At 66.8% G+C, this 55,792-nt stretch carries 54 protein-coding genes (2 of these 54 cut by a window edge); 21 read left to right on the top strand and 33 right to left on the bottom strand.

Annotation, left to right across the window (positions count from 1 at the left end):
• From AC1DJ5_RS03820 to AC1DJ5_RS03775, 10 genes are all read right to left on the bottom strand, one after another.
• Positions 1-339: the 5' portion of an endo-1,4-beta-xylanase gene (locus tag AC1DJ5_RS03820; protein ID WP_477019748.1), read on the bottom strand. The gene continues 774 nt to the left of window position 1, outside the view; the window shows 339 of its 1,113 coding nt (coding positions 1-339); its start codon is at positions 337-339; its stop codon lies off the left edge, out of view.
• Between the two features lie 230 nt (positions 340-569).
• On the bottom strand, positions 570-1,295 hold the full coding sequence (bcsS, locus tag AC1DJ5_RS03815; protein WP_441452973.1) for a cellulose biosynthesis protein BcsS: 726 nt from the start codon (positions 1,293-1,295) through the stop codon (positions 570-572).
• A 93-nt stretch (positions 1,296-1,388) separates the two neighbouring features.
• Positions 1,389-2,525, bottom strand: coding sequence for an NAD-dependent epimerase/dehydratase family protein (locus AC1DJ5_RS03810; protein ID WP_477019747.1), 1,137 nt, complete (start codon positions 2,523-2,525; stop codon positions 1,389-1,391).
• A 13-nt stretch (positions 2,526-2,538) separates the two neighbouring features.
• A complete protein-coding gene (locus AC1DJ5_RS03805) occupies positions 2,539-3,918 on the bottom strand; it encodes a glycosyltransferase family 2 protein (protein WP_477019746.1) in 1,380 nt (459 codons plus the stop codon).
• 132 nt (positions 3,919-4,050) lie between these two features.
• Complete coding sequence (locus AC1DJ5_RS03800; RefSeq protein WP_441453793.1) at positions 4,051-5,019, bottom strand: UDP-glucuronic acid decarboxylase family protein; 969 nt, start codon at positions 5,017-5,019, stop codon at positions 4,051-4,053.
• A 353-nt stretch (positions 5,020-5,372) separates the two neighbouring features.
• Complete coding sequence (locus AC1DJ5_RS03795; RefSeq protein WP_477019745.1) at positions 5,373-6,398, bottom strand: DUF2891 domain-containing protein; 1,026 nt, start codon at positions 6,396-6,398, stop codon at positions 5,373-5,375.
• The gene (locus tag AC1DJ5_RS03790) at positions 6,395-7,366 is read right to left on the bottom strand and encodes a DUF979 domain-containing protein (RefSeq protein ID WP_477019744.1); all 972 of its coding nucleotides are present in this window, start codon (positions 7,364-7,366) and stop codon (positions 6,395-6,397) included. The genes AC1DJ5_RS03795 and AC1DJ5_RS03790 overlap by 4 nt, the downstream gene beginning before the upstream one ends.
• Positions 7,363-8,097 carry a DUF969 domain-containing protein gene (locus AC1DJ5_RS03785; RefSeq protein WP_477019743.1) on the bottom strand — a complete coding sequence of 245 codons (735 nt, stop codon included), beginning with the start codon at positions 8,095-8,097 and terminating at the stop codon, positions 7,363-7,365. The genes AC1DJ5_RS03790 and AC1DJ5_RS03785 overlap by 4 nt, the downstream gene beginning before the upstream one ends.
• Before the next feature lie 42 nt (positions 8,098-8,139).
• On the bottom strand, positions 8,140-11,754 hold the full coding sequence (locus AC1DJ5_RS03780; RefSeq protein ID WP_477019742.1) for a hydantoinase B/oxoprolinase family protein: 3,615 nt from the start codon (positions 11,752-11,754) through the stop codon (positions 8,140-8,142).
• A gap of 32 nt (positions 11,755-11,786) precedes the next feature.
• On the bottom strand, positions 11,787-12,962 hold the full coding sequence (locus AC1DJ5_RS03775; protein WP_477019741.1) for a DNA cytosine methyltransferase: 1,176 nt from the start codon (positions 12,960-12,962) through the stop codon (positions 11,787-11,789).
• 101 nt (positions 12,963-13,063) lie between these two features.
• Between AC1DJ5_RS03775 and AC1DJ5_RS03770 the strand changes: the two genes are divergently transcribed.
• Together AC1DJ5_RS03770 and AC1DJ5_RS03765 are read left to right on the top strand one after the other, a co-directional pair.
• Positions 13,064-14,398 (top strand): Hsp70 family protein, encoded by a 1,335-nt coding sequence (locus AC1DJ5_RS03770; protein WP_477019740.1) that lies wholly within the window; start codon positions 13,064-13,066, stop codon positions 14,396-14,398.
• Between the two features lie 78 nt (positions 14,399-14,476).
• Entirely contained in the window at positions 14,477-15,736 is a 1,260-nt protein-coding gene (locus AC1DJ5_RS03765; RefSeq protein WP_477019739.1) for a hypothetical protein, read from the top strand.
• A gap of 9 nt (positions 15,737-15,745) precedes the next feature.
• Here AC1DJ5_RS03765 and AC1DJ5_RS03760 read toward each other — a convergent pair whose 3' ends face one another.
• Positions 15,746-16,393, bottom strand: a complete 648-nt coding sequence (locus AC1DJ5_RS03760) for a glutathione S-transferase family protein (protein ID WP_477019738.1) — start codon at positions 16,391-16,393, stop codon at positions 15,746-15,748.
• A 250-nt stretch (positions 16,394-16,643) separates the two neighbouring features.
• On the opposite strand from AC1DJ5_RS03760, the gene AC1DJ5_RS03755 reads away from it, so the two are divergent.
• Positions 16,644-18,371, top strand: coding sequence for a radical SAM/SPASM domain-containing protein (locus AC1DJ5_RS03755; protein WP_477019737.1), 1,728 nt, complete (start codon positions 16,644-16,646; stop codon positions 18,369-18,371).
• Between the two features lie 201 nt (positions 18,372-18,572).
• Here AC1DJ5_RS03755 and AC1DJ5_RS03750 read toward each other — a convergent pair whose 3' ends face one another.
• Complete coding sequence (locus tag AC1DJ5_RS03750) at positions 18,573-18,818, bottom strand: hypothetical protein (RefSeq protein ID WP_477019736.1); 246 nt, start codon at positions 18,816-18,818, stop codon at positions 18,573-18,575.
• A 206-nt stretch (positions 18,819-19,024) separates the two neighbouring features.
• On the opposite strand from AC1DJ5_RS03750, the gene AC1DJ5_RS03745 reads away from it, so the two are divergent.
• Positions 19,025-19,378 (top strand): ArsC family reductase, encoded by a 354-nt coding sequence (locus AC1DJ5_RS03745; protein ID WP_477019735.1) that lies wholly within the window; start codon positions 19,025-19,027, stop codon positions 19,376-19,378.
• Here the strand turns inward: AC1DJ5_RS03745 and AC1DJ5_RS03740 are convergent.
• Positions 19,375-19,614 carry a DUF2188 domain-containing protein gene (locus AC1DJ5_RS03740; protein ID WP_441452995.1) on the bottom strand — a complete coding sequence of 80 codons (240 nt, stop codon included), beginning with the start codon at positions 19,612-19,614 and terminating at the stop codon, positions 19,375-19,377. The genes AC1DJ5_RS03745 and AC1DJ5_RS03740 overlap by 4 nt on opposite strands.
• Before the next feature lie 199 nt (positions 19,615-19,813).
• On the opposite strand from AC1DJ5_RS03740, the gene AC1DJ5_RS03735 reads away from it, so the two are divergent.
• From AC1DJ5_RS03735 to AC1DJ5_RS03695, 9 genes are all read left to right on the top strand, one after another.
• Positions 19,814-20,188, top strand: a complete 375-nt coding sequence (locus AC1DJ5_RS03735; protein WP_477019734.1) for a DUF6249 domain-containing protein — start codon at positions 19,814-19,816, stop codon at positions 20,186-20,188.
• A gap of 24 nt (positions 20,189-20,212) precedes the next feature.
• A complete protein-coding gene (locus tag AC1DJ5_RS03730; RefSeq protein WP_441452999.1) occupies positions 20,213-20,770 on the top strand; it encodes an RNA polymerase sigma factor in 558 nt (185 codons plus the stop codon).
• Entirely contained in the window at positions 20,760-21,179 is a 420-nt protein-coding gene (locus AC1DJ5_RS03725) for a hypothetical protein (RefSeq protein WP_441453000.1), read from the top strand. The genes AC1DJ5_RS03730 and AC1DJ5_RS03725 overlap by 11 nt, the downstream gene beginning before the upstream one ends.
• A 145-nt stretch (positions 21,180-21,324) precedes the next feature.
• A complete protein-coding gene (locus AC1DJ5_RS03720) occupies positions 21,325-22,104 on the top strand; it encodes a tetratricopeptide repeat protein (protein WP_477019733.1) in 780 nt (259 codons plus the stop codon).
• A gap of 23 nt (positions 22,105-22,127) precedes the next feature.
• Positions 22,128-23,549 carry a PQQ-binding-like beta-propeller repeat protein gene (locus tag AC1DJ5_RS03715; RefSeq protein ID WP_441453004.1) on the top strand — a complete coding sequence of 474 codons (1,422 nt, stop codon included), beginning with the start codon at positions 22,128-22,130 and terminating at the stop codon, positions 23,547-23,549.
• 32 nt (positions 23,550-23,581) lie between these two features.
• The gene (gene der / locus AC1DJ5_RS03710) at positions 23,582-25,204 is read left to right on the top strand and encodes a ribosome biogenesis GTPase Der (RefSeq protein WP_477019732.1); all 1,623 of its coding nucleotides are present in this window, start codon (positions 23,582-23,584) and stop codon (positions 25,202-25,204) included.
• A 124-nt stretch (positions 25,205-25,328) separates the two neighbouring features.
• Complete coding sequence (locus tag AC1DJ5_RS03705; protein ID WP_477019731.1) at positions 25,329-26,069, top strand: RNA polymerase sigma factor; 741 nt, start codon at positions 25,329-25,331, stop codon at positions 26,067-26,069.
• Positions 26,070-26,123: 54 nt separating this feature from the next.
• Complete coding sequence (locus tag AC1DJ5_RS03700; RefSeq protein WP_441453009.1) at positions 26,124-26,645, top strand: DUF4142 domain-containing protein; 522 nt, start codon at positions 26,124-26,126, stop codon at positions 26,643-26,645.
• Positions 26,614-26,985, top strand: coding sequence for a cupredoxin domain-containing protein (locus tag AC1DJ5_RS03695; protein ID WP_441457332.1), 372 nt, complete (start codon positions 26,614-26,616; stop codon positions 26,983-26,985). Before AC1DJ5_RS03700 ends, AC1DJ5_RS03695 begins: the two co-directional genes overlap by 32 nt.
• On the opposite strand, the gene AC1DJ5_RS03690 is transcribed toward AC1DJ5_RS03695, so the two are convergent.
• From AC1DJ5_RS03690 to radA, 6 genes are all read right to left on the bottom strand, one after another.
• Positions 26,982-28,250, bottom strand: a complete 1,269-nt coding sequence (locus AC1DJ5_RS03690) for an O-antigen ligase family protein (protein ID WP_477019730.1) — start codon at positions 28,248-28,250, stop codon at positions 26,982-26,984. The two genes, AC1DJ5_RS03695 and AC1DJ5_RS03690, sit on opposite strands and share 4 nt — an antisense overlap.
• A 98-nt stretch (positions 28,251-28,348) precedes the next feature.
• Positions 28,349-29,110, bottom strand: coding sequence for an SDR family NAD(P)-dependent oxidoreductase (locus AC1DJ5_RS03685; RefSeq protein ID WP_477019729.1), 762 nt, complete (start codon positions 29,108-29,110; stop codon positions 28,349-28,351).
• Between the two features lie 98 nt (positions 29,111-29,208).
• Complete coding sequence (locus tag AC1DJ5_RS03680) at positions 29,209-29,550, bottom strand: VOC family protein (protein ID WP_441453016.1); 342 nt, start codon at positions 29,548-29,550, stop codon at positions 29,209-29,211.
• Between the two features lie 6 nt (positions 29,551-29,556).
• Positions 29,557-31,062: an amidophosphoribosyltransferase gene (purF, locus tag AC1DJ5_RS03675; RefSeq protein ID WP_477019728.1), complete on the bottom strand. Its 1,506-nt coding sequence runs from the start codon at positions 31,060-31,062 to the stop codon at positions 29,557-29,559.
• Positions 31,063-31,143: 81 nt separating this feature from the next.
• Positions 31,144-31,680 carry a CvpA family protein gene (locus tag AC1DJ5_RS03670; protein WP_441453019.1) on the bottom strand — a complete coding sequence of 179 codons (537 nt, stop codon included), beginning with the start codon at positions 31,678-31,680 and terminating at the stop codon, positions 31,144-31,146.
• Positions 31,681-31,714: 34 nt separating this feature from the next.
• The gene (gene radA, locus AC1DJ5_RS03665) at positions 31,715-33,091 is read right to left on the bottom strand and encodes a DNA repair protein RadA (protein ID WP_477019727.1); all 1,377 of its coding nucleotides are present in this window, start codon (positions 33,089-33,091) and stop codon (positions 31,715-31,717) included.
• Between the two features lie 160 nt (positions 33,092-33,251).
• Here radA and AC1DJ5_RS03660 point away from each other — a divergent pair, with 160 nt between their 5' ends.
• Positions 33,252-33,893, top strand: a complete 642-nt coding sequence (locus AC1DJ5_RS03660; RefSeq protein WP_477019726.1) for a Yip1 family protein — start codon at positions 33,252-33,254, stop codon at positions 33,891-33,893.
• Here the strand turns inward: AC1DJ5_RS03660 and alr are convergent.
• From alr to rpsF, 8 genes are all read right to left on the bottom strand, one after another.
• Positions 33,886-34,923, bottom strand: coding sequence for an alanine racemase (gene alr, locus AC1DJ5_RS03655; RefSeq protein WP_477019725.1), 1,038 nt, complete (start codon positions 34,921-34,923; stop codon positions 33,886-33,888). The genes AC1DJ5_RS03660 and alr overlap by 8 nt on opposite strands.
• Before the next feature lie 464 nt (positions 34,924-35,387).
• Complete coding sequence (locus AC1DJ5_RS03650; RefSeq protein WP_477019724.1) at positions 35,388-36,887, bottom strand: replicative DNA helicase; 1,500 nt, start codon at positions 36,885-36,887, stop codon at positions 35,388-35,390.
• Positions 36,888-37,011: 124 nt separating this feature from the next.
• A complete protein-coding gene (locus AC1DJ5_RS03645) occupies positions 37,012-37,389 on the bottom strand; it encodes a hypothetical protein (RefSeq protein WP_477019723.1) in 378 nt (125 codons plus the stop codon).
• 53 nt (positions 37,390-37,442) lie between these two features.
• The gene (locus tag AC1DJ5_RS03640) at positions 37,443-37,814 is read right to left on the bottom strand and encodes a hypothetical protein (protein WP_477019722.1); all 372 of its coding nucleotides are present in this window, start codon (positions 37,812-37,814) and stop codon (positions 37,443-37,445) included.
• 230 nt (positions 37,815-38,044) lie between these two features.
• Positions 38,045-40,447, bottom strand: coding sequence for a TonB-dependent receptor plug domain-containing protein (locus AC1DJ5_RS03635; protein WP_477019721.1), 2,403 nt, complete (start codon positions 40,445-40,447; stop codon positions 38,045-38,047).
• A 364-nt stretch (positions 40,448-40,811) separates the two neighbouring features.
• Entirely contained in the window at positions 40,812-41,396 is a 585-nt protein-coding gene (rplI, locus tag AC1DJ5_RS03630; RefSeq protein ID WP_114816678.1) for a 50S ribosomal protein L9, read from the bottom strand.
• A 1-nt stretch (position 41,397) separates the two neighbouring features.
• Entirely contained in the window at positions 41,398-41,676 is a 279-nt protein-coding gene (gene rpsR, locus AC1DJ5_RS03625; protein ID WP_114816677.1) for a 30S ribosomal protein S18, read from the bottom strand.
• 11 nt (positions 41,677-41,687) lie between these two features.
• Complete coding sequence (gene rpsF / locus AC1DJ5_RS03620) at positions 41,688-42,068, bottom strand: 30S ribosomal protein S6 (protein ID WP_178827467.1); 381 nt, start codon at positions 42,066-42,068, stop codon at positions 41,688-41,690.
• A 715-nt stretch (positions 42,069-42,783) separates the two neighbouring features.
• Here rpsF and fabD point away from each other — a divergent pair.
• From fabD to gmk, 7 genes are all read left to right on the top strand, one after another.
• Entirely contained in the window at positions 42,784-43,728 is a 945-nt protein-coding gene (fabD, locus tag AC1DJ5_RS03615) for an ACP S-malonyltransferase (protein WP_441453036.1), read from the top strand.
• A gap of 122 nt (positions 43,729-43,850) precedes the next feature.
• Positions 43,851-44,591: a 3-oxoacyl-[acyl-carrier-protein] reductase gene (gene fabG, locus AC1DJ5_RS03610; protein WP_441453038.1), complete on the top strand. Its 741-nt coding sequence runs from the start codon at positions 43,851-43,853 to the stop codon at positions 44,589-44,591.
• Positions 44,592-44,775: 184 nt separating this feature from the next.
• Positions 44,776-45,015 carry an acyl carrier protein gene (locus AC1DJ5_RS03605; RefSeq protein ID WP_105564338.1) on the top strand — a complete coding sequence of 80 codons (240 nt, stop codon included), beginning with the start codon at positions 44,776-44,778 and terminating at the stop codon, positions 45,013-45,015.
• A 118-nt stretch (positions 45,016-45,133) separates the two neighbouring features.
• Positions 45,134-46,414 carry a beta-ketoacyl-ACP synthase II gene (fabF, locus tag AC1DJ5_RS03600; protein ID WP_441453040.1) on the top strand — a complete coding sequence of 427 codons (1,281 nt, stop codon included), beginning with the start codon at positions 45,134-45,136 and terminating at the stop codon, positions 46,412-46,414.
• A gap of 1 nt (position 46,415) precedes the next feature.
• On the top strand, positions 46,416-47,612 hold the full coding sequence (gene mltG, locus AC1DJ5_RS03595) for an endolytic transglycosylase MltG (protein WP_477019720.1): 1,197 nt from the start codon (positions 46,416-46,418) through the stop codon (positions 47,610-47,612).
• A complete protein-coding gene (locus tag AC1DJ5_RS03590; protein WP_477019719.1) occupies positions 47,609-48,493 on the top strand; it encodes a YicC/YloC family endoribonuclease in 885 nt (294 codons plus the stop codon). The genes mltG and AC1DJ5_RS03590 overlap by 4 nt, the downstream gene beginning before the upstream one ends.
• Positions 48,483-49,124, top strand: a complete 642-nt coding sequence (gene gmk / locus AC1DJ5_RS03585) for a guanylate kinase (RefSeq protein WP_477019718.1) — start codon at positions 48,483-48,485, stop codon at positions 49,122-49,124. The genes AC1DJ5_RS03590 and gmk overlap by 11 nt, the downstream gene beginning before the upstream one ends.
• A gap of 308 nt (positions 49,125-49,432) precedes the next feature.
• Here the strand turns inward: gmk and AC1DJ5_RS03580 are convergent, their stop codons facing one another.
• From AC1DJ5_RS03580 to AC1DJ5_RS03555, 6 genes are all read right to left on the bottom strand, one after another.
• Complete coding sequence (locus AC1DJ5_RS03580; RefSeq protein ID WP_477019717.1) at positions 49,433-50,329, bottom strand: L,D-transpeptidase family protein; 897 nt, start codon at positions 50,327-50,329, stop codon at positions 49,433-49,435.
• Positions 50,330-50,522: 193 nt separating this feature from the next.
• Positions 50,523-51,680 (bottom strand): pyridoxal phosphate-dependent aminotransferase, encoded by a 1,158-nt coding sequence (locus AC1DJ5_RS03575; RefSeq protein WP_477019716.1) that lies wholly within the window; start codon positions 51,678-51,680, stop codon positions 50,523-50,525.
• 7 nt (positions 51,681-51,687) lie between these two features.
• Positions 51,688-52,497: a 16S rRNA (adenine(1518)-N(6)/adenine(1519)-N(6))-dimethyltransferase RsmA gene (gene rsmA / locus AC1DJ5_RS03570; RefSeq protein WP_477019715.1), complete on the bottom strand. Its 810-nt coding sequence runs from the start codon at positions 52,495-52,497 to the stop codon at positions 51,688-51,690.
• A gap of 9 nt (positions 52,498-52,506) precedes the next feature.
• The gene (gene pdxA / locus AC1DJ5_RS03565; protein WP_477019714.1) at positions 52,507-53,526 is read right to left on the bottom strand and encodes a 4-hydroxythreonine-4-phosphate dehydrogenase PdxA; all 1,020 of its coding nucleotides are present in this window, start codon (positions 53,524-53,526) and stop codon (positions 52,507-52,509) included.
• On the bottom strand, positions 53,523-54,887 hold the full coding sequence (locus AC1DJ5_RS03560; protein ID WP_441453055.1) for a peptidylprolyl isomerase: 1,365 nt from the start codon (positions 54,885-54,887) through the stop codon (positions 53,523-53,525). Before AC1DJ5_RS03560 ends, pdxA begins: the two co-directional genes overlap by 4 nt.
• 92 nt (positions 54,888-54,979) lie before the next feature.
• Positions 54,980-55,792: the 3' end of an LPS-assembly protein LptD gene (locus AC1DJ5_RS03555; RefSeq protein ID WP_477019713.1), read on the bottom strand. The gene runs 1,647 nt beyond the window's last position; 813 of the gene's 2,460 nt are visible here — the last part of the coding sequence; the start codon falls outside the window, past its right edge; the stop codon is at positions 54,980-54,982.

Raw genomic sequence — 55,792 nt, 5'->3', positions numbered from 1 at the left:
GCGGACGCGCAGGCCGTTTTGGTCCGAGAAGGCCAGCAAGTCATCGACAGGGGCGAAGTTGAACTGTCCCTTGCGCCATTCCAGCGAGTTCCATTTCAGATGGATCTCGGGGGTCAGCACTTCGCAATCCCGCAAGACGGCGGCGCGCAGCGCCTTGTCGTCGCGCAGATGATCGGCGCGAGCCGCCGCGCCGTAATAGCGTCCGCCGCTTCGAGCGGCGCGGGACAGGGAGGGGGGCGTGTTCGATGCGTCGGGCAGAGCGGCGCCTTCTCCCTCGGGCACGGCCCAGGCGCCGTGAGGCGCGACGGCCAGCGTCGGCGCCAGTGCGAGGCCAGCCAATACGGATCGTCGTGATGGAAGCGTCAGCATACTACGCCTAACCTTCTCAAGTCGCGGAGAAGAGTAAGCGTGATCATTAATCCACCCGGAGATAACGCCGGGTTAACGATTGCTGATGGGTTGTTTTAAGGCGGAAATGAAGTCGCCATTTGGCGAACTGTTTTAAAGCTAAGCTTGGAACTCTTCAGAAGAGCGAGGTCGATGCGATCAGTTCAGCCCTGTAGTTGCGATCAGAAGCTGCGATAGTATCCCAAGCGCCCATAGGCCTGAGCGCCGCGATTGTCGCCGTCGCTGAGGCCGACCGAGATCTGGAATTCCGACTGGTCGCCGATCTTGACGCCCAGAACGGGGCCGACGTGATAGGCGCTGTAGTTGGAATCCCCGTCGGCGCCGATCTCCATCCCCGCGCGCAGGCGGCCCGAGGAGCCGACCGTGTGGGTCAGGCTGGCCAGGGCGTCGTAGTCGTCGAGGCGGAAGCCGTAGGAGCCATACCATTCGACCCGCCAGGGGCCGGCCACGTGGCCGCCGTCCGTGCTGATCATCATTTCGCCCTGGCCGCCGTTGCGGCGGTTACCGGGATCGCCGGGGCTGAGGTCGGTGTCGACGTAGCGATAGCCCAGGCCGAGGCTGCCCCAGGTTGGGCCCGAGCCGAAGCGATAGATCAGTTCCGCCTGACCGCCGGTGAAGTCGGCGTCGATGGTTCTCGGCCCGCTGCGGTAATCGTAGCTGCCGGTATAGATCGCGCCGCGCAGGGCCAGGCCCTTGTGGTCGGCGGACCCCGGAAGACCCACCGTGGCTCCCGCATAGGCCGAATCCGCGACATCCAGTTTGCCGCCGGCGAAGACCGTCACGTCGCTCTGCGCCGCAGCGGTACCCGACCAGCCAGCCGCGCCGAGCGCGACCAGGGCGGCTGCGAGTGACGTTTTCGATGCGATGCGACGGGGGTGGTCGGTCATGAACGTTCCCTAACGAAAGTATCGAGCGCGTCGTGTTTTGGGCGACGCAGAGGAAGGCGCTTCAAATAGGCTGGATTATTTTGGTTAACACTTTCAGACGACCAATTTCCCCTGTGTCAGCTCGGCTAGGCTTTCCGCGCTGCGATCAACGGGGAGCTTGGTGCGGGACACCCAGGCGATCAGTTCTTCCATGCCCGTCTCCATGTCGCGCTCCGGCCTGAAGCCGAAGGTCTGTTCGATCTTGGAGATGTCGCCGAAGCAGTGCCGGATATCGCCGACGCGGTAGCGGTTCAGCACTTCCGGCGCGATGTTCTTTCCCAGTAATCGGGCCAGAACGGCGGCGATTTCATTGACCGAGATCGGGGCGCCGCTGCCGACGTTAAACACGTCCCAGGTCTCGCGGTCGCTGTCCAGAACGGTGGCGAAGGCCCGCGCCACGTCCTGGACGTGGACGAAGTCGCGCATCTGCCGTCCGTCCTCGAACACCAGGGGCGGCTGGTCGTTCAGCAGGCGCGCGATAAAGATGGCGGCGACCCCGGTGTAGGGATTGCTCAGCGCCTGACGCGAGCCGTAGGCGTTGAACAGGCGTAGCGCGACCGTCGGAATCTGCAGCGCCCGCCCGACCGCGAGGAACATCTCCTCATGGTCGCGCTTGTTCACGGCATAGATCGAATTGGGCTGCAGCAGCTTGTCTTCCGCCGTGGGGACGGGTTCTAGCGCCTCGCCGTCAATCATGATCTCCCACTGTCGCGCCTCCAACTGGGCGTGATGGCGGATGTCCGCCGTGACATGGGCGTGGGTCGAGGGGCGGATGTAGTCGCCCTCGCCATAGATCGACATCGACGAGGCGACGGCGATGCGTTCGACCGTATGCGGCTTCTGCGACAGCGTCTCGAGCATGACGGCCGCCGCCATGACGTTGTTGCGCGTGTAGTCGACGATGTTGGTCATGCTCTGGCCGACGCCCACCGACGCCGCCAGATGCGCCAGATGGGTGACGCCTTCCAGCGCCGCCTCGAACACGCCCTCGTTCAGCAGGTCGCCCTTGATCCGGCGCGCGCGCCGATCGAGGTAGGTCGGCCAACCGTCAGCGTCCATCTCGCCATCGGCGTGGACCTGGGGCGACAGGCTGTCGAGCACGCTGACGCGATAGCCGCGCGCCAGCATGGCGTCGACCAGATGCGAGCCGATGAAGCCGGCCCCGCCCGTGATCAGGATGTGCTTGTCCATGATCGTCGTCCGCTCAGTGGTGGTGGCGAAGGACGCCGTACTGGTCCAGCTTGGACCGCACGAGCGCATTGTTGGCGTCGATCTTCTCGGTGCGCTGCCAGGCCTGTCCGCCGTCCGTCAGGTACATGAAGAAGCCCATCGTCAGCGGAATGATCCAGATGAACCACCAGATCATCAAGAATACCGGATTGACCATCAGCATGTAGCCGATGCGGTCGATCGTACGCTCCAGCACCAGGCCGGTGCGCGTCCATGTCCGCATGTAGAGGCCGACGATCATGATCGTGAAGGCGATGATGTTGAACACCGACAGCACCACTAGCCACAGGGGCAGGAAATTGTCGCCGGTGAAGAAGCGCCACGCCGCCCAGACGCCCAGCGGGATGCCCAGGGTGTTCACCCACAGCGACATGCAGGGCAGGAAGTTCGTCCAGGCGCGCAGGCGTTCGCCGAAGGTGAAGTCCATTTCTTTCAGCGGCGTGCCCAGGCTCTGGAAGAAGCCGGCGACCCAGCGCTTCCTTTGCGTGATGCCTTCGCCGAAGGTTTCGGGCACCTCCTCGATCAGGGAGTTGTCGATGATGCCCAGGGTCTTGCCATTCTTCCAGAACCGCTCGCCGACCTCGGGGTCCTCGATGGCGATCCAGGGGTGGAATCCGCCGAGGGCGATCAGGTCGTCGACTTTGAAGAATAGCCCCTTGCCCAGAACCCAGTAGGGCTGTTTCGGGTCCGACAGGTGGCCGTACTTGGCGCCGTCCCACGTCATGTGGTCGAAGGCATGGAAGGCGGCGGCCAGGCTGGCGTTCAGGTTGCCGGCGACGTTGCGCGCCTGCAGCACGTCGAATTTCTGAAGGCCGATGGCCGCGGCCTTGAAGTGGTCGGCCGGAGGGCAGCTGTCCGCGTCGATATAGTCGATGACCAGATTGGTCTTGTCGCGGTGCGTCGCGGCGACCTGATACAGGGCATAGATCAGTTGTCGGGTCTTCTTGGGCGGCAGATCCTTGACCCCGGCCCGCTTGCCTCGGTGCCACCAATAGACCTTGGGGTTGGCGTCCCAGGCGTTCCACACCACGTCCCAGCGAGGGTCGACGGTCGGCGGCACCTCGAGAATCTCCACGAAGGGAAAGGCCCTGGTCAGGCGCTGAAGGCTGGCGATGGTTTCTGTGTCGTTCGCATTGGGAATGGCCACCACGCGATAGCGACTGCGCGGATAATCGAGCTTGGCCAGCGAGGTGAAGGTCGTCTCCATCGTGCGCTCCAACTCGCGGAGCACAGGATAGAGCAGGACGATGAAGGGAAGCTCCGCGTCCGCGGGCAGAGGGTCGTCCATGTCCACGCGCTGAACGCGCAGGGAGTGGAAATACATCTCCAGCAGGAAGCATCCCAGGTAAAGCAACTGGGATATGGCGAATAGCCATACGAGAATTATGGGAATGTTGTTTCCATAGATTTGCATCGAAAGGCCCGCCCAGAATTTCCGTGTTGGAGTGTCGTCTTTCCAGTGGCTTTTATCGTCGTCGTTCTGAACTCAGGATGCGAGTGCTCTTGTCGGTATGCGTCCGCTGTTACTCATTTCTTCTATGAAGTAGGCGATGGTTTTGGAAAGCCCGTCCTGCAGTTGCACCTGCGGGGACCAGTTCAGGCGAGCCAGCGCCCGCGAAATGTCCGGCTTGCGCCGACGGGGGTCGTCCACCGGAAGCGGACAATGGACGACCTTGGAACTGGAGCCGGCCATCGCGAGAATCTGTTCCGCCAGTTGGTTGACGGTGGTTTCGTTCGGGTTGCCGATGTTAATCGGGCCGTCGATGTCCGAATCCGCGTTCATCAGGCGTACGAAGCCTTCGACCAGGTCGTCGACGAAGCAGAAGGAGCGGCTCTGTTCGCCGCTGCCGTAGATCGTGATGTCCTCGCCCAGCAGCGCCTGGACGATGAAGTTGGACACCACGCGGCCGTCGTCGGGGTGCATGCGCGGGCCGTAGGTGTTGAAGATGCGTACGATCCTTGTCGTCAGCCCATGCTGGGCGCCGAAGTCCGTCACCAGGGTCTCGGCGAAGCGCTTGCCCTCGTCGTAGCAGGACCGGGGGCCGACCGTGTTGACGTTGCCCCAGTAATTCTCGGTTTGCGGGTGAATTTCAGGGTCGCCGTAGATCTCGGATGTCGATGCCTGGAAGAAACGCGCCTTGTCGGCGGCGGCCTTTTTCAAAAGATTGAGCGTTCCAAGCGAGCACGTCATCGCCGTTTTGACGCGATCGTTCTGATAATGAACCGGCGATGCTGGGCAGGCCAGATTGTAGATCTGGTCTATTTTTGGAAGCTCTTCTGGCAGAGGGTCGTTTATGTCGTGGTTTATTATTTTAAATCGACCCGAAGATTTCAAATGTTCTACGTTCTGAGGCCTTCCAGTATGGAAGTTATCGAGGCAAAAAACAGAGTGGCCATTTTCGATCAGACGGATGCACAAATGTGATCCAAGAAAGCCTGCGCCGCCGGCGACCATGATGTTCGCCGCAGATGGCTCGTTGAAGTTTTCATTGCGATTGTAGAAATGACTATTTTCAACCATCTCTTGCGACCCCAAGTGATCAACAATATAGTAATAGTTTATCTGTTTTTGACGACTTCATTCACCCGCCAAGCGAATTTTCAAAGAGTCAAAGCGGCACGTTAGGAATCTTTTAACCAACAGTGCGGACTTGGGTTCCGTTTGCATTTCGAGGCTCGACCGAGGTCGCTTTGCATGGAACTGGTCCGCGCGAGTGGATTTCGCCGGGCGTCGTCAGGCGTCAGGGCGCAGCCGGGGCGCGTCTGTAGAGAGGCTGCGGTCGAGCGGCGGTGGCGCCGACGGATGGTCTATTCCGACGCGTCGGTCCCCGCCAGCAGGGCCAGCAGCGCGAAGCTCGCCAGCCAGTGCTCGCCCATATAGTCGCCGGTCACATGGGGTAGGGCGGCCTTCAGATGCACCGCCGCCGCCTGTTTACCGACGGCGCGGCGGGGATCGCCCTCCGGCAGGGAGGCGACGATCTCGCGCCAGCACCAGCCGCGGCTCAGGTTCAACCCGTCCAGATGCGCGATCTTGCCGTCGGTGCGGTCGCTGACGCGGGCGGGTGTGAGCAAGGTCGCCGGCCGGCCTTCCGGCAAGCGCGGCAGGAAGGCGTCGAACCAGGTCTGGAAGTCGGGCGCGGGCAGGGCGCGCCGCATCAGCACCGCTTCCATCAGCGCCGGGGACAGGAACTCGTCCTGCGACGGCTCCCAGGCCTGGCAGTCGCGATCCTCGGCGTGCCAGCGCCGCGCGGCCTCGCGACACAGGGCGGCAAGGTCGGCGTCATGGGCGTCGGCGTAGTCCAGCGTCAGCCGCAGGGCGAAGGCGGTGTTGTAGTGCGTCCCGACCCGCACCGAATAATCCGCCAGCGGCAGGAAGGCCTTGAACCGTTCGGCGAAGACCTGCGCCAGCGGACGCAGGGTCTCCGCCCAGCGACGGCCTTCGTCGGTGTCATGGCGTTCCAATTCCGCCGCCAGCATCAGCAGCCAGGCCCACCCGTAGGGGCGCTCGAATCCGCGGGCCTCTGGCCGCGTCAGATAGGCGGCCTCGCCCGCGACGTTCTCGGCCGTGAACAGGTCCTCGGCCAGGGCGCGGATGGCGGGCGCCTCAGCCATATCGGGATGCAGGCGATAGAGGGTGAACAGCATCCACCAGCCGTGGACGCAGGAATGCCAGTCGAAGCTGCCGAAGAAGATGGGGTGCATGTCGCGCGGCGTGCGAGCGTCCTGCGGCCCGGTGAGCACATGCATCACGTGGTTCGGATATTCTCGCGTCACATGGCCCAGGGCCGTGGCGGCGAAGCGGGCGGCGAGGGCGGCGTCGATCTGTTGCGTCATGATCCGAACCGGAAGGCGAGGAAGTACATCAGGAACATATTGGCCACCAGCATGACAGCCGCCGTGGGGATCTGGGCGCGGATGACCCCGTTCAAAGGCGAGTTGCGGTCGGGCAGTTCCAGCAGGTTGGCGGGCACGACATTGAAGTTGGCGGCCATGGGCGTCATCAGCGTCCCGCAGAATCCGGCCAGCATGCCGATGGCGCAGACGATGGACGGATCGCCGCCGAACTGATGCACCACGACGGGCAGGCCGATGGCGGCGGTCATGACGGGGAAGGCGGCGAAGGCGTTGCCCATGATGACGGTGAACAGGGCCATGCCGGCGCAATAGGCGAAGACGGCCAGGAAGGCCGAGGTCATGGGGATGACGCGCGCGATCAGATCGCCCACCACCTGACCCACGTCGGCGGCCAGGAAGACCGCGCCCAGCGAGGCCAGCATCTGCGGCAACAGGGCGGCCCAGCCGATGGAGTCCATCAGGCGACGGCCCTCCTGCACCGGGGCCATGACCGGCGGGCGGAACCAGATCATGGCCGCGACCAGGGCGACGACGCAGCCCAGTCCCAGCGAGATCAGGGTGGTCTGCACCGGCGAGATCAGCCAGGCCCCGGCGGGCGTGTGCTTGGCCAGCAGCGTCCCTCCGACCGCGACCAGCGGCACCATCAGGGCGGGCACGAACAGGGCGTTCTTCCAGCGCGCGGCGCTGGCCTGACGCTGTTGGGGCGAGGTTGTGGCGGGCTTGCCGACGCCCAGCTTGCCCGAGGCGCCGATGACGACCAGGGCGATGACCAGCAGCCCGTTGCCGAACCCGCCCAGCCAGGAACCGAACAACAGGGACAGGGCGATCAGCCCCCAGAACAGGGCGCTGCGGAACCGCGTCGGGTTCAGCGGATCGCGCAGGCTTAGAATGGAGAAGGCCGCGAACATCAGGCCGGTGGCGACATAGGCGTATTCTAGCGTGATCATCGACCGGCCTCCACGTCGTCTGCGACATCCGAAACGGCCATGTCCTTCTTCACCTGCCGGTCGAACATCAGCAGCCGCGCGCCGTGGACCAGCAAGGCGACGAGGGCGGTGGGGATAGCCCAGAGGGAGACGTGCAGCGCCTCGACGCGAATGCCCGCCTGTTCCAGGAAGCCGACGATCAGGACGATGGAGCCGATGGCGATGAAGATGTCCTCGCCGAAGAACAGTCCGATGTTGTCCGTGGCGGCGGCCATGCCGCGAATGCGGAAACGGGCCTTGTCGGTCAGGGGGCCGTACTCGCTCTCGGCCGCGCCCTCGGCCATGGGGGCGATCAGGGGGCGGACCATCTGCGGGTGTCCGCCCAGCGAGGTCAATCCGAGCGCGGACGTCGCCTGACGCGCCAGCAGGTAGATCAGCATCAGACGCCCGGCTGTCGCCGCCTTGACCTTGGTGACGAGGTCGCGCGCGCGCTCTTGCAGACCCGCCCGTTCCAGCAGGCCGATGATCGGCAGGACCAGCCAGGTGATATGGAAGTAGCGGTTGTCGTTGAAGGCCTGACCGAAGCGCGAGATCGTGTCGACCCCCGCGGTCAGCAGTCCCTGCGCGTCGACGCCCGGCCCGACCGCCGCCAGCACCCCGGTGGCGATCGCCGCGACCAGAATGACGACCAGCGGGTTGATCCGGGCGACAAAGCCCGCGACCACGATCAATATTCCCAGAAGCACCAGCATGGTTCGTCCTCCCCGAACGAATGGTTGCGCGGTTCGGTCGGCTCAGGAAGCGTCTTTTGCGCCGAAGCCGCCGCCGCCGGGCGTCTCGATGACGAAGATGTCGCCGACCTCCATGGCGACCTCGGCGGTGGCCGCCAGAGGCTCGACCGCGCCGCCCGCCCTTTCGACACGGTTGATCCCGACCGCGCCGGGCTCGCCGCCCTCGACGCCAAACGGCGGCACACGGCGGTGGTTGGACAGGATGGCCGCCGTCATCGGCTCCAGGAAGCGGACGCGCCGCACCGTCCCGTCGCCGCCCTGCCAGCGCCCGTCGCCGCCCGAACCGCGCCTGATCGAGAACTCCTCCAGCAGGACGGGGAAGCGGGTCTCCAGCACCTCGGGATCGGTCAGGCGGCTGTTGGTCATATGGGTCTGGACCGCGCTGGTCCCGTCGAACCCCGGCCCGGCGCCCGAGCCGCCGGCGATGGTCTCGTAATACTGACGCGCCTCGTCGCCGAAGGTGAAGTTGTTCATCGTCCCCTGGCTGGAGGCCAGGACGCCGAGCGCCCCGTAGAGGGTGTCCACGACGGCCTGACTGGTCTCGACATTGCCCGCGACGACCGCCGCTGGATAGCGGGGGTTCAGCATCGACCCCTCCGGGACGATCAGTTCGATGGGCTTCAGACAGCCCTCGTTCAGCGGAATGGCGTCGTCCACCAGGGTGCGGAAGACGTAGAGGGTCGCCGCCCGCGCAATCGACAGCGGCGCGTTGAAATTGGTCGGCAACTGGTCGCTGGTCCCGGTGAAGTCCACGACCGCGCTGCGGTTGGCCACGTCCACGTCGATGCGGACCCGGATGACGGCGCCGTCGTCCATCTCATAGGCGAAGGCGCCGGGCTTCAGAGCGGCGATGGCGCGGCGGACAGCCTCTTCGGCGTTGTCCTGGACGTGGCCCATATAGGCGGCCACGACCACGCGGCTGAACTCGCCGGTCATGCGCAGCAGTTCATCGGCGCCGCGCGTGCAGGCCGCGACCTGGGCCTTCAGGTCGGCCAGGTTCTGATCGACATTGCGCGACGGCCAGGGACCAGAGGCGAACAGGACCCGCGTCTCGGCCTCGCAAAGCCGTCCAGCGTCCACCAGCAAGAAGTCGTCGATCAGCACGCCTTCGTCGTCCACGGTGTGCGAGTTCGCAGGCATGGAGCCGGGCGTGATCCCGCCCACGTCGGCATGGTGGCCGCGCGCCGCGACGAAGAAGGCGGGGGCGTCGTCGCTATCGAGGAACACCGGCATGATGACGGTGATGTCGGGCAGGTGGGTGCCGCCCTTGTAGGGGGCGTTCAGCATATAGACGTCGCCCGGCTTCATGCCGCGCCCGTCCCGTCCGCCACCGCGCGAGGTGATGACGGTGCGGATGCTTTCACCCATCGATCCCAGATGGACCGGGATGTGCGGCGCATTGGCGATCAGGGCGCCGCCCGCGTCGAAGACGGCGCAGGAGAAGTCCAGCCGCTCCTTGATGTTCACCGAATAGGCCGTGGCGCGCAGGGCCTCGCCCATCTGTTCGGCGCAGGCCATGAAGCGGCTGTTGAACACCTCCAGCATGATCGGATCGACGTCGGTGCCGATGGCCGTGCGGGCGGGCAGGGCGACCACCCGTTCCAGCAGCAGGTTGGCCGCCGCGTCGACCGTGGCGCGCCAGCCCGGCTCGACGACGGTGGTGCCGGTGTCCTCCAGCAGGACGGCGGGGCCGTCGACGGCGACGCCGGGCGTCAGGGCGTCGCGGCGATAGACGGGCGTGTCGCGATCCTCGCCGGCCATGCGGACGGTCAGTTGCGCGGCGGCGCTCAGTTCGGCGGCGCTGGCCGCGAGCGGCGTTGTCGGGGCCTGATCCGAGCGTCCGACAGCCTCAACCTCCAGCGTCTCGACCACCAGTGCCTTGCCGTCAGCGAAGAAACCGAAACGGCGACGGTGCAGGGCCTCGAACGCTTCGGCCATGGCGGCGGCGGGGCCGAAGGGTACGGTCAGGGGCGTGTCGGACCCGGCGAACTTGATCTCGGCGCGGGCGAGGGTCGAGACGGCCTCGGATGCGAAGCCCTGCGCTTCCAGATCGGCGCGGGCCGCCTGGGCCAGTTCGGCGATGCGGTCGGCCAGCCCCGCATCCTGATCACTTGTGGCCGGCGCGGCGACCGTCGTCTGGCGGATGGCGCGGACCTCGGCCAGCCCCATGCCATAGGCCGACAGCACGCCCGCGAACGGGTGCAGCAGCACGCGGGTCATGCCCAGGGCGTCCGCCACCAGACAAGCGTGCTGGCCCCCCGCGCCGCCAAAGCAGTTCAGCACATAGCGGGTGACGTCATAGCCGCGCTGGATCGAGATCGAGCGGATCGCCTCGGCCATGTTCTGCACGGCGATGGTGACGAAACCCTCGGCCAGGGCGCCCGGCGTTGTGGCTCGACCCGTCGCGTTCGCGACCTCAGCGGCCATGGCCTCGAACTTGGCTCGCACCGCCTCGGCGTCCAGCGGCTGATCGGCGTGGGGACCGAAGACGGCGGGGAAGAAGGCGGGGCTCAGCTTGCCCAGCATGACGTTGCAGTCGGTCACCGTCAGCGGCCCGCCGCGACGATAGGCGGCCGGTCCCGGCACGGCCCCGGCGGACTCCGGCCCGACCCGCAGCCGCCCGCCGTCGAAGCGGCAGATCGAGCCGCCGCCGGCAGCCACGGTGTGGATGCTCAGCATCGGCGCGCGCAGTCGCACACCCGCGACCACGGCGTCCGAGGTCCGCTCATAGTCTCCGGCGAAGTGGGAGACGTCGGTCGAGGTGCCGCCCATGTCGAAGCCGATGACGCGGTCGAACCCAGCGGCCTTGGCCGTCTCGGCCATGGCGACCACGCCGCCCGCCGGTCCCGACAGGATGGCGTCCTTGCCCCGGAAGGCGTCGGCTGCCGTCAGCCCGCCCGACGACTGCATGAACTGCAGCGGCGTCGCCTCGCCCAGGTCGGCCCCGACCCGATCCACATAGGCCCGCAGGATGGGCGACAGATAGGCGTCGGCCACGGTGGTGTCGCCGCGCCCGATCAGCTTGATCAGCGCCCCGACCTCATGGCTGACCGAGACCTGCTCGAACCCGACCTCGCGGGCGATCTCGGCCAGCCGCGTCTCATGGGCGGTGAAGCGCCAGCCGTGGACCAGGACGATGGCGATGGCCCGCAGCCCAGACGCATAGGCCGCTGCAAAGTCGGTCCGCGCCTTGGCCTCGTCCAATGGCCGATCCAGCGCGCCGTCGGCGGTCACGCGCTCGTCGATTTCGACCACGCGATCATAGAGTTGGTCGTTCAGGATGATGTGGCGCACGAACAGTTCTGGCCGCGCCTGCCAGCCGATCCTCAGTGCGTCGCCAAAGCCGGCGGTGATGGCCAGAAGCGTCGGCTCGCCCTTGCGTTCCAGCAGGGCGTTGGTCGCCACCGTGGTGCCCATCCGCACCTCATCGACCAGCACCGCCGCCAGGGGTCCTGCGGGCGCGCCAAGGATGCGGCGAATGCCCTCGACGGCGGCGTCGGCGTACTGCTCGGGATTAACCGACAGCAGCTTGCCGGTCTGCAGCGCCCCGTCCGGCGCGCGCGCCACGATGTCCGTGAAGGTGCCGCCACGATCAATCCAGAAACGCCACGCCGTCATTGTTCGCTCGTCCTGTCGATCGAAAGCCGCAGTCAGGCGGCCTGTGCGCCGTCGATAGCGGCGACCACGCCGTGAACGAGCGGCTCGAAGATATGCTCCGCCAGATGCCGCACGACCGGCGTCGCCACTCCGTCGCCGGTCAGGTGATAGGCGTCGCTGTATTGCCGGGGCAGGACATAGCTGTCCTTCAGCCCCATCAGACGCGCCGTCTCGCGCGCCGAGATCAGGCGCGAGCGGATGCGGCGGCCCTCGACCACCAGAATGACCTGGCGGCTGGAGCCCCCCGCCGGGGTGCGCAGACAGCCGGCCACGTCGTCGAAGCGGACCTCGGCGCGCTGGACCTTGGCGCCGGTCTCATCCACGCGGGTCCGGCGATAGACGCCGCCGACCATGCGCCGCCCGGCGCGCTTGGCCGCCGCAACCTTGGCCAGATGGACCGGCGACATCATGTCGAGCAGCTTTTTCGTCTCGAGCTGAGTGTGCCAGGCGACGCTGTCGGGCTTTTCTTCGATGATGTCGGCGAAGACAGCCATGCGCCGCTCGGGTGTCGGCACGTTCCACCACAGCAGGGGCTCGCGCACGGCCTCGGGCAGGTTCTCCACGGCGCGACGCAGGGCGCGGGTATGGAAGGGTTCGATGGGCTCAGGCGACAGCAGTTCGGGGGCGACCTCCACGTCGGCGTGGACGCCGATGATGAACAGGCGCGGGCGCGACTGGGGCACGAACCGGTCGGCGTTGATGACCAGGGCGCCGTAGCGATAGCCGGCCTCGGCGAAGGTGCGGCAGATGGCCTCGAAATCCTTGCCGCCATGGGACGTCAGCGCGCCACAGACGTTCTCGACCGCCACCATGCGGGGCGCGCGGCCGTCTGCGATCAGGCCGTGGATCAGCTTCCAGAAGGAATAGAAGGTGCCGGATCGCTCGCCGTCCAGCCCGGCACCAGCGCCCGCCAGCGACAGGTCCTGACAGGGAAAGGAGCCCCAGATCAGATCGGCAGACCCGGGCAGCTGCGCCGCGTCCAGGGCGCGGATGTCGCCGACCGTCAGCTCGCCGCCCGTGCCCCAGTTAGCCTGATAGGAGAAGCCCTTCTTGGCGTCGAAATCATTGGCGAACAGGCAGGTCCAGTCCGGCCCGAGACCAGCGCGGACCATGCCGCCGCCGGCGAAGAACTCATAGAAGCTGGGGGCTGAGGGGGACGAATCGCGCATCCCGGCACTGTGACCCAGGCCGGCGTCCATTTCCACGCTCGCTCTTGACGCCAGCGGGCAGGGGACTACGAACCCCGGCCCCTCTCCCCGCAGGTTCTCCCATGACGTCCGCGACGCCCGCCACCATCGGCATCGACTTCGGCACGACCAATACGGTGGTGTCGCTGACCCATGGCGACGGCCCGGCGACCCTGGTGCGGTTCCAGGCGGACGAGAGGGACCTGTTCGCCTTCCGCTCGGCGCTGAGCTTCCAACTGCATGAGGCGCGCGACGGGGGCTCGCCCGAGCGGGTGATCGAGGCGGGGCCCTGGGCCATCGACGCCTATGTCGAGGACCCGCTGGACACCCGCTTCATCCAGTCGTTCAAGACCTTCGCCGCCAGCGCCGCCTTTACCGAGACGCGGATCGACAACCGCCGCTATCGTTTTGAAGATCTGCTCTCGGCCTTCCTGCTGCGGCTGAAACACCATTCTGACGGGGCGATGGACGCCCTGCCGCCGCGCATCATCGTCGGTCGGCCCGTGACCTTCGCCGGCGGCAATCCCAACGAGGCGCTGGCGCTGGAGCGCTATGAGGCGGCGTTCGCCCGTCTGGGCTTCACCGACATTCGCTACGCCTACGAACCCGTCGGCGCGGCCTTCTTCTTTGCGCGAGAGCTGAAGCAGGATGCCAATGTCCTGGTCGCCGACTTCGGCGGCGGCACCAGCGACTTCTCCATCGTGCGGTTCGAGCGGGCCGACGGCGCCCTGCGCTCGACGCCGCTGGCGCGGTCGGGGGTGGGCGTGGCGGGCGACGCCTTCGACTATCGGATCATCGACCAACTGGTCTCGCCGGAGTTGGGCAAGGGCAGCCTGTACCGGGCCTTCGACAACCGCCTGCCGATCCCGCAACGCTACTACAGCGCCTTCGCGCGCTGGGACCAACTGGCCCTGCTGCGGGCGTCCAAGGACATGCGCGACATTCGCGGCCTGGCCTCGACGGCGCTGGAGCCCGAGAAGATCGCGCGCCTGATCGAGGTGCTGGACGACAACCACGGCTATGCCCTCTACCGCTCCGTCTCCGGCCTGAAGGAGGCCCTGTCGCGGGACGAGGAGGCGATCTTCTCCTTCCTCGCCGGATCGGTGCGGATCGAGAAGCCGGTCAAGCGCGCCGAGTTCGAGGGCTGGATCGCGCCGGAACTGCAGGCGATGGAGGCCGCCGTGGACGAGGCCATGGCCCAGTCCGGCCTGGAGGGGGCGCAGATCGACCGCGTCTTCCTGACCGGCGGCACCTCCTTCGTGCCGGCGGTGCGCGACATCTTCATCCGCCGCTTCGGCGCCGACCGTATCGAGACCGGCGGCGAGTTCGAATCCATCGCCTCGGGCCTGGCCCTGATCGGGCGCGAGCCTGATCTGGACCTGTGGAGCGAGCGGGCCGGAGGCGCGGCGGCGGCCTGATCGCCGGTCTGGAACCTTCGATTGCGGGCGCGTGTTTCGGCAAGCCGGGGCGGCGCTGACCGCATCGAAAGGCGTGAGATGAGCATCTTCGAAACGATCGTCGCGACGGTCGAGGAACTGGCCGCCGCGACCGGAGATAGCAGCACCCGCCACATCGTCGTGAGCGGCGCACTGACCGACGCGCCCTCGATCACCCTGTCGCCGGGACAGTCGCTGCGCGGGGACGACGGGCGCGCGTCGATCACCTTTGCTGACGGCGCCGACGGGCTGCGGCTGACCACCGGCAACCGGGTGCACGACATTCGCCTGACCGTCGCGCCGGAGCGGCGGGCGATCTTCAACGACACCTCGGTCGCCAGCCTGGGCCGGATCGAACTGCATGGCGTCACCACCATCGGCCGGGTGCAGATCCTGGCGCGAGACAAGGTGCGCGGCGGCCATGTCGAGGTGCATGATCTGGACATCATCGCCGCCGATGCGCGGGCCGAGACCGACCGGCCGCACGGTTACGGCGTCCATGTCCTGCAGGGCGCCTTCACCCTGTGGAACATGCAGGTCGACAGGGAGGTGGTGGTCAGCGCCGATCTGGCTGGCATCTCGGTCGGCCGCAACGGCGCCCCGGTGCGCGGCAGCGGCGTCTTCGTCAGCGGGGCCGGCGATACCGGCGGGCGTCTGGCGGTCAGCCGGCTGGAGACCAATGCCGTCTATAGCGACGGCGGCATCGCCCCCGGCACGCCGGATCAGATCACCGGCGGCGTCTTCACCGTCTATGGCGCGCACGTCGATCTGGTTCGGAATCGCGGCCCGGTCGTGACCTATGGCGTCAACGACATGGTTCTGGACAACTGGGGCGTGGTCGACCGCTGGATCGCCGACGACAAGATCACCTCCTACGGCCCCAGCGGCATAGGCTTCGTCAACTTCGGCACAGTGCACGAACTGAGGGTCAATGCGACGATCGAGACCTTTGGTCAGGGCGCGCGGGGCTTCAACGTCTATACGGGCACGGTCGGCTCGGCCGAGTTCGACCGGATCGTGACCCGCGCGGACGGGGCGGTCGGCATCCAGATCAGCCAGCCGATCGGCCGACTTCTGGTGCGGCGCGGCATCGAGACCTTTGGCGGAACCGGCCCCTCCCTGGTCAAGGGCGTGGTGGTGACGCTGTCGGCCATCGCCCTGAGTATCAAACCCGGCGGCTCGGCCCGCGAGATCGACATCGCCGGCGGACTGAAAACCCACGGCGCCGGCGTCGCCCCCATCGAACAGCACGGGTCCATCGACAGCCTGCGCATCTCCGGCGGGATGGTTGCAGCGGGCGGCGGTTTCGACAAGATTTAGCCGGTTAGATCAGTCCCGGTCCGGCGCGCCCAGCGGGAAGTAGGCGCGATAGGGGCGGGCTTCGTCCACCGCCCGCGTTACGGACGGGCGGGCCAGCAGTCGAGCGCGATAGGCCCTCAGCGTTTCGAACCGCGCGTCGATGCGATGCGACCAGTCGGCATAGAAGAGGGCCGGCGCCGCCGCGCAGTCGGCCAGGCCGAAGCCGTGATCCGTGGCCCATTCCCGCCCCGCTAGTCGGCCGTCCAGCCAGGCGTAGGTCGTTTCCAGCAGCCGCTTCGCCTCGGCCACGCCGTAGGGATCGCGGTCGGCCTCGGGCCGCAGGACGTCGGCCACCAGCTTCTGCTGCGGCGTCGAGACATAGTTGTCGAACACCCGGTCCATCATCCGCACCTCGACGGCGGCGGCGGGATCGTCAGGGATCAGGCGGACCGGGCCGGGGTGATGCACGGCCAGATGCTCGATGATCGAGGTGGCCTCGAACACGCTCTGCTTCCCGTCCTGCAGCACCGGAAACTTCCCGATCGGCCACAGGGCCTCCAACTCGGCGAATGACGCCTCGTCCTCCAGCAGTCTGAACTGGAACGGCGTGTCGTTCTCATAAAGGGCGATCAGCGCCTTCTGGCAGTAGGACGAGAAGGGGTGGGCGTAGAGCTTCATGCGCGTGTCCTTCCAAACCTTGTTGCTCGTCTGCAGACGTTCCAAATGTCCGCCGGGGGTGGGGAGCGGACATCGCGGGTTCACAGAAGCGGCCCCGGCTGTCGCCAAAGGAACCGGTTTTCAAAGTCTGCTGGTCGCTTAACCCATCGGACGCCGGTGGACGTAGAGGCGGGGCAGACAATCGAAAGGTTGGCTCTTTCGAAATACACTGTTACCGAAAACCTCGCCCTCAATCTCCTGGAGAGTACCGGTGCAGTCATTTCGTGGCGGCCTCAATCCATCTGCGCGCCTTAATGACGATCTGACACCCGCTCAGAGCGCTGCGGCGGGCGGCGTTTTTTGCAGGGAGACGCTGAACTTAGGAACTGGTCCAAACACCCTGCGGATGCAGGTTATGCTGCCCAGGCAGGCAGGGCGTCAGTTTATAAGCCTCACAGCCGTGTCCGAAACAGGAGAGATTTTAGCTCAGGCGACATTGGATACTTCTGAGCCGGAGGCCGCGTCCAAAGCGGATGCCATGACCCTCACCTTCTCATTAAGTGAGGCGGCTAGCATCTTGGTGGAAGGTGAAGCCTCGGCTTACGCCCGAATGACGCATCTTCGTTTCATCACCCAAGCCCCTGTCGAACGTTACGAAGGGAACGAGGCGCTCTTCCGGTTTTTCCCGCAGTTTGATCTCGACGAGATGGTGCCCAAGTCGGTCATCTTTGGCACGACGGCAGTCTGTAACGCCAACTGCTTCCATTGCCCGACAAACAAGGCCTATTCAAAAACCCAGGCCAAAGGCTTCATGGACATGGCCTTGTTTGAAAGGATCGTCGACGAGCTGGCCGAGATGGGTTTCAGCGGCGGCGTGGTGTTCGGATTATTCGGTGATCCTCTTTCAGATCCATTATTCCTTGAGCGCATGCGGCTCGTACGTAGGCGCTTGCCAAGGGCCATCATCTGCCCGTCGACAAATGCCGGCGTCTATGAGTCCGACAAACACAGAGAGGCTTTATCCTACGCTGACGACGTGGTCGTTCACGTCGAAGGGGTGACCTCTGAAGTCTATAATGCCTCGATGCGTCCACTTAAGCTGGCGCGGACGGCTCCTCGGGTGGAACAGCTTATCGAAGACCGGAGAGGCAAGCCGGTTCGAATCATCTCGCCGGTGCACAAGCGCAATCTGCACGAGATGGCCGCTCTAAGAGATCTGTGGGAGGGGCGTGGAGCGGGCTCCACATTCTACTCTTATCTGATGAATCGAGGCGGTCAGGCCGACGCCTTCGAAGATGCGGCGCTCGCGCCCGTTGCTACGGGTTGCTCGCCGACCATTTTGGCGGATCTCGTCATCGACTGGGACGGCAGTGTGGTCACTTGCTGCCAAGATTTCCACCGCCGAACAATTATCGGGGACCTGACCAAGGAAAGTGTTCGTGAAGTCCTGTCTAACGCTGGAAGACAGAGAGCCGTCGAGATTCTTAACAATAAGCGCTGGAACGAGATCGAGACCTGCGCATCCTGTAAAAACGATTGCGAGACTTCCATTCTCTCGCTCGTCTCCGAGCGCTTGAAAGAGAGCGACGCTCGCCGTGCTTTCACACCGCGGGAATTTCAGGCTCGTGGCTTGGTGGACGCAAGCCCTGACATTTTTCGCGTGAAGGCGCGTCGGTCGTGGCTGAAGTTGTTGCGAGCGCCATTCACATCGGCCCCCAAGGCGACGGTATTTGGGCCATACAAACCCCTCTACCCAGGACGATACTGCCTCACCTTCGACATTTCCAAACTCAGGGGCGAACCCCGTGCCCGGCTGGTCCTTGAAGTAGTTTCGCCCTCTGGCCCCCTGGCAGTTCGCCGGTTTGCAAGACCAACAGACGGACAGCCTTTCACGATCAGTTTCGACGTACCGGCTTACGTGCCGCTTGAGTTCCGGGTCCGGGCGCGTGGCCTCGACCTCGAATTCCGCGGGGCGTCCTCGATCAGGATCAAGGGATGACGTCCCTACCGGCGCGAAGGGCTGGCAGAGCCCATTGACTGATGCGCGGTTCGTCTATGGCGTTGGTGGTCAGCTTTGGGTCGCGTCCGGTCCCCACCTTAGCGCCGTAGAGCAGACGTCGATCTCAACGGCTGGAAGCGGGCGTTTAGAAGGTCGGTCCGGGGTGGTTAGCGGTCGTTCCACGATCCGGCCTGGATTGCATCAATCAAGCTGGCGACAGTCAGGCTGCGAAAGGTACGTTTCCCCCCGCCATTCGCGGAAATCCCGCACGATATCGAAACCGGGGTCGTACACTTCGCCCGGACCGTAGCGACGTAAGTCCATTTGACTGAAGTCTGTCCCGTAGGGCGCTCTTATACCCTCGACAGCTTCAGCAAAATCTTCGCCGGCGAGCCCTAGATCATAGAACAGTTCGGTGGCCTCGGTGATGGGCTCTGCCTCTGACATCGTAACTCTGCGCAAGACGCCAACGGCGTGCTCAAAAATGACGTCCCTGGACTGTGCGCTTTGGGCCATGGGCGAAGGAGAGCATACGCTGCCAGCGTCCGCCATGGGGGGCGCTGCGGATATTCGCTTCAAGCCAGACAGCGGAATTTGACCCCTCCATCTCCCGATGTCAGATCGCGGCCCTCGGCAAAGCGAGGGAGCGCCGCATGACCATCACCCTTCACGGCATCAAGGCCTGCGACACGATGAAGAAGGCCCGCGTCTGGCTGGATGAGAACGGCGTCGATTACGCCTTCCACGACTACAAGGTCTCAGGCGCCGACCGGGCTGATCTGGAGCGGTGGATCGACGCGCATGGCTGGGAGACGGTGCTGAACCGGGCCGGGACCACCTTCCGCAAGCTGCCCGAGGCGGATCGTCAGGAGATCGACGTCGACAAGGCGATCGCCCTGATGCTGGCCCAGCCGTCGATGATCAAGCGGCCAGTGCTGGACCTGGGCGACGGCCGGACGCTGGTGGGATTCAAGCCTGAACGCTACGCGGAAGTCTTCGGCGGCTAATCCTCGACCCCGGTCGCGGGGCGGTCGTGGCCGTCGGCGCGTTCGGTGATCCACTGGCCCGAAGCGTCCTCGTATTCGATCCATGAGGTGCGGTCGGGCACCTGCTGCTCGCGTGAAACGGCGACGGCGGCCGCGCGCGCGGCGTCGTGTGTGGCGAAGGTCTCCGAGAAGCTGTCGCCCAGCTTGTAGGCCCAGCCGCCGTCGTGGGGAACGATGCGATAGGTGATCTGGGTCATGAGAAGCCCTGTCCGTTGAAAGCCCGCCAGACGCTTGACCCGCGGCGGCGCGCTGTCGAGTCACGCTGTGGTGACGCGGGCCGCGCCTTACAAAGAGTTCATGCGCGATCCTGCATCCGTTCGGCCTGATCGTCGCCTCTTGTGATCAGAAGGCCGCAGCGTCACGCTCGGCTCCACTGTTCAATAAGGGGCGAAACCCATGAAAGAACTCATTCCCATGGTGTTGTTCATCATGATCGGCGCGATCGTGATCGTGCCGACATGGCTGAAGAGCAAGGAACGCAAGGAAATGCAGGCGACCCTGCGTGCGGCCATCGACAAGGGCCAGCCGCTGCCGCCCGAGGTCATCGACGCGCTGAGCAAGGAGAACATCAAGCCGCCGGCGACGGCTGCTCGCGACCTGCGCGTCGGCGTCATCCTGCTGGCGGTCAGCGTGGGCATCGCCATCTTCGGCTATATGGTCAGCTTCGCCGAGATGGACGCCTTCTATCCGATCGCGGGCAGCGCCGCTGTCCCCGGCATGATCGGTCTGGCCTTCATCGTCCTGAGCGTCTTCAACAAGAACAAGGGCTGAGGGCGACGGGGAGGGGAGACCGTCATGGCCAAGGCTTTGCGCGATCTGCACGACGTCGAACTCGCCGCCCTGTCGGCGGCGGGCGGGCGGCGCGAGTTCGGGGAACTGGTGCGTCGCCACAGCCCGGCGGTGCGCGGTCTGCTGCGTCGGATGGGGGCGCAACCCGCTCTGGCCGACGACGTAGCCCAGGACGCCTTCCTGCTGGCGTTCGAGAAATGCGCCGAGTTTCGGGGCGAGGGGACGTTCGGCGCCTGGATCAAGCGCATCGCGGCGCGCCTGTATCTGAAACGTCGCTCGAAGGACGCCCGCTATGTGGCCGAGGTCGAGAATGACGAGATCGCGCCCAACGTCGACAGCGCCGGTCGCATGGATCTGGACGAGGCGATGAAGGGGCTGACCGAACCAGAGCGGCTGTGCGTCTCCCTGTGCCATGGCGCAGGCCTCTCTCATCCCGAAATCGCGGCCGCCATTAATTTGCCGCTTGGAACGGTGAAATCTCATGTCAAGCGTGGTCTGGATAAACTTCGGGCCCGGCTCCAGCCGGAACCGGTTGCTCACGGGAGCGCGTCCCATGTCGGTTGACGAGTTCGACCCTGTCATCGAGCGCTTGTTCGCGCGCGCGCCGGCCCTTGCCGATTCGGCTCAGTTCGAGGCGGGAGTGGCGGCGAAACTGTCCAGGACCTCGCGGTTCAGGACGGCGGCCCTGTCGGTCGCGGGCCTAGTCGGCGGCGTCATCGCCGTTCGCGAGGTTCTCAGCGTCGATTTCAATCTCGCGGCGCCGTCCTCGCCGGCGGCGGCCCAGACCGCTGCGCATGGGCTGTCCATGGCCGGGGTGGACGGCGGTCTGGCCATACAGTCCTTGATGGATCGGCTCGGCCTGACGGGCATGGACCTGGGCTCCATGGGCGGAATGCAGCTGTTCTGGGCCACGGCCGGGGTGCTGGTCGCCCTGCTGGCGGCGGGCGTCGTGAAACTGTCTCAGGAAATCTGACCGCCGTTTTCCTGCCGAAGTCGCGACCTACTGCTGCAAAAAGCCGGTCGCGGCGTAACGCCTGCGTTGCGGGCGCGACGACGACCCTCTAGGGTCGCGCCGGTTTAGAGGCCAGTCTTGGCAGCGGTTTTTGGGGCGACGTTTCGTGGTTGATGTCTTCGAACAGGTCGAGGAGGAGCTTCGCTCCGATCGATACAAGCGTCTGGCGCGCACCTGGCTGCCGATCCTGGCGGGCCTTCTGGTCGTCGCCTTGGTCGCCGCCCTGGCCTGGTGGGGCTGGCAGAGCTATGTGACGAACCAGGCCGACAAGGCCTCTGCCGCCTATGATCGCGGCATGGAGGCTCTTCAGGCCAACAATCCGTCGGGCGCCGACACCGCCTTCGCCGAAGCCGCTCAGTCGGGCAACGGCGCCTATAAGGCGCTGGCCCTGATGCAGCAGGCGGGAATCGCCGTCACGGCGAACAAGACTCAGGACGCGGTCAAACTGTTCGACGAGGCCGCCAAGGCCGCCGGCGACCCGATCATCGCCGACGCCGCCGCCATCAAGGCCGCCTTCCTGCTGATGGATACGGCCTCGCTGGAAGACATTCAGAAGCGTCTGGAGCCGCTGGCCGCCGACAAGCGCCCGCTGCACGCCTTCGCCCAGGAAGCCCTGGCGATGGCTCAACTCCAGCACGGCAAGACCGCCGAGGCGCGTCAGGCCTTCGTTCAACTGCAACTGGGCCAGGGCGTGCCGGACGACATTCGTCAACGCGCCCAGGCGGGCGTCGAGGCGATTGATTCGGGCACGGCCGCAGGTCTGGCCGCCATCGTTCGCGCCGCCATCGCCATGCCGGCGCCGGCAGCAGCGCCGGTCGTCGTCGCTCCGGCCCAAGCGCCGGCTCCCGCCGAAGCCGAGGCGGCGCCCGCCGCCGCTCGCCCGTAATCGACGCTTTCAGGACGCCCTCCATGAACCGAACGCTGAAAGTCGCCCTGCTGTGCGGTCTCGCCATGACCGTCGCTTCCTGCGGCACCGTGCGCAACGCCTTGCCGTTCGGCATGGGCGGCTCGAAGGAGAACGTCGCCAAGGCGACCGAGGGACAGCGCATCTCGATCCTGGAGTTCGAACAGCAGTTGGCCCCCTCGGCCGCCCTGTCCGGGCGTGACTTCTTCCTGCCGGGCCCCCAGGCGGCCACCGCCTGGACCCAGCCCGGCGGCAACGCCGAAAACGCCGTCGAACACGTCATCGCGGCCCAGAACTTCGCCATCGGCTGGAAACGCGACATCGGCGTCGGGTCCAGCCGGACGCGTCAGGTGATGGCCCCGGTCGTCGCCGACGACGGCAAGATCTTCGTCCTGGACGGCGAGGCCGGCGTGACGGCCGTGGACGCCGGCACGGGCGCTGTCCTGTGGAAGGCCAGCGTCAAGGTCGATGAGCGTGATCGCGGCAGCCGCATCCTGGGCATCGGCATCGGCGGCGGATCGACCGGCGGCGGCTTCGGCGGCGGCGTCGCCGTCAGCGGCGGCAAGGTCTTCGTCTCCTCTGGCTATCGCAGCGTCACGGCGTTGGACGCCGCCACAGGCGCCCAAGTCTGGCGCACCAGCGTCGAAGTGCCGATCCACGGCGCGCCGACCGTCGCCGGCCAGCGGCTTTTCGTCATCGACGTCGACAACCAACTGGTCGCCTTCAACGTCAACAATGGCCAGCAGGACTGGTCCTATCGCGGCATCACCGAGCCCGCCCGCATCATGCGCGCTTCCAGCCCGGCGGTCAGCGGCGACACGGTTCTCGCGCCCTTCTCCTCGGGTGAGCTTGTGGCGCTGCGCGCCTCGAACGGCCAGCCGGTGTGGCAGCAGGTTCTGTCGCGCACCAGCCGCACCAGCGCCCTGTCGGAACTGCGCGACATCGCCGGACGGCCCGTCGTCAGCCGCGGCTTCGTCTACGCCATCAGCCAGTCGGGCGTTCTCGAGGCGATGGACATTCGCTCGGGCCAGCCGAAATGGTCGCTGCCGGTCGCCGGCGTGAACGCGCCCCTGCCGGTCGGGGACGTGGTCTATGTGGTGTCCAAGTCGGGCGAACTGACCGTGGTCAACCGCGACACGGGTCAGGTCTACTGGACCCGCGACCTGAACGAGGGCCGCGTACGCAAGGAAGGCGGTTTCCTGGGCATGGGCGCCAGGACGGTTCGTCCCGTATGGTCGGGTCCGATCCTGGCCTCCAACCGTCTGGTGCTGGTCAATTCGGACGGCGAGGCCGTGGCCTTTGATCCGAAGACCGGCGCGCAGCAGTCCAGCCTGAAGCTGGGCGCGGCGGCCTATATCGCCCCCGCCGCCTACAATGGCGCCCTCTATGTCCTGACGGACAAGGGGCAACTGGTCAGCATCCGCTGATCTTTTCTCTGTTTTTGAGTTAGAAAGCCGACATGGCTCTAAAAGTCGCCATCGTCGGCCGGCCCAACGTGGGCAAGTCGACACTGTTTAACCGACTCGTCGGCAAGCGTTTGGCGCTGGTCGATGATCGCCCGGGCGTGACCCGTGACCGTCGCTATGCCGACGGCAATATCGGCGACATGGATCTGACGCTGATCGACACGGCCGGCTACGAGGACGTCACCGACGACAGCCTGGAAGCCCGGATGCGCGAGCAGACCGAGGCCGCGCTCGACGACGCCGAAGTGGTCATGTTCATGATGGACGCCCGCGAGGGCGTGACGTCGCTGGACCGGATCTTCGCCGAGCGCCTGCGCAAGGTGCACAAGCCGATCATCCTGCTGGCCAACAAGTCCGAAAGCCGCGAGAGCGGCGGCGGCGTGGGGGAAGCCCATGCCCTGGGCTTCGGCGAGCCGGTCGCCATCTCGGCCGAGCACGGCGAGGGCATGGCCGACCTGTATCAGGCCCTGATCGCGGCCTCCGCCGACATCTTCATCGAAGAGATCGACGAGCCGGATAAGCCGATCCGCATCGCCATCATCGGCCGTCCGAATGCGGGCAAGTCGACGCTGATCAACCGGATGCTGGGCGAAGACCGCCTGCTGACCGGTCCCGAAGCCGGCATCACCCGCGACTCCATCTCGGTTGACTGGGAATACGAAGGTCGCGCGATCCGCTTCGTCGACACCGCCGGGATGCGCCGCAAGGCCCGCGTCCAGGAGAAGCTGGAAAAGCTCTCGGTCGCCGACACCATCCGCGCCATCACCTTCGCCGAGGTGGTCGTGCTGGTGATGGACAAGGACGACGCCTTCGACACCCAGGACCTGCAACTGGCGGACCTGGTCGAGCGCGAAGGCCGCGCCCTGGTCTATGTCGCGTCCAAATGGGACCTGGAAGAAGAGCCGCAGGCCAAGATGGCCGAGCTCAAGTCCCTGGCTGGAAACAAGCTGCCGCAGTTGAAGGGCTCGCCCTTCGTCGCCCTGTCGTCGCACAACGGACGCGGCGTCGAGCGGCTGATGCCGGCCATCATCAAGGCCTATGAAACCTGGTCGGTGAAGGTCAAGACCAAGGATCTGAACACCTGGCTGGCCATGGCTACCCAGAGGCATCCGCCCCCCGCCGTCAACGGCAAGCGCGTGAAGCCGAAATACATGGCCCAGACCAAGGCCCGTCCGCCGACCTTTGTGCTGATGGCCAGCCGGGCGTCCGACATGCCCGAGCACTACCAACGCTATCTGGTGAACAGCCTGCGTGAGAGCTTCGACCTGCCTGGCACGCCGATCCGGCTGACGGTCAAGTCCGGCTCGGCCAACCCCTATGCCGAGGGCGGCTCCAAGTCCGGTCCCGAACGCTACAAGGGCGACGCCAAGACCGCGCCGCGCAAGGTGCTGAAGGCCGAGAAGGCCGAGGCCCTGTCGAACCTGCCCGGCAAGGCGCTGGCGCAGAAGAAGTCGGGCATCAAGCCCAAGGTGAAAGCCTTGGGCGGTCTGAAGGCCAGCTCCAGCAAGAAGGCCGGCCAGAGCATCGCGGTCCAGAAGGGCGCCCGCGGCGGCGCCCGTCAGGTCTCGCGCTCGGGCCGGGTCCGCACCGGCCAGAAGCACGCGCCGAAGAAGTAAGGCGGCCAAACAGGCTGCCGGAACAGGTTGAAGGGCGAGCGGTCGGCGACGACGGCTCGCCCTTTGTCTTTTCGGGAACCTTGAGCCACCGTCGCGCGTCAAAAGCCCGTGGATGGAGCGCGACATGAGTCTGCGGAAACCGAACGATTACGCCACGCTGGATCAGGCTGATCTGGTGCGCCTGGCCCAGTCCGGCGACCGCGAGGCGTTTCGCGCCATCATGCAGTTAGGCAATCAGCGCCTGTTCCGCATCGCCCGGGGCGTGGTCCGCGACGACACCGAGGCGGAAGACGTGCTGCAGGAGGCCTATGCGCGCGCCTTTGCGGCGATGGGCGCCTTTCGCGGCGACGCCAGTATCCTGACTTGGCTGACCCGGATCGTTCTGAATGAAGCACGGGACCGGGTGCGTCGGCGCCGGCCCACCGTCGATCTGGATGTCATCGAGCAGGCGCAGCAAACGGCCGCCGAGGTGATCCCTTTCCCCAACGCCCTCGGTGTCGGCGCTTTTGGCGGCGGCAGCCCCGAGGTCGATGCGGCGCGGATGCAGATTCGGCACCTGATCGAGCGGGCCGTGGACGACCTGCCGGCGCCCTTTCGCATGGTCTTCATCATGCGCGACATCGAGGAGTGCACCATCGAAGAGACCGCCGCCAACCTGCAACTGAAGCCCGAGACGGTGAAGACCCGGCTGCACCGCGCGCGTCGCCTGTTGCGTCAGGCGCTGGACGTCCAACTGGGCGCGACCATGGTCGGCGTCTTCCCCTTCCTGGGGGCGCGATGCGCGCGCATCACCGAGGCGGTGCTGGAAAGATTGGGTAGGGAAGGGCGGCTAGCCGAGGCGGGGGGAACCTTTCCGGTCATGTGACGTCAAATGCTGAGACGATGGCGGTCAAGCCGTCGCAGCAAAGGAAGAAACCCCATGTCGAAAGCCCTCCTGCTGGCCGGCGTCCTGATGTTCGCACCTCTGGCTCCGGCCATGGCCCAGAACGCCGGCCCGACCGACCCCCAGATCGCGCACATCGCCTATACCGCTGGCCAACTGGACATCGACGCGGCCAAGCAGGCGCTGGAGAAGTCGACCAATCCCCAGGTCCGCGCCTTCGCCGAAACTATGGAGCGCGATCATGCGGCGGTGAACCAGCAGGCCTTGGCTCTCGTCACCCGTCTGCACGTCACGCCGGAAGCCAATCCGACCAGCGCGTCCTTGAGCGAGGCGGCGGCGACGACCCGCCATCGGCTGGCCGGGCTGTCGGGCAGGGCCTTTGACAAGGCCTATATCGACAACGAGGTCGCCTATCACCGCACCGTCAACGAGGCGTTGCGCAAGACGCTCATCCCCGACGCCGACAACCCCGAGCTGAAGTCCCTGCTGCAGACGGGGCTGGAACTGTTCGAGCAGCATCAGGCCCATGCTGAGCACCTGGCTCATGAATTCCCCTGATTTGAGATCGGAGCGCCTCTCCCGGCGAATGCTCCTGATGTCGGCGGGAGCGTTGGCGTTCGCGCCGGCGCTCCCGGCTGCCGCTGCGGCCCGGACCCACACCATCGTCGTCGACAAGATGAAGTTCGGCCCGGCCCCGATAGGCGTGCGGGTCGGCGACACCGTGGCCTGGGTCAATCGGGATATATTCCGGCATACGGCGACGGCCCGCAATGGCGTGTTCGATGTCGACCTTCAGCCCGGCGCGACGGGGTCGGCGGTGATGCGGGCGGCCGGGACCTTTCCCTACGCCTGTCGTTTTCACCCCGCCATGACGGGGCAGATCGTCGTCGCAGCCTAGAACGGTCTCGGTCTTCGCACGCGCGAAGATACAGGAACGACCCGCGCTGGCGCATCCTGATCGCCGATGACCGCCTTCAACGCCAGGGCGACGAACAGCACCCAGCGGAGGTTGTGCCAGTTCATGGTGATGCTCTCGGTGAGCATGGTCAGGGTGTAGGCCGTCATCATCGGCATCAGCAGCCAGCCCGACGGGCGGGCATAGGCCGCCCACAGCGACCGGCCCCACATCTCGACCATCCAGGCCCCCAGCAGGACGACGCCGGGAATGCCGAGCGCCAGATAGACCTCCAGCCAGCCGCTGTGCGCGTGGGCGGCGGTGAACTTGGCTTCATGGGCGATCCAGGCGTTGGGGCCGCCCGGCGACGTATCATCCCAGACCACGCCGTAGCCGAAGCCGGTCCACGGGCGCTGCTGCATCTGGTGAAGGATGCCGCCCCAGATTTCGGTTCGGCCGGTCAGGGTGGCGTCCTTGCCCAGCAAATCGAAAATCAGATCGCTGCGCGTCCCGATGACCAGCAGGGCGGCGCAGACGGCCACGACGGCCAGCCAGGTGCCGACAATGGCGCGCTTGGGTCCGGCCTGGACCAGGGCGACGAAGCCCATGCTGGCGAAGGCCAAGATCAACACGACCAGACCGGTCTTGGAGGTGGACAGGATCACCAGCACCGCCGCGATCACGGCGAGGACCAGCCACAGACGCCGTCGCGCCGGGACCATGATGGCCGCGGCCGTCATGAACAGAGCGGCCAGCCCCATGTTCTCGCCGAGGGCGTTCTTCTCGAGCCACAGGCCGCGCCAGGCGCCGGGGAAGATTTCCTGCATCCGCCCCCACTCGGGCATCAACGCCCCGAGGAAGAGGGAGGCGACCATCATCACCGCCATGGCCGTGGCGAAGATCTCGGCCAGGGCGGCCCAGCGCCAGCGCGAGGCCAGGGCGACGCCGCCCAGCGTCGTGAACAGCAGGGCCAACACCCGGCGCAGCGTCACGTCCGGATTGATCGACCACAGGACGGAGGCCGCCGTCAGCGCCAGCAGCAGGATCATCAGCGGCGAGCGGGCCAGGGCCTTCAGCGCCGCGCCCGGTCGGGTCAGGACCAGGCCGACCGCCAGGACGTAGGCGGGGTAGTAGCCGTTGCGCAGAAAGTCGGCGGAGCGCGCGCCGTAACCCGTCATCGGCGCGGCCCAGGACTGCGAATAGATCAGCACCACCAGCACCGAGGCCAGGAACGCCAGAATGTCCGCATAGGGCGTCGCACGGGTCACGGGCCCCGACCGGGACGCCCCGCCGGCCGTCAGTCGAACGGATTGTGCTGTCGGTCCTGAAAGTCGGCCCCCCGGCGACTGGATCGACATGGAGCCCTCTAGACCAGGGCGTCCGCCGACAGGCCGTGCTTCCAGTCCTTGAAGCTGACGGTCAGGGGCGGGGTGAAGTCGGCGCGGGCCAGTTCGACCATCAGGGGACCGATTTCGGAGGGATGGGGCAGGGTTTCCGGATCTTCGCCCGGGAAGGCCTGGGCGCGCAACTGGGTGCGCATCCGGCCCGGATCGACCACGGCGACGCGGACGGGCGTGCTCTCGATCTCGTCGGCCCAGCATTTGACCAAGGCCTCGGCCCCGGCCTTGGTCGCCGCATACATGCCCCAGAAGGCGCGCGGGGCGGTGGCCACGCTGCTGGTCAGATAGATGGCGCGCCCGGCGTCCGAGGCGCGCAGCAGCGGCTCCAGCGAACGGATCAGGCGATAGACGCCGGTGAAGTTGATTTTCTCGACCTTGGCGAACTCGCGCGGCTCGGCATGCGCCACCGGCGTCAGGCCCGATGGCCCCATGGTCGCGGCGGCCTGGACCCAGATGTCCAGCTTGCCGAAACGCTCGAACAGGGCGCCGCCCAGACGGTCGATGGCGCCGCCGTCCACCAGGTCGAACGGGACCAGGGTGGCGTGCTGGCCGGTGGCGGCGAAGATGGCGTCGTCCAACTCTTCCAGGCCGCCTTGCGTGCGCGCGGTGGCCACGACGTGGGCGCCGGCCTTGGCCAGGGCCAGGGCGGTCTCATAGCCGATGCCGCGCGAGGCGCCGACGACCAGGGCGATACGGTTGGCGAGGGGGAGGGAAGCGTGTTCGGACATGGGCCGCTGATAGCGCGCCCCGTCGCGGGTTGAAAGAACAAGGCTGAGATTGGCGAAGGTTGATGGCGGTTAAATCCCTCTCCCGGCGGGAGAGGGATCTAGTAGCCCGGCGCCGGCTGCCACAGACTGAAGCTGACGCCCTGATCGTCGCTGACCACGGCGGACAGGCCGGACGGGCTTTCGGCGGGTATGGCGGCGCGCCCGCCCAGTTCGTGGGCGCGGGCGCAGGCGGCGTGAATGTCGTCCACGCGGAAATAGAGATGCGGAAACGCCCTGTGTTCGCCCTTGGTGATGCCGAAGGCCGGCTGGCCGCCGCTCACATGGGCATAGGTAGGGTGCGAGGCCTCTTCGTCGAACGTCCAGCCGAACAGGCCCGCATAGAAGGCGCGGGCCTTTTCGACGTCAGGGGTGTCGAGGGTGAAGTAGCCGAGCTGGATCATCCCGCCTTAAGCGGTCACCAGCAGGGAAAGTTGCGAACCCCGGCCGTCGCGGCCGCCTTCTTCGATCTCGCGGTCCAGCAGCCGGGTCGGATAGTCGCCGGTGAAATAGTGGTCCGTGAACTGCGGCTGGCCCGGATCGCGCGGTCCCACGCCCATGGCGTCATAGAGGCCGTCGATGGACAGGAAGCCCAGGGAGTCGACCTCGAGGATGGCGCGCATCTCGTCCATCGTGTGGGTCGCGGCCATCAGCTGCGTCCGCTCGGGCATGTCGATGCCGTAGAAGTCGGGGAAGAGGATCTGCGGGCTGGCCGAGCGCAGGTGAACCTCCTTGGCGCCCGCCGCGCGGACGGCGCGAACCAGCTTCAGCGAGGTGGTGCCGCGCACGATCGAGTCGTCGATCAGCACGACGCGCTTGCCTTCTAGAGCGGCGCGGTTGGGGCTGTGCTTCATGCGCACGCCCTTCTGCCGGGCGCCCTGGCTGGGCTGGATGAAGGTACGGCCCAGATAGTGGCTGCGGATGATGCCCATCTCGTAGGGGATGCCGCTTTCCTGGGCATAGCCCAGAGCCGCCGGCACGCCCGAGTCTGGCACCGGCACGACCACGTCGGCGTCGACCTGGAACTCGCGCGCCAAGCGGCGGCCCATTTCCTTGCGGACGTTATAGACCGAGCGACCGTTCACCACGCTGTCGGGGCGGGCGAAGTAGACGTATTCGAACAGGCAGGGGCGGGCGGCGCGGGCCGGGAAGGGCTTGATTGAGGTCAGGCCTTCCTCGTCGATCACGACCACTTCGCCATGTTCGACATCGCGGATGAAGGTGGCGCCGATGGTGTCGAGCGCGCAGGTCTCGGACGCCAGCACCCAGGCCTCGCCGACCTTGCCCAGCACCAGCGGGCGGATGCCCAGCGGGTCGCGGGCGCCGATCATCTTGTAGCGGGTCTGGGCGACCAGGGCGTAGCCGCCCTCGATCCGGCCCAGGGCGTCGATGAAGCGGTCGATGATCTTGGCCTTACGGCTGCGGGCGATCAGGTGAAGGATGGCCTCGGAGTCCGACGTCGACTGGAAGATCGCGCCTTCCGACACCAGCTGGCCGTGCAGGTATTTGAAATTCGTCAGATTGCCGTTGTGGGCGATGGCAATGCCGCCCTGGTCCAGATCGGCGAACATCGGCTGGATGTTACGCAGGAAGCTGCCGCCGGCGGTGGAATAACGGGTGTGGCCGACCGCAGCGCCGCCGGGCAGGCGGGTGGTCAGTTCGGCGTTGCCGAAAGCCTCGCCGACGAGGCCCTGATGGCGCTCCGTGTAGAAGCGGTCGTCATGGACGCTGGCGATGCCGCAGGCCTCCTGGCCGCGATGCTGCAGGGCGTGCAGGCCGAGGGCGACGATGGAAGAGGCCTCGTTCTCTGGCGCGCCCCAGACGCCGCAGACGCCGCACTCCAACCGCAGCTGGTCATCCTCCGGCTCGCGCCAGTGTTCGCGGTGAACGATGGGATCGGCGATATGGTGGCGCATCGTCAGGCTCCGATGACCGGGACAGGATAACTCAGGCGGCGGCGCCGCGCACGTAGTCCGCTATTGGGGCGGGGGCAAGGCTCATCGATCCGAAAACCCTTCGCGGACGGACGAGCCGACGACCGGCGTGAGCGCGTCGGCGCCTTTTCCGAGCGTCGGCAGCACGATCTGGATAGCGTGGGCGGCCTTGGCGCTGACCGGGGCCAGGGCGGCCTGCGTCAGCCAGCGCGGGGGATTGTCGGTCATGACGCCCATGATGGTCAGGTGCGCCGCGCCGACCAGAGCCAGGGCCCGCACCAGACCGAGGGCCAGACCGAAGACCTGATCGACGAGGCCAAGCGCATGGCCGCGCGCCCCCTTGGAAATGGCCGAGCCGAGGAAGCGCAGGCCGAAATAGAGAATCAGAAACGTCAGCCCCACCGCCAGCACCGACCCGGCCCAGTCGGGATCGACAAGCGACCGCCCCAGCGGCGCCGTCCACGGCAAGGTGATCAATGCCAGCAGTCCCGCCAGGAAGAAGCTGAACAGGGCCGTCAGCTCGCGCACGCCGCCCCGGAACCAGCCGGCGGCGCATGATGCCAGAAGCATCAGGATGACGAAGACGTCGTAGCCGGTCACGCGCACTGCAATCGTTGGAGGAAGATGGACGGCCTCAATAGCGGTTCTGAGAGATTCGCTCGACCGCCTCGGTCAGCAGGCCGATGGAGGTGACGGCGACGTCGCCCTTCTTCCTGGTCTTGCCGTTGGCCTGCGGCGGGGTCAGGGCGTGGTCGAAGCCCAGTTTCTGCGCCTCCCTCAGGCGGGCCTCGGCGCGGCCGACGGCGCGAACCTCGCCCGACAGGCCGATCTCGCCGAAGACGACGCAGCCCTGGGGCAGGGGCATATCCATGGCTGAGGAGATCAGGGCGGCGGCGGCGGCCAGGTCGGCGGCGGGCTCGTTGATCCGCAGACCCCCGGCCACGTTCAGATAGACGTCCTTGTCCCCGAAGCCGATGCCGCAACGCGCCTCCAGCACCGCCAGCAGCATGGCCAGACGCCCGTTGTCCCAGCCCACGACCGCGCGTCTTGGCGTGCCGTATGCGGAAGGCGCGACTAGCGCCTGAATTTCAACCAGAACCGGCCGCGATCCCTCGATCCCGGCGAAGACGGCGGCGCCCGGCGCGCGCGTCTTGCCTTCACCCAGGAACAGAGCCGACGGGTTGGCCACTTCGCGCAGGCCGACGTCGCTCATCTCGAACACGCCGATCTCGTCCGTTGCGCCGAAGCGGTTCTTGCCCGCGCGCAGGATGCGGAAGGGATAGCCGCGCTCGCCCTCGAAGCTGAGGACGGCGTCCACCATATGCTCGACCACGCGCGGTCCGGCGATCTGGCCGTCCTTGGTGACGTGGCCGACCAGGACGATGGCGGGGCCGCCGTCCTTGGCCAGCCGCACCAGTTCGGCGGCGCAGGCGCGGACCTGGGTCACCGAGCCGGGACCGGCTTCATGCGCGTCGGACCACAGGGTCTGGATGGAATCGAGGATGACGATGTCGAACTTGTCGCGCTTCAGCGTCGTCAGGATTTCGCGCAGCGCCGTGGCCGAGGCCAGCGCCACATTGGCGTCGGCCAGCCCCATCCGCTTGGCTCGCGCGCGGATCTGCTCGATGGCCTCTTCGCCCGAGATATAGGCCACGCGCGCGCCGTTCCGCGCCGCCTTGGCCGTGACCTCCAGCAGCAGGGTGGACTTGCCGACGCCAGGGTCGCCGCCCAGCAGGATGGCCGAGCCCGGCACCACGCCGCCGCCGCAGACGCGGTCGAACTCGGTCACGCCGGTGACGATGCGCGGCGGCTCGGGCGTATCGGATTGCAGGGTCTCGAACTGCAGACCGCGTCCGCGCGCCGTCGATGCGGGCTTCATCGCGCCGGGCGGGGCCGATTTGGATTCCTCGACCAGGGTGTTCCACTCGCCGCAGCCGGAGCATTGCCCCGCCCACTTGGTGTGAACCGCCCCGCAGGACTGACAGACATAGAGAAGGGAGTCGCGCGCCATGACCCTGACCTAGCAGGAATCGCCACGCGGGCGAGGGGCGATGCGCGGGGCTGCGACCGGATCTGACGCAGGGCGACGCGCGCGGGTTGCGTCAACCCTCATGCGCCGGTCATCCTGCAACGCTATAGCGCCGTTCCGACTCACCCCCGCCGAGGCCGCCATGTCTTCCGAGAACCCGCCCGTCATCGACCCGACGCTGATCGCCCGCGTGAAATACATCCTGACGCGACCCAAGCTGGAATGGCCGGTCATCGACGCCGAGTTCGCCACAACCCGCAGCCTGTTCGCCCGCTACGCCATGATCCTGGCCGCCATCGGCCCGGTCGCGGGCCTGATCGGCGGACAAATGCTCCCTCGCCACGCTCTTGATATGGTGATCCGGACGCCGATCGTCGGCGGCCTGCTGGGCGCGATCCTCACCTGGGGGTTCTGGTTGGTTCTGACCTTCGTTTTAGGTCTGGCTATCGACATCCTGGCCCCGACGTTCGGCGGGACCCGGAACAAGCTGCAGGCCATGAAGGTCGCCGTCTATGCGATGACCCCCGCTTGGCTGGCCGGAATCTTCAACTTGTTTCCGTCGCTGGCTGCGCTTGGCGCTCTGCTTGGCCTCTACGGCTGCTATCTGCTGTATCTGGGGCTGGGCGCCGTGATGAAGGCTCCTCAGGACAAGGTGCTAGGCTACGCCGTCGTGGTGACGCTCGCCGCTATGCTGCTATCGATGGTGGCATGGTCCATCATCGGCGGCATGGTCGCCATCGTCCAGTTGGGCGCTATCGGTGTGCTGGGGATGGGTTTTAGCTGACGTAAAGGCGCGGCACGCGGGGCGTGATCGAGGTCAGCATCTCGTAGCTGATGGTTCCCGCCGCCGTCGCCGCGTCGTCCACCAGGCGATTGGCGCCGAAGATCTCGACCGTGTCGCCGGCCGCCACGTCCAGACCGGTGACGTCCACCGCCAGCACGTCCATCGACACCCGGCCCAGGATGGGGCGCAACTCGCCCGCGACCCAGACCTGACCGCGCGGGCTGTTGGCGCGCATGACCCCGTCGGCATAGCCGGTCCCGCAGGTCGCCACGCGGATCGGCGCCTCGGCGCGATAGCCTTGCGAATAGCCGACTGTCTCGCCCGCCGGCACGTCGCGCACCTGCATGATCTGGGCGTTCAGCGTCGCCACCGGGGCGATGCGGCTGTCGGGCTTACCCTCGGGACCGCCGCCGAACAGGCAGATGCCGGGACGCGCCACGTCGAAGGCGAAGTCGGGTCCCAGGAAGCAGCCGCCGGAGTTGGCGAAGGACCGCGTCACGCCGGGATAGCGCGCTGCCGCCGCCGCATAGGCGTCGCGCTGAGCCCGGTTCATCGGATGGGCCGGTTCGTCGGCGCAGGCCAGGTGGGTCATGACCAGCTCCAGCCCCTCGAAGGGCTCGGGCGCGTCCTCGACGCGGAAGCCCAGGCGGTTCATGCCGGTGTCCAGTTGCAGGCCGCAGGCCCCGCCGCCCGCCGCCGTCCAGGCCGCGATCTGACCCGGCTGGTTCAGCACGGGGCGCAGGTTCGCCGCCTTGATCATGGCCGCCGACTGGCCGTGACAGCCGTCCAGCACATAGATGACCGGCTCGGCCCCGATGCCTTCACGCAGGGCCACGCCCTCGGCCGCCCGCGCCACAAAGAAGGTCCGCGCCCCCTCGGCCATCAGCCGCTTGGCGACCGCGCCAGCGCCGAGGCCATAGCCGTCCGCCTTCACGACCGGATTGACCGGCACGCCGATCAGGCCCTGCAGGGTGTGGAAATTGCGCGCCACGGCGCTGAGATCGACGGTGAGGGAGGCGGGAAGGGACATGAGCCCTCTTATGCCGCAAGTTTCGTGCGGCGCCACCGGATTTGCGCGGGTTTCGGTCGTCAGCTCGCCTATCAACCGGCCGTAATCCCTTGCCCCGCCCGGGATTGCGCGCCGCCGTCGCCCGCCAGCGCGCCGCAGTCCGCCTCTGGCCTAGATTGGCGCTCGCCGGTCTTTGACATCGCCATCCGCTCCAGCGCCGCCACTGAGGTCTAGGTCGGGAGCCCGCGGCTGATCGTGAATCTCTCTCCCTTCCCCCTCGAGGGGGGAAGGGCCGGGGATGGGGGTGAAGGCGCTACATTGAAGGTCGAGCGCATGAGGCGCGTCGGCGTCTCCTCAGCCCGCTATTTGAAGCGGTCTGCACTCACCCCCGCCCAACCCTCCCCCCTCGAGGGGGAGGGCTTTGATTTCCTATTGCACCAATTGCACTGTTTTTTTCTTCGCCCAGTGCAATCCCACCCCAACCCCTACTCCGGAATATCCGAGAAGGCGCCGCCGTAGCGGCCGTCGTGGGCCAGGTTGCCGAAGCGGGTGGTGTTGGCGTCGAAGGCCAGCTTGACGATGCCGATGGGGCCGTGACGCTGCTTGCCGATCACGACCTCGGCCTGGTGCTCCAGCCGGTCCATGTCTTCCTGCCACTTCAGGTGTTCTTCCGAGCCCTCGCGCGGCTCGGCGCGGCCCAGGTAGTAGCTCTCGCGATAGACGAACATGACGCAGTCGGCGTCCTGCTCGATCGAGCCCGATTCACGCAGGTCGGACAGTTGCGGGCGCTTGTCCTCGCGGTTCTCGACCTGACGCGACAGCTGCGACAGGGCGATGATCGGCACCGACAGTTCCTTGGCCAGGGCCTTCAGGCCGCCGGTGATCTCGGACACCTCCTGCACCCGGTTCTTCTGGCTGTTGTCGCCGGTCGTCACGAGCTGGAGGTAGTCGACGACGATCAGGTCGAGGCCGTGCTCCATCCGCTTAAGGCGTCGCGCCCGCGCCGCCAGCTTGGAGATGGACAGGCCGCCGGTAGCGTCGATGTAGAGGGGGCTTTCGCCGATCTCGACGGCCGCGTCGCGGATCTTGCCGAAGTCGGACGAGTCGATCTCGCCCTTGCGCAGCTTGTCCGACGACACGCCCGAGGCGTCGGCCAGAATACGCATGGCCAGCTGTTCGGCGCTCATTTCCAGCGAGTAGAAGGCGACTACGCCGCCGTCGACGGTCTTGCGGCCGCCGTCCGGCGTCGGCTCCCAGCGATAGTTGCGGGCCACGTTGAAGGCGATGTTGGTGGCCAGCGCCGTCTTGCCCATCGACGGACGGCCGGCGAGGATCAGGAGGTCGGAGGGGTGCAGGCCGCCCAGCTTCTGGTCCAGATCGTCCAGACGGGTGGCCAGACCGGCCAGCTTGCCCTCGCGCTGATAGGCCTCGCCCGCCATTTCGACGGCTCCGGCCAGGGCGGTGGAGAAGTTGACGAAGCCCGACGAGGGCTTGCCCGTCTCGGCCAGCGAATAGAGGGTCTGCTCGGCCTGTTCGATCTGTTCGTCGGCGGGGGTCTCCGGGTTGGGCGCCTCCTTGATCATCTCGCCGCCGATGCGGATCAGGTCGCGGCGTAGGGCCAAATCATAGATGACGCGGGCATAGTCGGGGGCGTTGGCCGCCGGCGGCGCGCGGTCGACCAGATCGGCGAGGTAGCGCAGGCCGCCGAATTCCTGGAACGCCGGGTCCTGCTTGAACCGCTCCATCAGGATGGTGGGCTCGGCCAGCATCCCCTGACGGATGTGATCTTCGATCGCCTCGAACAGCCGCTGGTGGAAGGGTTCGTACATGTGCGAGCCGCGCAGACGGTCGCTCAGCCGCTCGAACATGGCGTTGTCGAACATCAGCGAGCCCAGCAGCGCCTGCTCCGCCTCCAGATTGTGGGGCATAGACGAGACGGACACCTGATCGGCGTTTCCGTAGGGCATGGGAGCGAAGGCGTTCATCGGATTACGCATAGCCTTAAGCGGCGCTTGCGTCAGATGCGGGCACCGCCGTCGTGGTGGACATCCGCCAGCGTCTGTGGACGGTCCCGAAAACCTCTGTGCGATCAGCGGCGCTGGGCCGGCCTCAGCCGGGGCAGGGGTAGCGTTCCGCCATCCAGTCGCGCACGGCCTGGGTGATGCTGTCCTGACGGCGCGATGCGGGCAGGCTTTTGAAGCGCGCCAGCAGGGTCGGGGCGGTGATGCCCGTGCCTGATGGAGGAATGCAGGTGGCGGGCCGTCGACCGGCCTGGATGGCCGAGGCCTGTTCGGCCTTGACCGTCAGCACCGCCTGTTTGACCTCGCCGATCAGTTGACGGGTGTCAGGGCGAAGGATGGCCAACGGATTGTGCGGAATCCGGTCGGCGATGGTCATGAACTGCTGCACCGTCATGGCCGAGGCCATGACGGGCGACACAGCAGCCAGCCACAGGGCGGCCGCGATCAGGAACGCGCGCAACGGCATCAGACAAAGATGGTACGGGGTGTCCCTGAGGCAAGCGAGACTTTGGCGTCAGATCACGCGGGGCAAGGGTGGCGTTCCGCCATCCATTCCCCCACCGCCTGGGTCACGCTGATGTTGCGGCGGGCCGCCGGGATGGCGTTGAAGCGGTTCATGATCATGTCGGGCGTCAGGCTGATCTTGGCGCCTTCGGGAATGCAGGTGGCGGCGCGTCGGTTTGATGCCTGGGCGGCCTTCTGTTCGTCGCGGACGGTCTTGAGAGCAGTATTCATCTCGGTCATCAGCCGCCGCGTGTCGGACCGCAGCAGGGCGGTCGGATTGCGCGGGATGCGATTGGCCGAGGTCAGGAACTCCTGGACCGTCATGGCGCTGGCGCCGGTCGCCCAGAGGCTGGCGACGACGGCGAGGGCAAGCGTGGTTTTCTTCATAGGGACCCCTCCGAATTGGAAAGGCCAAGCTTGGCCCAGCCTTGATGGCGGAACAATGGCCGTCGAACGCGGTCAGGTTTCCAGGAACGCCGTCGGCAGGGGTTGGGATAGACCCCCTCCACGTCGCCCCCCGACGCCTCGGCCGGGTGGGACGCCGCCGCAGCCCCCCAGCAGCAGGGTCCGGCCCGAGGAGGACGGCAGGCCCTCCTCGTGTGCGTCGTCTCCTGCCGTCACCACTTCACGCTCAGGCGAGCGTAGCCGTAACGCCCGTTGAAGCCGAAGGGCGAATAGTAGGGGAAGCCCAGAACGCCGTTGCTGTTCAGACTGGCCGGGACGAAGTCAGGATATTCGTCGAAGACGTTATCGACCCCGATCGCCAGCCCGACGCGATCCGTGATCTGGAAGCGGCCTTCCAGATCGACCGTCGTCTTGGCCCCGGTCGAATAGTCGTTGGCCAGGGTCGAGCCGGGTTGCAGCACGTCGGCGTAATAGGTCGCCCGCGCCGTCGCGCCCCAGCGGCCCAGGCTCCAGTCGGCCGAAGCCGAAACCTTCGTGTCCGGCGTGCCTTCCTCGATGGTCAGGATGCGGCTGCGCGCGAACAGGGTCGGGACCGGGTTCAGCACCGACGAGGAGGTCGGCAGCTTGGTCACGCTGACGTCGTTGACGTTGGCGGCGACGGTGAAGTCGAAATCACCCACGCTTTCGGTCCGCAGGCGATAGCGGCCCACGATGTCCACGCCCTCGGTCTCGGTCGTCACCCCGTTCAGGAAGAAGCGCGCCGCCTGCACGCTCCGCGGGTCCAGCAGGCCCGCGACCTGGGGCGAGAAGCTGTGGTTGATGAGTTCGGACAGGACGATCTGATCCTCGATGGTGATCTTGTAGGCGTCCACCGTCAGGTCGAAGTTCCCCAGCCGGACCACCGCGCCCAGCGAATAGTTGGTCGAGGTCTCGGGCTTCAGCGCCCTGGCGCCCAGCGCCGTGGCGACGTCGCTGGTGGCCGGGAAGGTGCCGGTTTCGACCACGGCGCCGTTCTGGATGACGGACGAGGTCGAGGTGAAGAAGCTCTGTTGCAGCGAAGGGGCGCGAAAGCCGGTCGAGACCGAGCCGCGCAGGGCGAAGTTCGGCGTGAAGTCGTAGCGCGCGGCCAGCTTGCCGGTCTGGGCGTCGCCGAAGTCGGAATAGTCCTCGACTCGCAGGGCGCCCGAGACCGTGAACCTGTCGGTCAGCGGGATTTCGACGTCGGCGTAGAGGGCGACGGCGTTGCGGTCCTCGTCCACCTCGTTCGACGGCTGGAAGCCGACGAAGCCCTGCGCGCCGCCAGCCAGGGCGGTGTTGCCGCCCAAGGGGCCGCGGTTCCAGGATTCCGGCTGTCCGGCCTCGATCTTGTAGCCTTCGCGGCGGGCTTCCAGACCCCAGGCGAAGTTCAGCGGGCCGCTGAGGCCGACCTCGAACTGACGGGTGAAGTCGGCGCCGAAGACCAGTTGGTCATAGATCAGGCTGCCGGAATCGAAGCTGGTCGGCGAGGCCGCGCCATAGGTGGCGTTCAGCGAGTCCTCGGTGCGGAAGTCCAGGGCGTTGCGGCCATAGACCAGGCTGAAGTCAGAGTTCCATCCGGCGATCTCGCCCTTGACGCCGCCGGCCAGCGACAGGTCGCGCGAGTTGATGGCGATCTCGGGCAGGAAGCCGCTGGGATAGACGCTGACGACGTTGTTGGCGTTGTCGGCCAGGCGAGGGAAGGCGGCGCCTTGGCTATCGCGATCCTGATAGCCGGCCCAGCCATAGGCCTCCCAGCCCGCCGCCAGCGGCTTGCCGGCGTTGGCGAAGACGGTCCACTGCTCGACCTTGGGATCGCCCAGGCGGGCCGTGACGGCGTTCGGGGCGACGCGCGGGTCCAGGTCCGAACGGTTGGTCGGCTCTCGGTTCAAATACTCGGCGGACAGGGTCAGGAAGCCGTCGGACCCCAGGCCCAGTCCCTGCCAGGCCGAAGCGGTGACGGTGCGGCCGTCAGTCTCGTCACGCTTGCCGCGCGCGGTCTTCACCGTCGTGGCGTACTGGCCGTAGGTGACGCTGGCGCCGCCGCCCTCGCGGGCCTCCTTGAGGCGGAGGTTGATGACGCCGGCAATAGCGTCCGAGCCGTATTGCGCCGAGGCGCCGTCGCGCAGCACCTCGACCCGGTTCAGGGCGACGGTCGGGATGGCATTCAGGTCGACGGCGGCCGAGCCGCGTCCAACCGTGCCGTTGACGTTGACCAGGGCCGAGGCGTGCCGACGCGTGCCGTTCAGCAAGACGAGGGTCTGGTCCGGCGACAGGCCGCGCAGGGTGGCGGGGCGGACCGAGTCCGAACCGTCGTTGGCTGACGGGCGGGCGAAGCTCAGCGACGGGACCGTCTGGGCCAGGGCGGCGGCGAACTCGGTGGTGCCACGGTTCGACAGGGTCTCGGCGGTCACGACATCGACGGGGGCCAGGGTGTCGAGGCGCGAGCGGCTGGGTACGCGGCTGCCGGTAACGACCACGTCGTCGACGGTGGAGGCGTCGGCGGGGTTTTCTTGGGCTGAGGCCGCGCCCGCGATCAGCAGGGCGGCGCCGGATGCGGCGAGAAACAGACTGGAACGGTAGGCGAAGGGACGGGGCATCTCGAGAAGTCAGCTTTTCTGATTGGACGCACAGGATCGGGCGCCGCCGTTGACCGGCGGCGTGAGACTGCGTCGATTGTCTTTGTGGTCAGGGCCGGCGGCGGACCGGCCGGAAGGCGATCAGCGGCGGACTGGACATCACGTCGGTCGAACAACCGGGCGGTGTGTGTCGGCGTAGTAGCGCATTCGCATCATCGTCTCCTGCCCACCGGGGAGGATGAGCCATGGCGATATTGCGGTGCGAAAGCGGCGCGGGGTATCGAGAATCCGTAGGTAAATGCGTAGAAAATCTAAACCGAGCAGCCAAGAAAAAGGGGCGCGCCCGGCTGGACGCGCCCCTTGATCGATACCGTCAGTCGACAGATCAGGCTTCGTCGCCGAAGCCTTCTTGTTGACCAGCGCCGCCTTCGATCAGTTCCTTGGCGGACTGCTCTGCGGCGTTACGCTCGTCGTCGAACTGGGCGCGGATGACATCCTCGCCCTTGGCTTGACGTTCGGCTTCTTCGGCCGAGCGCGCGATGTTGATCTTGACCGTGGCGCGAACCTCGGGGTGCAGGCGAACCGGCACTTCGTGGACGCCCAGGGCCTTGATCGCGACGTTCAGCACGACTTGCGAACGCTCGACCTTGCCGCCTTCGGACTGAATGATTTCAGCCACGTCGCGACCGGCGACCGAACCGTACAGGTGACCGGTTTCACCGGCCTGACGGATCATCACGTAGGTCTGGCCGTCGATCTTGTCGGCGACCTTCTGAGCGTCGGCCTTGTTCTTCTCGTTGCGGGCTTCGATAGCCGCGCGGTCGAGTTCGAACGCCTTGAGGTTGGCCGAGGTCGCGCGACGAGCCTTGTCGCGCGGCAGCAGGTAGTTACGAGCGAAGCCGTCCTTGACGGTGACGACGTCGCCGATGGCGCCGAGGTTCTCGACGCGTTCCAGCAGAACGACCTTCATCTTACTTCACCACGTACGGCAGGAGGGCCAGGTAGCGAGCGCGCTTGATGGCCTTGGCCAGTTCGCGTTGCTTCTTGGCGGAAACGGCGGTGATGCGCGAGGGCACGATCTTGCCGCGTTCGGAAACGTAACGCTGCAGCAGCTTCACGTCCTTGTAGTCGATTTTCGGCGCGTTGGCGCCCGAGAACGGGCAGACCTTGCGGCGGCGGTAGAACGGGCGACGGCCGGCGGCGCCGGAGCCAGCCGGAGCGCCCGGCGAGGGGGCAGTGGTGTCGGTCATGATCCGGTTCCTTATTCCGAAGCCGCAGCTTCGTCGGTGCGCGCGGGGCGATCACGATCGCGCTCACGTTCACGACGGGCCAGCAGGGGCGACAGTTCCAGGTCGAGTTCCTCGACGCGGACGGTCAGCCAGCGCAGGACGTCTTCGTTCAGCGACAGCTGACGTTCGACTTCGGCCACGGCGGCAGCCGGGGCGTCCAGAGCGAGCAGGGAATAGTGAGCCTTGCGGTTCTTTTTGACCCGGTAGGTCAGGTTGCGCAGACCCCAGTACTCGATCTTGGCGACGCTGCCGCCGCCTTCTTCGATCAGAGCCTTGATGGTGTCGTTCAGCGCTTCGGCCTGTTGCGCCGAGATATCTTGGCGCGTCATGACCGTGTGCTCGTAAAGAGCCATGCGGTAGTCTCCCTTGTGGGCATCGGCGTGAAACGGACCGGGTAAGTCCTATCCACGATGGCTCCTGAAGCGGCGGCCGGGATGACTTCCCGAACCCTTTGGCGTTCCGCAACAGGACCGAAGCCCTGGAAAGGCGGCGCGTATAGGGGAAAAGGGCCGCAAGGGCAAGGATGACGGTCGATCAGGCGACATGTCGCGACCCTCGATGGAGGACCGCATTGCACTGCGCGACAAAAAAAACAGTGCAATTGGTGCAATAGGCGCCATCGGTGGGAGCGTCCGTTGTCCTCCGCTTTTCCCATGGCGCGCCGAGACAGGGTGGCGATCCTCCCTTGCGCAGCGGGGGAGGGGCGCCGTGCGAAGCATGGTGAAGGGGGCGAGATCGCGCGCACACGGTATGAGTTCAAGGACGGGCTTGGCGAGAGAGGTTGTGCCTGTGGCCGCCGCCCTCCACCGCCTTTGGCGGTCTCCTTTCCCGAGAACGGGGGAGGGTTTTGAATGAGCAGCGGTGCGACGTGTCATGACGCTATTGTTGCTCAGGTTCAGGCGGGCCCGCGTTGACGGATGCTAGAACCGTCCAATCCCCGTAATTCATTGGGATCGGCGCGTTCGGTTGTGCGGAAGGTTCCGGTTCGAGAGGGCGACTTCTTGCCGTAGGGGCGGGTTTCGCCTACGCCTCGCCCCCTTGAATCAACGGACCACGGATCGTTCCCCTATGACCCTCGCGCTTCTCTTCCCCGGACAGGGCAGCCAGAGCGTCGGCATGGGCGCAGCCCTGGCGGACGCCTTCGCCAGCGCCCGCGAGGTCTTCGCCGAGGTCGACGACGCGCTGAACCAGAAGCTGTTCGACCTGATGCGCGAAGGCCCGGAAGACCAGCTGACCCTGACCGAGAACGCTCAGCCGGCCCTGATGGCCGTCTCGGCCGCGGCGGTGCGGGTGCTGAAGGTCGAGTTCGGCGTGGACGTGACCAAGGCGGGTTTCGTCGCCGGTCACTCGCTGGGCGAATATTCGGCTCTGGCGGCGGTCGGGGCGATCAGCCTGTCGGACACCGCGCGTCTGCTGAAGCTGCGCGGTCAGGCCATGCAGCGCGCCGTGCCGGTGGGCAAGGGCGCGATGGCCTCGCTGATCGGTCCCAAGACTGATCTGGCCCTGGCCGAAGCCGCCGCGAAAGCCGGTTCGGAAGTCGGCGTCTGCGTCGTCGCCAACGACAATAACAACGGCAACGTCGTCATCTCGGGCGACAAGGCCGCCGTGGACCGCGCCATCGAGAAGGCCAAGGAACTGGGCGCGCGGGCGATCCCGCTGAACGTCTCGGCGCCCTTCCACTGTCCGCTGATGCAGCCTGCCGCCGATGAGATGGCTGATGCTTTGGCGGACGCGAAGATCATCGCGCCTCGGGTCGCCGTGGTTGCCAACGTCACCGCTCGCCCGGAAACGGACCCGGAAGTCCTGCGCCGCCTGCTGGTCGAGCAGGTCACGGGCCGCGTGCGCTGGCGCGAGAGCATGGAGTGGATGGCGACTGAAGGCGGCGTGACCCGCTTCGCCGAGATCGGCTCGGGCAAGGTCCTGACGGGCATGGCCAAGCGCATCGCGCCCGACGCCGAGAGCCTGGCGCTGAATACGCCGGAAGACCTGGAAGCGTTCGCGAAAAGCCTTTGATCCTTCTCCCGTTGAGGGGGAAGGTACGCAAGCAACGAGATTAATGGAGGGGTCGGTGCGACCCCTCATCCGGCCCTGCGGGCCACCTTCTCCCGCAAGGGGAGAAGGAAGAGGAGAATCTGATGTTCAACCTTTCGGGAAGGATCGCCCTGGTCACCGGCGCGACCGGCGGCATCGGCGGGGCCATTGCGCGCTCGCTGCACGCTCAGGGCGCGACGGTGGTGCTGTCGGGGACGCGGGAAGCGGTGCTGGCTGATCTGGCCAAGGAACTGGGGGAGCGCGCCTTCTTCGCCGCCGCCAACCTGTCGGACGCGGAATCGGTCGATGGGCTGGTGGCGCGGGCTGAGGAAGCCGCCGGCGGTCCGCTGGACATCCTGGTCGCCAACGCCGGCATCACCAAGGACGGCCTGCTGATGCGGATGAAGGACGAGGATTTCCAGTCCGTCATCCAGATCAATCTGGAGAGCTATTTCCGCCTGACCCGCGCGGCGGTGAAGGGGATGATGAAGCGCCGTTCGGGCCGCATCATCGGCATCACCTCGGTGGTCGGCGTGACCGGCAACCCGGGCCAGACCAATTATTCGGCGTCCAAGGCCGGCATGATCGGTTTCTCCAAGTCGCTGGCCCAGGAAGTGGGTTCGCGCGGGATCACGGTGAATTGCATCGCGCCGGGCTTCATCGCCTCGCCGATGACCGACGTGCTGAACGACCAGCAGCGCGAGGCCATTCTGGGCAAGATTCCCTCGGGCCGTCTGGGCACGGGCGAGGAAATCGCAGCCGCCGCCGTCTATCTGTCGTCGAACGAAGCCGCCTATGTCACGGGGCAGACCTTGCACGTGAACGGCGGCATGGCGATGATTTAAGGCGTTGCGCGTCACGTTCACGACGCGCAACAATCTATTTCCCGCCCCGATGGCTGTGCTAAAGGGCGGGAACGCTTCGCGGCGGTGAGTCTTTTCGGGGGCTTGCGTCCTCGGGGCTGCCGTGACACGGCGAACAAATGAGACCCCGCCTTCACGGCGACCACAAACAGGCAGAGAGACACTCATGTCCGACACCCTCGAACGCGTCCGCAAGATCGTTATCGACCATCTGGACGCCGATCCGGACAAGGTCACGGAAAAGGCCTCCTTCATCGACGACCTGGGCGCTGACTCGCTCGACAACGTCGAACTGGTCATGGCCTTCGAAGAAGAATTCGACGTCGAGATTCCGGATGACGCCGCTGAGCACATCCAGACCGTCGGCGACGCTGTGAAGTTCATCGACGAGAAGCTGGCCGGTTAATCCGGCTGCGATTCGTCGCACTTCCAAGATGATGGCCGCCGTGACGGGCCCCTAGCGGGACCGTCCGGCGGCCATTACTATTTTGGGCTACGATTCTGACCAAGAAGGAGCGCGAACCATGCGCCGCGTCGTCATCACGGGCCTCGGCCTCGTCACTCCGCTCGGTTCGGGCGTCGAGCATGTCTGGAAGGGCATCGTCGAGGGCCGTTCGGGCATCGGTCCGATCACCTGCTTCGACACTGAGGGCTATGGCTGCACCATCGCCGGCGAAGTGCCGTCCGTGGACGGTCGCGGTCGCGGCGCGCCGGACCAGCCGGGCGTGTTTGATCCCGATCAGGTGATGTCGCACAAGGACCGCAAGCGCGTCGACGACTTCATCCTGTACGCCATTGCCGCCGCCGACGAGGCCCTGGCCGACGCGAACTGGCATCCCGAGACCGAGGAAGACAAGGAAGCGACCGGCGTCACGGTCGGCTCCGGCATCGGCGGCCTGGGCCCCATCGCCGACACCGCGATCATCCTGAAGGAACAGGGTCCGCGCCGGGTCAGCCCCTTCTTCATCCCCTCGTCCCTGATCAACCTGGCCTCGGGCCAGATCTCGATCCGTCACGGCCTGAAGGGGCCGAACCATTCGGTCGTCACCGCCTGCGCCACCGGCGCCCACGCCATCGGCGACGCGTCGCGCATGATCGCCCTGGGCGACGCCGACGTCATGGTGGCGGGCGGCGCCGAAAGCTCGGTCGTGCCGATCGGCATCGCCGGCTTCCTGGCCTGCAAGGCCCTGTGCACCGCCTATAACGATACGCCCGAGAAGGCCTCCCGCCCCTATGACCGCGGCCACGCCGGCTTCATCATGGGCGAGGGCGCCGGCGTCATGGTGCTGGAAGAGTACGAACACGCCAAGGCGCGCGGCGCCAAGATCTACGCTGAAGTCGTCGGCTACGGCATGAGCGGCGACGCCTATCACATCACCGCTCCGTCGGAAGACGGCGAGGGCGGCCTGCGGGCCATGAAGGCGGCGCTGAAGCGGGCGGGGATGGAGCCGTCGGACCTCGACTATATCAACGCTCACGGCACCTCGACCATGGCCGACTGGATCGAACTGAAGGCCATCGAGCGTCTGGTCGGCGACCACGCCAAGGACATGGCGGTGTCCTCGACCAAGTCGATGACGGGCCATTTGCTGGGCGCGGCCGGGGCCATCGAGAGCATCTTCTCGGTTCTGGCCATCCGCGACCAGATCGCCCCGCCGACCATCAACCTGGACGACCCCGAGCATGAAACGGCCATTGATCTGGTGCCGCACAAGGGCAAGCCGATGAAGATCGATGTTGCGATGTCCAACAGCTTCGGTTTCGGCGGCACCAATGCGGCCTTGATCTTCAAGAAGGTCGACTGATTTGGCCAAGGCTCCGTCGCGTCGTGCCAAGCCCAAGGTTCGCATTCCCAAGAAACGCGTGCCCAAGCGTCGAGGCGGCGGAGCGCCCAAATCCAGTCTCGGCGTCGGCCTGATCACGGCGGCGGGGACATTGGGCCTGTTCGTGGTTGCGGCTCTGATCGCCTTCTGGGCCGTCTATTGGGGCCCAGGGCCGTCGGCGCAACAGGGCGAGGCGACCATCGTCACCCTGCCGTCGGGGGCGGGCGTCCCGGCCATCGCCGCCAACCTGAAATCGGCGGGGGTGATCCGCTCGACCGACCTGTTCCGCGCCGCCGTCAGCCTGACCGGCGCGGACCGCAAGATCCGCGCGGGCGAATATCAGGTGCCGTCGGGCGCGTCCCTGGCCGCTGTCGTCGGCCTGCTGGTCGACGGCAAGGTCGTGCGCCACTACGTGACCCTGCCCGAGGGCTGGTCCTCGGCCCAGGCAGTCGACATCCTGATGAAGCAGCCGGTCCTGACCGGCGAGGTCGAGGTCCCTGCCGAGGGCACTCTGTGGCCCGACACCTATGAGGTCTCGCGCGGCGAAACCCGCGCCGCCGTCGTCGCCCGGATGCAGCGCGCCGCGACGACCAAGCTGGCGGCCCTGTGGGCCGCGCGCTCGCCCAACACAATCGTCACGACGCCGGAGGAAGCCCTGGTCCTGGCCTCCATCGTCGAGAAGGAGACCGGGCTGGCGTCGGAGCGGCCTCAGGTGGCGGGGGTCTTCACCAACCGGCTGCGGTTGGGGATGCGGCTGGAGAGCGATCCGACCATCGTTTACGGCGTGACCAAAGGCCGTCCGCTGGGACGCGGAATCCGCCTGTCGGAACTGCGCGCCAAGACGTCGTGGAACACCTATCTGATCGACGGCCTGCCGCCGACGCCCATCGCCAACCCCGGCGAGGAGGCGCTGAAGGCGGTGCTGAATCCGCCGCGTTCTGAATATGTCTTCTTCGTCGCCGACGGCACGGGCGGCCATGTCTTCGCCAGCACCTATCCCGAGCATCTGCTGAACGTGGCGCGCTGGCGCGAGATTGAGCGGCGCAAGGCCGGGCTGCCGCCGGGTCAGGCCCCTGCGGTCGCGGGCGCCGTGCCGACGACGCCGATGGGCGAGGGCGCAGTGGTCGAGACGCCCGCGGGCGCCGCCGTCATCACCATGAATCCGGGAACGCCGCGATGAGCCCAATCTCTGGCATGACCGGCTTTGGCCGGGCCGACGGCGCGCTGGACGGCTGGACCTGGACGGTCGAGGCGCGCGCGGTCAACGGGCGCTCGCTGGAGGTGCGCTATCGCGGTCCCGGCGGCTTTGACAATCTGGAGCGGCTGACCAAGGCGGCGGCGCAAGCCCGCCTGAACCGGGGTCAGGTCACGCTGGGCGTTCAGGCCAAGCGGGCCGAGGGCTCGGAGCCCGCGCCGCGCGTCAATGAGGCCGTGCTGGCGACCTATCTGAAACTGGCGAACCAGTTGGCGGAGGAGGGGGCGGCGCCGCCCTCGGCCGACGGTCTGCTGTCCCTGCGGGGCGTCATCGAAGTCGCTGAGGAGGTCGAGGACCCCGAAGCGCACGCCGCCGTCGAGGCCGCCATCGCCGCCACGATCGAACAGGCGCTGGACGCCCTGAAGCTGTCGCGTCAGCGCGAGGGCGCGCAGCTGACGCCGGTCATCCACGATTTCGTTGGGACTATCGAGGCCCTGGTGGCGCGGGCGGAACAGGAAGCCTCGGCCCAGACCGAGACGATCCGCGAGCGCTTCACCCGCCGGATCAGCGAACTGGCCGCCGATGCGCCGGGTCTGGACGAGAGAATCTTCCTCGAAGCCGCTGCTTTAGCCACCAAGGCGGACGTGCGCGAGGAGCTGGATCGGCTGACCGCCCACGTCGATTCGGCCCGGACACTGTTGCAGCAACCCCCCGCCGGTCGAAAACTCGACTTCCTGATGCAGGAATTTATGCGGGAAGCGAACACGCTCTGCTCGAAATCCGCTACGACCGCGCTCACTGGAATCGGCCTCGAACTGAAGGCCGTGATCGAGCAGCTTCGAGAACAAGTTCAGAATGTCGAATAACCGCACCCCCCGCCGTGGCGTCCTGCTGATCGTGGCCAGTCCGTCGGGGGCCGGGAAGACGTCGCTGTGCCGCCGGCTGATGGCGGACCACAAGGGGCTGGAACTGTCCGTGTCCATGACCACGCGCGGCATCCGCCCGGGCGAGGTCGACGGCCGCGACTATAATTTCGTCCCTCACGAAGAGTTCCAGCGCCTGATCGACGGCGACGCCTTCCTGGAATGGGCCGACGTGCACGGCAACCGCTACGGCTCGCCCGCCGCGCCGGTGAACCGCGCCCTGGCCGAGGGCCGCGACGTCCTGTTCGATATCGACTGGCAAGGCGCCCGCGACGTGGCCGAGAAATGCCCCGGCGACGCCGTCCGCGTCTTCGTTCTGCCGCCCAGCCTTGAAGAACTGCGCCGCCGCCTGGTGACGCGCTCGCAGGACGCCGACGACGTGATCGAACGCCGCGTCGCCAACGCCAAGGGCGAGATCGAACACTGCGACGAGTTCGACTACGTCCTGGTCAACGAGGATTTCGACAGCAGCTACGCCGAACTGGCCCATATCTACCACGCCGAACGCAGTCGCCGTCACCGCAACCTGTGGGTCGAGGGCTACAAAAGCGCGCTGCTGAAGGAAGTGGTCTGACCCGGCCAACGCGCTGTACCCAACTTTCGTCATTCTCCGGGCCGCGCCTGCGCGGAACCGGGGAACCCAGCGGCGCCCGTAGGGCGAAAAATCCACACGCTGTGCTTGCCGTGAAGGTCGCCTGCGGCGCCGCTGGGTCCCCCGGTCTCGCTGGGCTCGCCGGAGGATGACGAAAGAGGAGTTCATTATCCCGGCCGGAGCCTCGCGTGGCGAGGCGGAGAGCCGGGACCGCCCGAGGCGTCGCGTTTAGAGCGGTCCCGGATAGCAGTTACGTCGCTACCGGGATGACAGCGAAAGAGAGCGGGCTCCTATCGAAACGCCACCTTCACGCCCGGCTTGACCTTGGACGCCAACTGCTCCGCGTCCCAGTTGGTCAGGCGCACGCAACCGCTGGAGAAGGTCTTGCCGACCTTTGACGGGTCCGGCGTGCCGTGGATGCCGTAGGTGTCGCGCGACAGGTCGATCCACACTGAGCCGACCGGATTGTTCGGCCCCGGCGGCACGATTATCTTGCGGTCGCCCCGATCATAGCTGACCCGGTCCGGATCGTAGGTGTAGTTGGGCTCTGGCGCGACGCCGACCACGGTCAGGTCGCCCGAGGGCGCCGGGCGCGCCGAACTGCCGATGGTGGCCGGATAGAACGCCAGCAGCTTGTCGTCGGCGTCATAGGCGCGGACCGAGCGTTCGGTCTTGTCCACGACGATGCGGGCCACGTCTCCGGCCAGGTCCGTCTGGGCGACCGACGCCACGATGATGGTCTGGCCCGCCTTGCCGAAATCGACGCCGGGGTTGAGGGCGCGCAGCAGGCCCTCGGTCATGTGGAACTTTTCGGCCAGCGCCTCGAGCGGCGTGGCGTAGCCGAGGGTCTTCAGCTTGGCCATGTCGGGCAGGCTGGACGGGACCTGCCCGGTGAACGGCCCGGTCAGGTCGGTGGCGGTGATCGCATAGTCGGCCAGAACCTTGCCGTTGTCGCCCGCCGTCAGCCGCCGAAAGACCTCGGCGTCCAGAACGCCGTCCTCCGGCAGGCCCGCAGCCTTCTCGAAGGCAGCGACGGCCTGACGCGTATTGTCCCCGCCCAGGCCGTCAATGACGCCGGGCGAGAAGTTGGCGCGGTCCAGCAGGATTTGGGCGCGGGCGATGGCCGGATCGGGCGCGGTGGGCGGTGTCTGACCGTTCGCAATGGACGGCGAGGCGGTCTCGAACACGGCCGTCTCAATCGCATCTCGCGTCAACGCGGGGAGAGGGGCCGGTGAGGCAGGCGGCTGTTCGGGCTTTGGCGTCTCAGAGGGAGAACCGCAGGCGGTCAGGACGATCAGGGCGAAGGGCAGGGCGGCGGAAGCGGCGAGACGCGATTTCGGCATGAAAGCTCCGAAGGTTTCGGGGGCTTGTCGAACGCCTCTAGGCGCTGAGGCGTTCCTCGGCAGCCGCCGTTCGCGCCGCGAAGAAGGGCTTGATGCGGCTCAGCGCGTCTTCGACCTGGGGCGTCGAGACGGCGAAGCTGAAGCGGATGAAGCGGTGGCCGTTGACCGGGTCGAAGTCGACGCCCGGCGCTGTCGCCACGCCGGTTTCGCGCAACAGAGCCTCGCAGAAGCCGATGCTGTCGTCGGTCAGGTGGCCGATGTCGGCATAGATGTAGAAGGCGCCGTCCGGCGGGGCGATGGAGCGCAGGCCCATGGCCGGCAGGGCGTCGAGCATCAGGGCGCGGTTCTGGCGATAGACGTCGATATTGGCCTCAAGGTCGTCCTCGCAGTCCATGGCGATCAGACCGGCGTGCTGGCTGAGCGTAGCGGGCGTCAGGAACATGTTGCCGACGCGGGCGCGGGCCTGGGCCACCTCGGCCTCGGGCAGCAGCAGCCAGCCCAGACGCCAGCCGGCCATGCTCCAGTATTTGGAGAAGCTGTTGACGATCAGGGCGTTGGGTTCGAACTGCAGCATCGACGGCGTCGGGCCGGTGTAGGACAGGCCGTGGTAGATCTCGTCTGAGATGACGGCGATGCCCCGCTCGCGGCAGACCTCGGCGATGGCCTTCAGCTCGGCCTCGGGGATGATGGTGCCGGTCGGGTTGGCGGGGCTGGCGATGATGACGCCCGCCGGGGCCGGATCGAGGGCGCGCAGGGCCTGGGCCGTCAGCTGGAAGCGCACCTCGGGGCCGCAGTCGATCTCGACCGGCTCCATGTGCAGGGCCTTCAGCGTGTTGCGATAGGCGACGTAGCCGGGGCGGGCCATGGCCACCCGGTCGCCCGGCTGGAACCGCATCATCAGGGCCAGCACCAGGGCGGGCGAGGCGCCGGCGGTCATGACGATCCGCTCGGGATCGACGCTCACGCCGTAGCGGTCGTCGTAGAGTTTGGCGATGCGGGCGCGCAGGGCCGGGCTTTCCCAATAGCCGCCGGGCTCGCTGTCCAGAATCCGGTGCGCCTCGGCGATGGCGGCGTCGGGCGCGCCGGTCGAGGGCTGGCCGAACTCCATGTGGATGATGGAGCGGCCTTCGGTCTTCAGTTCATGGGCCAGGCGGCTGACGCTGATGGCGCGGAAGGGATCGATTTCAACGGTCATGGCAGGCTTACTTCAGGGCGTCGGCAAGGCGCAGGAAGCCGGCGATGTCGATGACTTCGGCGCGGGCGTCGGGTTCGATGCCGGCGGCTTCGCACAGGGCGGCGCCGCCGAGTTGTTTCAGGCTGGAGCGCAGCATCTTGCGGCGCTGGCCGAAGGCGGCGGCGGTGACGCGTTCCAGCTTCTTCAGCCGTTCGGGCGAGGGGCGATCAGCCAGCGGGACGACATGCACGACCGCCGAGGCCACCTTGGGCGGCGGGGTGAAGGCGGCGGCGGGCAGGTGCATGACGATGCGGGCCTCGGCGACCGCCTGGGTGATGACGGCCAGACGGCCATAGGCGTCGTCGCCTGGGCCGGCCACGATGCGCTCGGCCACCTCCTTCTGGAACATCAGGGTCAGGGCGCAGGGCGTCCACGGGCCGGTCAGCCACTTGATCAGCAGGGGCGTGCCGACGTTGTAGGGCAGGTTCGACACCAGATGCGTCGGCCCCTCGACCAGTTGCGCCTCGCGCACGTTCAGGGCGTCGCCCTCGACGATGGTCAGGCGGCCGGAACCGTCGTCCAGTTCGCTGAGCAGGGGGATGAAGCGGGGGTCCTTCTCGACCAGAACCACGCGCCCTGCGTCGCTTTCCAGAATGGCGCGGGTCAGGCCGCCTGGGCCGGGGCCGACCTCGATCACGGCGCGGCCCTCGAACGGACCGGCGTAGCGGACGATCTTGCGCGTAACGTTGAGGTCCAGCAGGAAATGCTGGCCGAAGCTCTTCTTGGCCAGCAGGCCGTGGGCGTCGAGCGTTTCGCGAAGGGAGGGGAGGTCCGTCATACGAACCGCTTAGCGCGTGGCGCGCGCCGCCGCCATCTCTGAAGCCAGTCGCACGGCGGCGATGAAGCTGTCGGCGCGGGCGATCCCCTTGCCGGCGATGTCGAAGCCGGTGCCGTGGTCGGGCGAGGTGCGCACGATGGGCAGGCCGAGGGTGGCGTTCACCCCGCCCCAGAAGTCCAGCGTCTTGACCGGGATCAGGGCCTGATCGTGATAGAGGCAGACGACCGCGTCATAGCGGGCGCGGGCTTCGTCGTGGAACAGGGTGTCGGCGGGCAGGGGGTCGGTGATGTTCAGCCCCTCGGCGCGCAGGGCTTCAGCCGCAGGCCGCAGGACTTTGATTTCCTGCAGGCCGATGGCGCCGCCTTCGCCTGCGTGGGGGTTCAGGGCGGCCATGGCCAGCCGCGGGGCATTGATGCCGAAATCGCGCTTCATCGATTCGTGGACGACGCGGGCCACGCGCATGACCCGCTCCGCCGTCACCAGTTCCGGCAGTTGATCGATGGCGACATGGATGGTCACCAGACAGGCGCGCAGGTTCTTGGCGGTCAGCATCATGACCGGGCCTCGCGTGCCGGAAAACGGCATGTCGGCGGTCAGTTCGGCGATGAACTCGGTATGGCCGGGGAAGCGGAAGCCCGAGGCGTACATCGGCGCCTTGGCGATGGGGGCGGTGACGACGCCGCTCCCTTCGCCCGAGATGACCAGATCGACGGCGCGCTCGATCCAGTCGGCCACAGCGACGGCGTTGCGCGGGTCGGGCTGGCCCGGCGTCACCGGGGCGGGGGCCGGGTGGTGCAGGAGGGGGATGGCGCGGCCGAAGACGGCGGCGGCCTCGGACGGGCTGAAGATCTGTTCGACCTTGACGCCCTGGGCCGCGAGCACGTCGGCGTCGCCGATGACGGCGAAGGGGGTGACAGGGGCGAGCGGGCCGGGCGGCGTGGCCAGAACGGGCCACGCCTTGGCGATGATCTCTGGCCCCACGCCGGCGGGGTCGCCCATCGTGACGATGAGCGGCCGCCCGGTCGTCATTGCTTGATTTCGATCAGGGCGTCGGCCCGCAGGTCGCGCAGATAGCGCCGGCCCAGCATGGCGTAGTTCTGATTTTGCAGACGCGATTCGACTTCGCGAGCCGACGGCGCCTCCGGGCCGCCGAGACGACGACCGCAGACGGCCAGGAGGTGGACGCCCAGCGGGGTGCGCACGACGCTGCTGACCGTGCCGACATCCGCCGAACGGGCGACCTGCTGGAACTGCGGCAGCAGGTTGGCCACGTCGCTCTCGCCCAGATCGGCGCCTTGCATGCCCTGTTCCGACCGGGCGCGTTGCAGGATGTTGTCGCAGGTGAGCCCGCTGCGGATCGCCTCAAGCCGCTGGGTGGCGGCGGTCACTTCGGCTTCGCCGGCGGTTTCCGGCAGCTCGATCATGACCTGTTTCATCTGCACCAGGCTGGTCGCTGCGCCCGAGCGCTTGTCGCGCATGTAGAGGATGTAGACGCCGCCATCGACCGGGATCGGATTGGACAGCTGGCCGACGGTCAGGGCTTCCATGGCCTGTTCCAGGGCGGGCTGGACCGTGCCCTGGACCACCCAGCCGGCGTCGCCGCCGCGGGCCGCCGAGGGCGCGGCCGAGAACTGGCGAGCCACGGCCATGAAGGGCGCGCCTTGAATCATCTGCTGCACCAGTTGGCGGGCGCCGTTCATGGCCTCCTGCATGCCGCCGACGCGGCTGGCCTCAAGATAGATTTCGCCGACCAGATACTGGGGCTTGGTGGCCGATTCGGTCAGCTGGCGCATGGCCTGTTCGACCTGGGCGCGGCTGACCTTGGCGCGATCGCGGAAGCGGCCGCCGACCAGGTCGCGCCAGCCGATCTCGGTGCGAAGTTGTTCGCGGAAGGCCTGGGGACGGATGCCGCCCTGTTCCAGGAAGGCCATGTAGTTCGGGCCGGTGGTGCCGGCCTCGCGGGCCATGCCGGCGATCTCTTCGTCGACTTCCTGGTCCGTGATCTTCAACTGCTCGAACTTGGCGATCTCGGCGGCCTGCAGATGCTGCTCGATCAGATCGTTGAGCGCCTGCTGCTGGATGGCGCCGATGTTCTCTTCGGTCGGCTGGACCTGGGTCATGGCCATCAGGACCAGCATCCGCTGGCGCAGATCGTAGCCCGTGATGATCCGGTCGTTGACTGTGGCGATGATGCCGTCCGACAGGCGGAACTGCGGGGTCGCGGTCGGGCGCTGGGGCGCTTCTTCGGCGGCGGGATTCAGCGTCCCCGCGGCCGGAGCCGGAGCGGTGGCCCGCGGCGCAGGCGCCGTCTGGGCCGCGGACTGACCGACGGCTGAGCCGGCGATGAGGGCGGCCATGGCCACGCCCGTCGTATAACGCATCAAACGCATCGTCAGTCCTGATTCCCTAGCAGTCTCGTCCGGCCCAGCAGCATCATAGACGATCCTGAGCCATGGCGGGCGCACGCCCCTGCACGCCATGCTTACCGCATATCACTTCGATCATAGCCTGAACCTCCAAAAGTGGCGAGGTTAAGACGAATATAGACCCCTTCCGAGGGGCCGGTCGGGCGCACCCGGGTGTTGTCGCGACGCCAGCCAAGTTCGACGCGGAAGCAGTCGTCGTCGAACAGAAGGCCCACTTCGGAGCGGGTGATGATGTCGCGTTCCAGATCGGCGATGCCGTTCACCGCCACGCCCCAGTTGCCGTAGACGAACTGTTGGCCGGTAAGCTGGACAAACTCGTAGTTGCGGTTCAGCGGGCCGGCGAGCGGATTGGAGCGGTCGATGATGTAGCTCAGGCTCGCCAGATTGCGGCGGCCCCAGCGACCATCGACGGTCGTCTCGCCGCGACGCACGTTGCCGTTCGGGTCGATGGTCGCGTGGGCCCAGCCGCGGATTCGGTCGGACGGCGAGAAGGTGGCCTGAACCACCCAGTCCGAGGTGCGCGAGGCCAGACCCGAGGGATCGTAGAGGCGCGCAGGGTCGTCGGGAATCGGCGTCAGGAACTCGCGCTGGTCTTCGGCGCGTATGCTGCGGCCGATGAAGAGGCTGGCGGAGCGGCCCGCGTCCCAACGCAGGGTCGCGCGTGCGCCGGCCGTGAAACGCGGCCCGCCCTCCATCAGGTCGTAGCCCGGGAAGCGGTCCATGCGGAACAGCGACGAGTCGTCCAGTTCCAGCGTCTGGCTGTCTTCGTTGGGAATGCGAGGATCCAGATCGGCGTCGGTCGACACCGACACCTGGGCCATGGGCTCGAGAATCAGATCCGCGTGGGCGCTGAGCCGGCGATACAGGGG

The sequence above is a fragment of the Brevundimonas sp. 01N35 genome, from assembly GCF_056399785.1.
The sequence above is the reverse complement of the archived record's forward strand: the minus strand, read 5'-3'. Positions and strand labels throughout refer to the sequence as shown.

Excerpts from the sequence above, each read along its gene's own strand:
- AC1DJ5_RS03660 (WP_477019726.1), top strand. The coding sequence starts at position 33,252 with ATGTCTTCCGAGAACCCGCCCGTCATCGACCCGACGCTGATCGCCCGC.
- rpsR (WP_114816677.1), bottom strand. The coding sequence starts at position 41,676 with ATGACCGACACCACTGCCCCCTCGCCGGGCGCTCCGGCTGGCTCCGGC.
- AC1DJ5_RS03775 (WP_477019741.1), bottom strand. The coding sequence starts at position 12,962 with ATGCGCGATTCGTCCCCCTCAGCCCCCAGCTTCTATGAGTTCTTCGCC.
- rplI (WP_114816678.1), bottom strand. The coding sequence starts at position 41,396 with ATGAAGGTCGTTCTGCTGGAACGCGTCGAGAACCTCGGCGCCATCGGC.
- AC1DJ5_RS03715 (WP_441453004.1), top strand. The coding sequence starts at position 22,128 with ATGAACCGAACGCTGAAAGTCGCCCTGCTGTGCGGTCTCGCCATGACC.
- AC1DJ5_RS03635 (WP_477019721.1), bottom strand. The coding sequence starts at position 40,447 with ATGCCCCGTCCCTTCGCCTACCGTTCCAGTCTGTTTCTCGCCGCATCC.
- AC1DJ5_RS03750 (WP_477019736.1), bottom strand. The coding sequence starts at position 18,818 with ATGTCAGAGGCAGAGCCCATCACCGAGGCCACCGAACTGTTCTATGAT.
- AC1DJ5_RS03680 (WP_441453016.1), bottom strand. The coding sequence starts at position 29,550 with ATGATCCAGCTCGGCTACTTCACCCTCGACACCCCTGACGTCGAAAAG.
- gmk (WP_477019718.1), top strand. The coding sequence starts at position 48,483 with ATGTCGAATAACCGCACCCCCCGCCGTGGCGTCCTGCTGATCGTGGCC.
- purF (WP_477019728.1), bottom strand. The coding sequence starts at position 31,062 with ATGCGCCACCATATCGCCGATCCCATCGTTCACCGCGAACACTGGCGC.
- AC1DJ5_RS03760 (WP_477019738.1), bottom strand. The coding sequence starts at position 16,393 with ATGAAGCTCTACGCCCACCCCTTCTCGTCCTACTGCCAGAAGGCGCTG.
- fabD (WP_441453036.1), top strand. The coding sequence starts at position 42,784 with ATGACCCTCGCGCTTCTCTTCCCCGGACAGGGCAGCCAGAGCGTCGGC.
- AC1DJ5_RS03735 (WP_477019734.1), top strand. The coding sequence starts at position 19,814 with ATGAAAGAACTCATTCCCATGGTGTTGTTCATCATGATCGGCGCGATC.
- rpsF (WP_178827467.1), bottom strand. The coding sequence starts at position 42,068 with ATGGCTCTTTACGAGCACACGGTCATGACGCGCCAAGATATCTCGGCG.
- AC1DJ5_RS03590 (WP_477019719.1), top strand. The coding sequence starts at position 47,609 with ATGAGCCCAATCTCTGGCATGACCGGCTTTGGCCGGGCCGACGGCGCG.
- AC1DJ5_RS03700 (WP_441453009.1), top strand. The coding sequence starts at position 26,124 with ATGTCGAAAGCCCTCCTGCTGGCCGGCGTCCTGATGTTCGCACCTCTG.
- AC1DJ5_RS03645 (WP_477019723.1), bottom strand. The coding sequence starts at position 37,389 with ATGCCGTTGCGCGCGTTCCTGATCGCGGCCGCCCTGTGGCTGGCTGCT.
- der (WP_477019732.1), top strand. The coding sequence starts at position 23,582 with ATGGCTCTAAAAGTCGCCATCGTCGGCCGGCCCAACGTGGGCAAGTCG.
- AC1DJ5_RS03790 (WP_477019744.1), bottom strand. The coding sequence starts at position 7,366 with ATGATCACGCTAGAATACGCCTATGTCGCCACCGGCCTGATGTTCGCG.
- alr (WP_477019725.1), bottom strand. The coding sequence starts at position 34,923 with ATGTCCCTTCCCGCCTCCCTCACCGTCGATCTCAGCGCCGTGGCGCGC.
- AC1DJ5_RS03810 (WP_477019747.1), bottom strand. The coding sequence starts at position 2,525 with ATGGACAAGCACATCCTGATCACGGGCGGGGCCGGCTTCATCGGCTCG.
- AC1DJ5_RS03740 (WP_441452995.1), bottom strand. The coding sequence starts at position 19,614 with ATGACCCAGATCACCTATCGCATCGTTCCCCACGACGGCGGCTGGGCC.
- AC1DJ5_RS03785 (WP_477019743.1), bottom strand. The coding sequence starts at position 8,097 with ATGCTGGTGCTTCTGGGAATATTGATCGTGGTCGCGGGCTTTGTCGCC.
- fabG (WP_441453038.1), top strand. The coding sequence starts at position 43,851 with ATGTTCAACCTTTCGGGAAGGATCGCCCTGGTCACCGGCGCGACCGGC.
- AC1DJ5_RS03705 (WP_477019731.1), top strand. The coding sequence starts at position 25,329 with ATGAGTCTGCGGAAACCGAACGATTACGCCACGCTGGATCAGGCTGAT.
- AC1DJ5_RS03575 (WP_477019716.1), bottom strand. The coding sequence starts at position 51,680 with ATGACCGTTGAAATCGATCCCTTCCGCGCCATCAGCGTCAGCCGCCTG.
- AC1DJ5_RS03780 (WP_477019742.1), bottom strand. The coding sequence starts at position 11,754 with ATGACGGCGTGGCGTTTCTGGATTGATCGTGGCGGCACCTTCACGGAC.
- AC1DJ5_RS03730 (WP_441452999.1), top strand. The coding sequence starts at position 20,213 with ATGGCCAAGGCTTTGCGCGATCTGCACGACGTCGAACTCGCCGCCCTG.
- pdxA (WP_477019714.1), bottom strand. The coding sequence starts at position 53,526 with ATGACGACCGGGCGGCCGCTCATCGTCACGATGGGCGACCCCGCCGGC.
- AC1DJ5_RS03765 (WP_477019739.1), top strand. The coding sequence starts at position 14,477 with ATGAGCATCTTCGAAACGATCGTCGCGACGGTCGAGGAACTGGCCGCC.
- AC1DJ5_RS03745 (WP_477019735.1), top strand. The coding sequence starts at position 19,025 with ATGACCATCACCCTTCACGGCATCAAGGCCTGCGACACGATGAAGAAG.
- AC1DJ5_RS03800 (WP_441453793.1), bottom strand. The coding sequence starts at position 5,019 with ATGGTCGCCGGCGGCGCAGGCTTTCTTGGATCACATTTGTGCATCCGT.
- AC1DJ5_RS03725 (WP_441453000.1), top strand. The coding sequence starts at position 20,760 with ATGTCGGTTGACGAGTTCGACCCTGTCATCGAGCGCTTGTTCGCGCGC.
- AC1DJ5_RS03650 (WP_477019724.1), bottom strand. The coding sequence starts at position 36,887 with ATGAACGCCTTCGCTCCCATGCCCTACGGAAACGCCGATCAGGTGTCC.
- fabF (WP_441453040.1), top strand. The coding sequence starts at position 45,134 with ATGCGCCGCGTCGTCATCACGGGCCTCGGCCTCGTCACTCCGCTCGGT.
- bcsS (WP_441452973.1), bottom strand. The coding sequence starts at position 1,295 with ATGACCGACCACCCCCGTCGCATCGCATCGAAAACGTCACTCGCAGCC.
- AC1DJ5_RS03685 (WP_477019729.1), bottom strand. The coding sequence starts at position 29,110 with ATGTCCGAACACGCTTCCCTCCCCCTCGCCAACCGTATCGCCCTGGTC.
- AC1DJ5_RS03605 (WP_105564338.1), top strand. The coding sequence starts at position 44,776 with ATGTCCGACACCCTCGAACGCGTCCGCAAGATCGTTATCGACCATCTG.
- AC1DJ5_RS03695 (WP_441457332.1), top strand. The coding sequence starts at position 26,614 with ATGCTGAGCACCTGGCTCATGAATTCCCCTGATTTGAGATCGGAGCGC.
- radA (WP_477019727.1), bottom strand. The coding sequence starts at position 33,091 with ATGGCGCGCGACTCCCTTCTCTATGTCTGTCAGTCCTGCGGGGCGGTT.
- AC1DJ5_RS03770 (WP_477019740.1), top strand. The coding sequence starts at position 13,064 with ATGACGTCCGCGACGCCCGCCACCATCGGCATCGACTTCGGCACGACC.
- rsmA (WP_477019715.1), bottom strand. The coding sequence starts at position 52,497 with ATGACGGACCTCCCCTCCCTTCGCGAAACGCTCGACGCCCACGGCCTG.
- AC1DJ5_RS03640 (WP_477019722.1), bottom strand. The coding sequence starts at position 37,814 with ATGAAGAAAACCACGCTTGCCCTCGCCGTCGTCGCCAGCCTCTGGGCG.
- AC1DJ5_RS03560 (WP_441453055.1), bottom strand. The coding sequence starts at position 54,887 with ATGCGTTTGATGCGTTATACGACGGGCGTGGCCATGGCCGCCCTCATC.
- AC1DJ5_RS03795 (WP_477019745.1), bottom strand. The coding sequence starts at position 6,398 with ATGACGCAACAGATCGACGCCGCCCTCGCCGCCCGCTTCGCCGCCACG.